The organism is Pseudoalteromonas sp. DY56-GL22 (assembly GCF_041414715.1).
In the GTDB taxonomy this organism is placed as follows: Bacteria; Pseudomonadota; Gammaproteobacteria; order Enterobacterales; family Alteromonadaceae; genus Pseudoalteromonas; species Pseudoalteromonas simplex.
Map to the genome: position 1 here is coordinate 115,343 of NZ_JANHZR010000008.1, position 57,671 is coordinate 173,013.

The following is a 57,671-nucleotide window of genomic DNA, read 5'->3' on the forward strand; positions in this document are numbered from 1 at the left end:
GTCACTTTTACATTTGAACCACTTGGCACCGTTAATCGTAAGGGGAGCAATTCATTCAATAAACTTTGCTGCTGCCAATCAAAACAGCTTTTAATTGCTTCGCTGTAATTGAACTTTTTTAATTGCTCAAGGTTTTTAATATCATCCAAATAAGGTACAAGCCATTGGTTATCGGCAATTAATTCATCGTGATTTAAAAGCGGGAACGACTCTGGTAACAGCTTACTTGCCAAGCTCATTCGAATAAGTAACTGCTCACTATCGGGCTGTTCATTAAATAACGAAAAGCCCTGCTTACTAAATAAATTTAACCACGCTTTAGTGCGCTCGCTCTTATCTAAGGGCTGTTTACTTGGTTGACTCGCTATGGTGATGGCACCCAGCTTGAGCTCATCTTGATGGATAAAACGCCCTGCTTTTTCATCGTATTCGCAGCGAGTTTGCTCAGTAAATAAATGCGAGAGCTCATCTTCAAGGTCACTTGGCATAAAGGCAACAGCAGCAAAAACACGCTTTCCCTTATGACCGCCCATGTGAGCAATGGCAATATAATCATCGTTATGCCAAAACTCCTCACTTAAGTCGGCGCCAGCACCATTGGCAAGTAAATAACCATTACCGCGCTTTTTGGCTAGGCGGTCAGGAAAGGCAAGCGCCACCAGCAGCGACAAGTACTCTGTTTTAAGCTCATTAACCGGCTTGAGTTGCAAGCGCGATAGCCAATAATTTAATTGCTGCTTAAATACTGGGTGCGGTTTGCTGTGCTGGCTATGCAAAGCCAAATTAAGATCAGCTGGCATACTAATGCGGCTTTCAAGCAGCGCCGTTAAATACCCCGCTAATACATAAATACCAGGCATGCGCTGCTCTAGTTGCTTTGCTTTAATGAGCATGTGCGAGAGGCGAATATCGGCTCCATAGATCAGCATTTGGCTACCGAGGGCTGTTAGCTTTTCATTTTCATCAATGGCTTCAAGCATTTTCAAAAGTGCCGTTGCCTGTTTAATCTGCTGGCTGCTTGGTGGGTCGAGTAAGCTAAGCTCTGAAATGGATGCCCCCCACTGCTTTGCCTCTAATAACAACTGACTAATGTCACTGGTCAGAATTTCTGGCGCATCATGACTGTTACGGCGCTCAAAGGTTTGCTTAGAGCCTAAACGATACACAACCCCCGGCTCAATTCGCCCAGCACGACCTGCGCGCTGTATAGCTGAAGAACGAGAAATACTTTGCGTAACAAGCTCTGTCACACCGGTTTTTAAATTGAAATTGGCAGCACGGCGTTTGCCGCTATCAACCACAATACGTATTCCTTCAATGGTCAAACTGGTTTCAGCGACATTGGTGGTTAGTACCACTTTGCGTTTGCCATTTTTAGCGGGCGCAATAGCAGCTTGTTGCTCTTTTTTATTTTGCTCACCATACAAGCTAAATACTTCAACGCTATCATTTAAATCATTTAAAGACTGCTGAACGCGCATGATTTCACGCTGTCCAGGTAAAAACACTAAAGCACTGCCCGATTGCTCACTAAGCGCCTGTTTTATTAGTGCAGGTATGTCATCGAGCCAACGGCTTTCGTCTTTAAGTGGAATATACACTTCATCAATAGGGTAACTTCGACCTTGTGATGAAATAATAGGACAGCTGAAAAACTCACTGTAACGTTCGCCGTCTAAGGTTGCCGACATCAGCAATATTTTTAAATCATCGCGAAGTGCTGCCTGTGTTTCGAGGGCAAATGCCAAAGCCGTATCTGCGGCAATTGAGCGCTCGTGAAATTCATCAAAAATAAGTAAGTCTACATCACTAAGCTCTGGGTCATTTTGCAACATACGCGTCAGCATGCCTTCAGTGACAATTTCGAGTTTAGTTGTAGAACTTACTTTTGATTCGCCACGAATGCGTAAGCCGACACTGTCACCGACTATTTCATTCTGCTGACTTGCCAAATACTGGGCAATATTACGTGCGGCCAGTCGTCTTGGCTCTAACATAACAATGCGTTTAAAGTGCCCTTCGCGCATTAAGGTAAGAGGCAGCCATGTTGATTTACCCGCTCCCGGTGGCGCTTGCAATAAGGCCATTGGGTTATTCTGTAATGTGGTTAACAGGGATTGATAAATATCTTGAACTGGCAGCACGTTAGGTATCTCTTACTTTCTTTTCGCGCATTGTATCAAAAAACTAAAAATTGCGATGGCTATAGGCTTATTTTCTATCTCGGGCTTTAGAAGTGAAAACATTGCATTCTGCCAGTTTAGACTTATTCTTGATTAAACGACCAAACAAAAGTCAGAATAAGGAATAAACTTGTTCAGGATTTACACCCGTATTTTAATCACCTTGCTATTTTTAGCTTTACCGCTTCAAAAAGCATATAGCCAGCAAAAGATTACGGTTGCACTTGGCAATACACTTCCACCTTGGGTGATGGCTGAAGACAACACAGGCATTATTCCTGACTTACTTCGCGCGACACTGGGTGCTCAAGGTTATCAACTACACTTTGTCTACGTGCCTTATGCAAGGCGGATCCTTTTATATAATGAAAACTTAGTTGATGTAGTATCTGATATAAACAATAAAGTTATTGAAGCTAATCAAATGAGCGGTTACTTTTCAGATATTGCTTACAACTATGAGAACTTTGCGTTTAGCCTAGCCAAGCGAAATTTCGACCTCAAGTCCATCGCCCAACTAAAACATCATACCGTGCTATCTTGGCAAGGCGCTAAAGCGCGACTTTCACCTGAATATCGCGACATGGCAAAAGAAAACCCTAATTATTCAGAAACATACGACCAATCAACCCAAGTACGGCTTTTATATCGTGAACGGTATGAAGTGATCCAAATGGACGGAAAAATTTTTGACTACTACCGAGCGTTAATTACAAAACATGGGGAGGTTGATGTGTCTGAACCGGTGCAGCGGTTTGCTTTGTTCGGCAAAAGCCCCAATGGTTTTTTGTTTCATGATGAAGCCTTAAGAGACCGGTTTAACGAGAGTTTACGTAAACTAAAATCAACTGAAGAATACACGCGGATAATCAATCGCTATACCTCTAAGAGCCACTAAGTATCTAAAAACTAGCTCAACAGAAAATATTACAGGCTGATTCTAAAAACTACGTAGTAATTGCAAACTTTTAAATTCCACTCATTAGATTTAAAAACATAAAACAACTACAAATCAATAATTTAATAAGTTTCACCAAATTGGTACAGCGATTGCTCTTACTAAGGTGAATGTTTAACAGAGTAAGGAGATTATGATGAACAGCGATCGTTTAGAAGGCAACTGGAAAGAGCTTAAAGGTAAAGCACAACGTAAATGGGGTGACCTTACCAATGATGATTTAGATAAAATTGAAGGTAGCCGTAAAGAGCTGGTTGGTAAACTTCAGCAAAAATACGGTAAATCAAAGGAAGAAGCTGAACGTGAAGTCAGCGACTTTGAAAAAAGCCATTAATTTGAGCAATCAATAAAGCCGCTAATTGCGGCTTTATTTATCAAGCTGGCTCATGCTTTGCTAAATCTACCTCAGCAACCGTTTGATTTTTACCTTGCGATTTAGCGCGGTAAAGCCGTTTATCAGCAATGTTTAAGCAATGATCCATGCTCTCATCAACGACGCGCACGTACAAGCCAATACTTAAGGTAACATGAAAACGATGCTGGCCGCTCGTAAATGGCTTTTCAGCAAGCTTCTTATGAATTTTTTCAGCGACTTTTCTAGCTCTAAGCTCATGCCCTGTTGGGATCACAATTAAAAACTCTTCGCCGCCCCAACGGGAAATAACATCTTCTTCTGTGCACACGTTTTTAAATACATCAGCGAAAAATATCAGCACCTCATCGCCCACTTGATGACCGTAGGTATCGTTGATTTGCTTAAAGTTATCAACATCCATCAGCAAGAACACAGCCCCTTCGCCAAAGCGCTTATCTTGCAAACATTCAGTTGCGTAGCGACGGTTAGCGAGTTCTGTCATTGCGTCAGTGCGAGCAAGCTTTTGATTAAGCTTAAGTTGCTCCATTAACTGCAAACTGTATTTGTTACGGTAATATTCGTAGAAGCCAGCCAAAATACATAAAATCGAGAAACACAGCATGACCCGTGTAGGAAAGTAGTGACTCGGATAACTGTAATAACCAAATTGATCGGTAAAATAGAAAAGCACCGAAATAATAATGGCAAGCAAGATAAGATCGAACGCTCCGCGCTTTAAGCCACGAATAAAAAATGTCACAGGAGATACAATAAACAGCCACAATGGCCCCGTGCCATTACTACCTCCTGAGACGATTAAAAAACACATCATCGAATAGAGAGCGTACAGCATAAGTATTGCTATGGTTTCGTCACGATTTTTAATAACGAAAGGTGAGGCAAACACAAAGCCGCCAATAATCAATAAATAGCTCAGGGTGTGGTAATCATCTTGATAGCTGGTGATCGCCATTAAAAACGAGGTGATCGAACCAATAAATGCAAAAACACGCAAAAATCGTGCTTTATCTTTGTCACTTGCATTCACTGTATCAATCACAATTTCACCTTAGATTTCTTGATCAATCTCAACAATACCAATCCGCAATAATACTTAATCATTTTGAGGGATTAAACCTGTCGCTACCTGCGTTAATAATTTCTAATTTACGACTGCATGGATGCAGAAGGTAGAGCAATGCAGGAGCAATTGCCGAGCACAACTAAATAACGAAATTTTTGCCTTGTTATCAACGAGGTTTTATTGCCTCAAAATAGACCACTTTATTAAGCGAATTGGTATAACTTTAACACAAATATTTAAAATAGAAGGAATTTGCCAGTATTAAAGCAATTAAAAAGAAAAAAGTATGAAAAAATGAGCATAAAAAAACGAGCCATTTGGGGGCTCGTTTTTAATTTAAACAAAAGCTAATAACTAAAGGTTATTATTCTGGTTCATAGCCCAAATTAGGCGACAACCAACGCTCGGCTTCTGCAAGAGTCATGTTGGTACGCTTAGCGTAATCTTCAACCTGATCTTTTTGAATTTGCGCCACTGCGTAGTACTTAGCTTCAGGGTGAGAGAAATACCAACCAGAAACCGCCGCACCCGGCCACATTGCGTATGAACTTGTTAGCTTCATGCCGATACGCTGTTCTGTATCAAGTAACTGCCAGATTTTCTTCTTCTCTGTATGTTCAGGACAAGCCGGATAACCTGGCGCTGGGCGAATACCTTGGTAGTTTTCACGAATAAGTTCATCGTTCGATAGATTTTCATCTACCGCATAGCCCCAATACTCTTTACGCACTTGCTCATGTAAGTACTCTGCAAATGCCTCAGCCAAACGGTCTGCAACGGCTTTAACCATAATCTTATTGTAATCATCTTGCTTAGCATCGAAGGCATCGGCAAGGTCGTCTTCTTCAAGACCACCGGTAACCGCAAACGCACCAAAGTAGTCAGGAGTTCCTTTAGGCGCAATATAGTCAGCTAAACAGTAGTTAGCAAAGTCGGTTTTTTCAGTTTGTTGGCGTAAATGACACGATGTAGTTAAAAGCGTTGTACGCGACTCATCGGTGTAAATCTCAATGTCATCCCCTACTCGGTTTGCAGGGAATAAACCAATGACACCTAAAGGTTGCAGCGCACCTGATTGCTCAAGCTCATCAAGCATTGCATTAGCATCAGCGAATAAGCTTTTAGCCTGTTCACCTACAATTTCATCTTCAAGAATACGTGGGTACTTACCAGCAATTGACCACGTCATGAAATAAGGTGTCCAGTCGATATACTGTCTTAACGTCGCAATCGAAACATCTTTAAACTCAGTCACACCCAGTTTTTTCGGTACAGGTGGCGTGTAGTTGTCCCAATCGAGTTTTATAGCGTTGTCGCGAGCACGCTGTAAAGTAACGGGTTTTGAGCGCGGCTTTTTACGTGCTTGTTGTTCACGTACTTTTTCATACTCAGCCTTGGTTTTCTCTAAAAATGCTGGCTTTAACTCTTTCGACAATAAATTAGAAACCACACCTACAGCGCGGCTGGCATTATTTACATAAACCACACCTTTATCATACTGAGGCTCAATTTTAACCGCAGTATGCGCTTTAGAGGTTGTTGCACCACCAATCAGTAGCGGTAATTCAAAACCACGACGGGTCATTTCTTTCGCAACATGCACCATTTCATCAAGTGATGGGGTAATAAGCCCTGATAAACCAATAATGTCGGCTTTTTCGTCAATGGCGGTTTGCAAGATTTTCTCTGCCGGCACCATCACACCAAGGTCGATAACCTCGTAGTTATTACATTGCAGTACCACGCCTACAATATTCTTACCAATGTCGTGTACGTCGCCCTTAACGGTTGCCATAACCACTTTACCATTGGTAGCGCCCTCTTCTTTTTCAGCTTCAATGAAAGGGTCAAGATAGGCAACTGCGCGCTTCATCACACGAGCTGACTTAACAACCTGAGGTAAGAACATTTTACCCGCACCGAATAAGTCACCTACTACGTTCATGCCGTCCATAAGCGGGCCTTCAATCACTTCGATAGGCTTAGCTTTGCTCTTACGGCACTCTTCGGTATCTTCGTCGATGTACTCGGTAATGCCTTTTACTAGCGCATGTTCAAGGCGCTTTTCAACAGGCCAAGTACGCCACTCTAAATCTTCTACTTTCTCTGCTTGCGCCATACCAGAGTATTTTGGTGCAAGTTCAACAAGTCGTTCACCGGCACCTGGGTCGGTATTGAGGATCACATCTTCTACAGCTTTACGCAGCTCTTCGGGGATATCGTCGTAAACCGCTAATTGGCCCGCATTTACAATGCCCATGTCCATACCCGCTTTAATCGCGTGGTATAAAAACACAGAGTGAATAGCCTCACGTACTGGGTTGTTACCACGGAACGAGAACGACACATTCGATACACCACCCGACACTTTACAGTGCGGTAAGCCTTGCTTAATTCGGCGCGTACCTTCAATAAACTCAACAGCGTAGTTATCGTGCTCTTCAATGCCCGTTGCGACGGCAAAAATGTTCGGGTCAAAAATAATGTCTTCTGGCGGAAAGCCAATATCATCAACGAGTATTTTATAACTACGCTGACAAATCTCGAACTTACGATCAGCAGTTTCTGCTTGCCCGGTTTCATCAAACGCCATTACAACCGCAGCAGCACCAAAGCGTTTAATTAACTTAGCTTGGCGGATGAACGGCTCTTCACCTTCTTTAAGTGAAATTGAGTTTACAATGGCCTTACCTTGAATACACTTTAAGCCTGCTTCAATCACTTCCCATTTAGATGAGTCGACCATGATAGGTACTTTTGAGATATCAGGCTCTGAGGCAATTAAGTTTAAAAACTTTACCATCGCCGCTTTCGAGTCCAACATGGCTTCATCCATGTTGATATCAATTACTTGCGCGCCATTTTCTACTTGTTCACGGGCAACATCGAGAGCGGTCTCGTAATCTTCTTCCATGATCAAGCGCTTAAACTTAGCCGAGCCTGTTACATTGGTACGCTCACCGACGTTAGTAAATACAGCAATTTGGTCAGTCATGTCGGTTTCCTAGTTTAAGTTACACGCTTCAAGGCCCGATAAGCGCATACGCACTTCAAGCTCAGGTAATTGGCGAGGTTTAACACCTTCAAGGCCTTTCGCAAACGCCTTAATATGAGCCGGTGTGGTGCCGCAACAACCACCTACAATATTGATAAAGCCAGACTTGCCCCAATCAATAATTTCTTGGGCCATTTCAGGAGCTTCTAAATCATATTCGCCAAACTCGTTCGGTAAACCTGCATTTGGATGCACCGAGGTAAAGGTTTCACAAACGCGCGATAACTCTTCAACATACTGGCGCAGTAAGTCAGGGCCAAGGGCGCAGTTAAGGCCGATTGATAGCGGTTTAATATGGCGAATTGAGTTATAAAATGCTTCTGTGGTTTGCCCTGATAAAGTTCGGCCTGAGGCATCGGTAATGGTGCCTGAGATCATCACAGGTAAACTACGACCAGCTTGCTCGAATGCTTCTTCTACGGCAAACGAAGCCGCTTTTGCATTAAGGGTATCAAAGATGGTTTCTATTAAAATAAGATCAGCACCACCTTCCATCAGTGCCAGTGTTGACTCAACGTACGCCGCCACCAGCTTATCAAAGTTGATATTACGATAACCTGGATCATTTACATCTGGTGAAATAGAACAGGTTTTTGACGTTGGCCCAAGTACACCGGCTACATAACGCGGTTTGCTAGGATCTTTTGCTTCAAGTTCATCACACACGCTGCGTGCAAGCTTCGCTGACTCGAAGTTGATTTCGCGGCTAAGGCTCGCCATGTCGTAATCTTCCATCGAAATAGTCGTGGCATTAAAGGTATTCGTTTCGATGATATCGGCACCGGCTTCTAAGTAAGCACGGTGAATATCAGCAATGATTTTTGGCTGAGTTAGGCTTAATAAATCGTTATTGCCTTTAATAAGTACATGCCAATCTTTAAAGCGCTCACCGCGATAATCCTGTTCTTCTAATTTATATTCTTGGATCATGGTGCCCATCGCGCCATCGAGGATTAAAATTCGCTGTTTTAGCGCCTCGTTTAATTGTTCGCGTTTATTCACTGCATTACTCGGCATAGTTGTTAGTCCTTACATCTTGGCTAACTAAGTTAATATCATACGGTGTAGTTTGGTACACATAATAGTTTAACCAATTCGAAAACAATAAAAAGGCATGGCTTTGCCACGTTTTCGACGGTTCGTTGTCTGGGTTATCGTCAGGGAAGTAGTTTTCTGGCTTAGGCGCATCCGCTGATTTTTCTTGGTCGCGTAAATACTCCCCTTTTAAGGTATGAGCATCGTACTCTGGATGGCCAGTAATATACACTTGGCTACCTGATTTATTTTTAATTAAGTAGGCACCAACTCGCTCTGATCCGGCTAATACTACCAGCTCTTCGCAGGCAGTGATCTTATCGATATCAATATGACCATAACGAGAATGTGGCACTAAAAAGGTATCATCAAAGCCACGCGTTAGCGCTGCGTGCTCAAAATAGCTTTTATGGGTGAAAACACCGCTTAATTTGTTTGGTTTCAGATCACGTTTAAGGCCATAGTGATGATAAAGCCCAGCATGGGCCGCCCAACACGAAAATAGCGTAGACGTCACATGCTGCTCTGCCCAATCTAAAATAACTTTTAGTTCGTCCCAGTAAGCAACTTCGTCATACTCTAAATGAGCAAGCGGCGCGCCCGTTATGATCATGGCATCATAGTTATTATCTTTCACTTCTGAAAAATAGCGATAAAACGTATCCATGTGCTGCTCAGAGTGACTACTGGTGCGATGAGTATCTAAGCGCAACAGCTCAACATTAACTTGCAGCGGTGAGTTTGCTAACAAGCGAATAAACTGCACTTCGGTTTCAACTTTGTTTGGCATTAAGTTTAAGATGGCCAAACGCATTGGGCGGATTTCTTGCGTTTTAGCACGACTTTTTGGCATAACAAACACGTTTTCTTGACGTAACTTTGCAATGGCAGGCAATTCATCTTTTACTGTAATGGGCATAGCTGGCTCCGAGCATACTTATCTGACTGCTAATTATGAACGGATAGTTAGAAATTTCAACCTCTAGATGTTTAGATGTCCAAATGAAGTGATATTTCTGAGTGGTCATTAATTAAAATGTATGACTCTTTGAGTAAATAACACCTTGATGTTAAGCCTATCATAAACGCTGAATTCTGTATTTTGAGGTAGTTTGGGTATACAATACTTGCTGTTAATTTTTCTTATAAATTGAAGGCTCCTTTCATGGTGTTACCAGATAAGTTTATATTCTCGATGAGTCGAGTTTCTAAGGTTGTGCCACCTAAGCGCACTATCTTAAAAGATATTTCTTTACACTTTTTCCCAGGCGCAAAAATTGGTGTGCTAGGTCTAAACGGTGCAGGTAAATCAACGTTACTTCGCATTATGGCTGGTGTTGACCAAGACTTTGAAGGTGAAGCTCGCCCTCAACCAGGCACTAAAATCGGTTACTTACCGCAAGAACCTGTACTAGACGAAAGCAAAACAGTTCGCGAAACAGTAGAAGAAGCAGTAAGCGAAGTTAAAAATGCACTAAACCGCCTTGATGAAGTATACAACGAGTATGCAATGGACGGTGCTGACTTTGATGCACTTGCGAAAGAGCAAGGCGAATTAGAAGCTATCATCCAAGCGCACGATGGTCACAATATCGACAACGTGTTAGAGCGTGCAGCTGATGCATTACGCCTACCACCTTGGGATGCAAAAATTGAACACCTTTCGGGTGGTGAGCGTCGCCGTGTTGCGATCTGTCGTTTACTACTTGAAAAACCAGATATGCTTATCCTTGACGAACCGACCAACCACTTAGACGCTGAGTCAGTTGCTTGGTTAGAGCGCTTCTTACACGACTACGAAGGTACCGTGGTTGCTGTAACCCACGACCGTTACTTCTTAGATAACGTAGCAGGTTGGATTTTAGAGCTTGACCGTGGTGAAGGTATTCCTTGGGAAGGTAACTACTCATCGTGGCTTGAGCAGAAAGATTTACGTTTACAACAAGAACAGAAATCTGAAAAAGCACGTCAAAAATCAATCGCGCAAGAACTTGAATGGGTTCGTTCAAACCCGAAAGGCCGTCAAGCTAAGTCTAAAGCACGTATGGCACAGTTCTCTGAGCTTCAGCAAAACGATTACCAAAAGCGTAACGAAACGAATGAACTATTCATTCCACCGGGTCCACGCTTAGGTGATCAAGTTATCGAAGTGAAAGGCCTGAAGAAGAGCTTTGGCGAACGTGTATTAATCGATGACTTAAACTTTGCAATGCCGAAAGGCGCTATCGTAGGTATTATCGGTGCCAATGGTGCGGGTAAATCAACGCTATTCAAAATGCTAAGTGGTGAAGAAACGCCAGATAGCGGTGAGATCATTGTTGGTGACACTGTTGAGCTTGCAACGGTTGATCAGTTCCGTGGCGACATGGACGAAAGCAACACTGTTTTCCAAGAAATCTCTAACGGCCAAGACGTATTAAAAATTGGTAACTTTGAATTCCCAAGCCGTGCCTATGTTGGCCGCTTTAACTTCAAAGGTAACGACCAACAAAAATTCGTTAAAGACCTATCAGGTGGTGAGCGCAACCGTTTACACCTAGCTAAGTTACTAAAAGCTGGTGGTAACGTATTACTACTGGATGAGCCAACCAATGACCTAGACGTTGAAACACTACGTGCACTTGAGAACGCTATTTTAGAGTTCCCTGGCTGTGTAATGTGTATCTCGCATGACCGTTGGTTCCTTGACCGTATTGCTACACATATTCTTGATTACCGTGATGAAGGCCAAATTAACTTCTTCGATGGTAACTACACAGAATACGAAGAGTGGTTGAAGAAAACCTTAGGCGCAGAAGCGGCACAACCTAAGCGTATTAAATACAAAAAAATTGGCTAATTAGCTGATACTCAAAAAGCCCCTACTCAGGGGCTTTTTTGTTGTATTAAGCTTTGCTATCACTCACTCCATTATGATCTATACTATTAAGTAACTAAAGTTGGAGATACAGCTATGAATGAACGCAGAGAGTTTTCGCGGGTATTATTTTCTTGCCCTGCGGTCCTTCGTATCGAAGATAACGACTATCACTGTCAGTTACTTGATCTATCTTTGCAAGGTGCGCTCATTACTAAAAGTGATTCATTTTTAGTGCCTATTCATAGTAAAGCTGACTTAATCTTTACCCTACCAGAGTCAACTATCGAGATTAAAATGCAAGTGGAGCTGTGCCATGTTGAGCATCAGCATGCAGGCCTTCGCTGCGATCATATCGATATTGATAGTATTACTCACTTAAAACGATTGATTGAGCTAAATCTGGGTGATGAGGCATTATTACATCGCGAGTTAGCTCATTTAATTCACGCGCCAGAGTAAACATTTGCCGTTAGATTCGTTATGCTGTAGCAAATTCAGCTATTTAATAAGCTATGCAGTTAAATCCCCACTTACCCTTGGTGTATCATCCAAATTACTCGTTTAGTTTCGATCCTAACCATCGCTTTGTGATGAGTAAGTTTGCTTATTTATATGAGCATGTACAAAGTCTTGGATTAATAAATGACAACCTAACTCAACCGATGCTTGGCAGCCCTGAGCCCCTTGAGTTAGTGCACTGCGAAAACTATATCCACGACCTTTGGCACAACCGCTTAGATGAAAAAGCGATGCGCCGTATTGGCTTACCTTGGTCAAAAGAGCTGATGGCACGTACCTTTACTGCGCCTCTGGGCACCTTACAAACAGCACGCTTAGCTCTTAAACATGGCATTGCTTGCCACTTAGCGGGAGGCACTCACCATGCTCATACTGATTTTGGCTCAGGCTATTGCATGGTAAACGACCTCGCTTTCACCAGCGAAACCCTGATAAAAAGTGGTGAAGTAACCAATATACTTATTTTTGATTTAGATGTTCATCAAGGTGATGGTACCGCAGCAATGCTGGCGCATCAGCCCTATGCTTATACCTGCTCTATTCACTGTGAAAAGAATTTTCCGTTTCGAAAATCAGCCAGCGATTTAGATATAGGTTTAGCACCGAATGTCGCTGATAGTGAATACCTAGGCGTTGTTGACGATACGCTGAGTTATTTATTAAACACCCTAAACCCAGACTTAGTACTTTATGATGCAGGTGTAGATGTATGGCAGCAAGATGGCTTAGGAAAACTTGATATAAGCTGGCAAGGGATAGCACAACGCGACCATTTAGTTCTCAAACGCTGCCTTGAGCACAATGTACCTGTCGCAACCGTGATTGGTGGTGGTTATGATAAAGACCATCGCCGTTTAGCGGCTCGTCATGGCATTGTAGTAGAGCAAGCTGCTCGATTTTAAAAACAACAAAGAAAAAAGGCCCGGTGGAGAAAAAACCGGGCCTTTGCTACTGTAACATTGGGATATGTTAGCAACTTTTTTTCTAAGTTAAAACAAGTAGCTGTGGAGCTACCGAATGGTAATCTAAAGCCATCGCTATGCTCAAAACCGTGATGTTTACAATTGAAAAAGCAAACACTTGGCGCGCCCAGCCGCTTACATCAATATTGCGACGATAGCCACGAAGCGCCATTAGCAACCACCAAAAACTCGTTGTACAAGCTACAGCCATAAAGGCTAAACCTGTATAACCACTAATGGTTAATAACATCACAACCAACGCATACACGGCGATATATAAAACAATGTGATGCTTTGCCTTCTCGATCCCCTGCGCTACTGGTAACACAGGAATTCTGGCCGCTTGGTAGTCGTTATAACGAAAGATTGCAATTGCATATGAATGAGGCATTTGCCATAGACTAAACATGACCAATAAAATCACAGCACCAGCATCAAACTGCCCAGTTACGGCACAATAACCAACTACAGGCGGTACTGCGCCAGATAAACTTCCTACAAAGGTGCCGTACACAGAACGACGTTTCATATATAAGCTGTACACACCTACGTAGATGACGTAACCAAAAGTAGCAAATAAGAGTGCCACTACGTTGGTATACACAGCTAATAACCCGAAACCAATAACACCAAGCACGATGCCATGTGCCATAGCCGCCTTTGCTGACATTTCGCCAGTTACTGTGACGCGTTTGCGAGTGCGCGCCATAGCAACATCAATATCACGATCAATTACGTTATTGATCGCGCATCCTGATGCCACTACTAAAGATAACCCTAGTAAGGTTGCGATCATTAACCATGGGTCAATATCACCGCGAGAGGCTAGCAAGAATCCCCCCGCGACAGAGATCAAATTGCCCATGATAATGCCAGGTTTAGTGACATTTAAATAACGTCGAAACACTTCCTCGACTCCTCTAATTTTCAGCACAAACGCAATATTACGAAAGAAACTAGCTAGTAACAGACTGTAAGAACTGGAGACACAACCTCAGACTAACCAGCTCCTTTCGTAAATCTTTTACCAATTACAAAATAATTGTTATTAGTACATCATCATGGCGTTCGATTCGTAGATGATCCACACCGACAAACCAACCACCATTACAATGATTAAAGCACTAAAGATAAACGACAATGAACTTGCCTTGCCGTCTTCAGTTTTGAAGTTTAGGTGTAAGAAATATTTCAAATGCACCCAAATTTGCACAATCGCCATGCTCACGATGCACCATGCAGTGGTCGTTTTAGAAAACGAACCACTCATCACAGCCCAAAATGGAATAGCCGTTAAAACCACTGACAATACAAAACCAATTAAATAGTCTTTAACGCTGCCATGTGATTGTTCATTATGTGCATGAACTTCTAAGTTATTAATTACATGTGATTCACTGTGACTCATTACATTGCTCCCATTAAATAAACAACGGTAAATACACAAATCCACACCACATCTAAGAAGTGCCAGAATAAGCTTAAACAACTTAGGCGTGTCACTGTTTGTGGGTTTAAACCACGGCGCACAACTTCAATCATCAGGACAGTCATCCAAATAAGACCCGCTGTAACGTGAAGACCATGCAAGCCCACTAAAGAGAAGAACGATGTTAAAAAGGCACTTTGCTGAGGGCCATTACCGTGCGCAATTAGGTGATGAAATTCGTACACTTCCATACCAATAAACACTGCACCAAAGGCAAAGGTAACCAGCAACCAAGTTAACGTAGCCGCCTTTTTCTGCCCATGAGCAGAGTTCATCGCAAAACCAAAAGTGATACTACTAAGTAGTAGAGCTGCGGTTTCAACCGCAACAAAATCAAGTTCAAAAATATCTTTACCCGACACACCGCCAGCAGTGTTCATAAACAATACTGCGTAGGTTGCAAAAAATGATGCAAACAACAGACAGTCAGTCATAAGATAAAGCCAGAAACCAAATACGGTGTTACCACCTGTATCGTGGTGCTCATGGTCATGTGCATCGACATGACCGTGTGCGCCGTTTAAGGTGTCGAGTCCTGCAGAAATGCTACTCATGCATTCACCTCCTTCGTAGCGGCTATATTGTGAGCCGTTTCTAGTTCAACAATTTCATCTGGTTGCACGTAGTAATCAACATCGCTGGTGTAACAACGTTTGATGAACACCACGATAGCACCCAGTAAACCAAAGGCTGCAAGCCACCAAATGTGCCAGATCATGGCAAAACAGAAGGTTGTTAAAGCTGCGCTCATTAATACACCTGCCGATGTATTTTTTGGCATATGAATTGGGCTATAAGAGGCTTCTTGCTTGTAGGCTAAGCCTTTTTCTTTCATGTCTGTCCACGCATCGATGTCATCAACATGAGGGATTTTCGCAAAGTTGTAGTACTGTGGAGGTGAAGCAGATGCCCACTCAAGGGTATGACCATTCCACGGATCGCCCGTTGTATCATCAAGTTGCTCGCGGTTTTTGAAGCTCACTACAAGTTGTACAACTTGGAACAAGATACCGAACATAATGATCACCGCACCGCCAGCTGCAATGTATAACCAAATGTTCCAATCAGGGTTGTTCGTGTGGTTTAAGCGACGTGTCATACCTAAGAAACCAAGTACGTATAACGGCATGAATGCCACGAAGAAACCAATTAACCAGCACCAAAAAGATCGTCTGCCCCAGCTCTCGTCAAGTTTGAAGCCCATTGCTTTAGGGAACCAAAACGCAAAACCAGCTAAATAACCAAATACCGCACCACCAATGATGGTGTTATGGAAGTGAGCGATTAAGAATAAGCTGTTGTGTAATACGTAGTCAGCACCAGGAATAGCAAGTAACACGCCGGTCATACCACCGATAGTGAACGTCACCATAAAACCTAAAGTCCAAAGGACAGGCACAGTTATACGTAAACGACCACGATACATGGTGAATAACCAGTTAAACAACTTAACCCCGGTCGGTACCGCAATAACCATGGTCATAACACCAAAGAAGGCATTAACGTTAGCGCTTGAGCCCATAGTAAAGAAGTGATGAAGCCAAACGATGAAACCTAAAATCGAAATTGCACCACTTGCGTAAACCATCGACTTATAACCAAACAAGCGTTTACCAGCAAACGTTGAGATAACTTCTGAGAAAATACCAAACGCAGGTAAGATCAGAATGTAAACTTCAGGGTGACCCCATGCCCAGAATAAGTTGATGTACATCATCGCGTTACCACCTAATTCATTCGTGAAGAAGTGGAAATCGAGATAACGATCAAGCGTTAACATAGCCAGAACAGCAGTTAAAATTGGGAACGATGCTGCAATTAAGATATTCGCCCACGTACAAGCCCAAGTAAAAATAGGCATTTTCATTAATGTCATGCCTGGTGCACGCATTTTAAATACAGTCGCTAAGAAGTTTACCGATGTTAATAAGGTACCCAAGCCGGATATCTGCAAGGCCCATATATAATAATCGACCCCGACACCTGGACTGAATGACAACTCTGACAACGGTGGATATGCCACCCAACCCGTTTTCGCAAACTCACCAAAGAATAATGAGATATTGATTAGGATTGCACCGCCAGCAGTTAACCAAAAGCTAAGGTTATTTAAGAATGGGAATGCAACATCACGGGCACCAATTTGCAGCGGTAAAATGATGTTCATTAAACCAATCATAAACGGCATCGCCATAAAGATGATCATGATCACCCCGTGTGCCGTAAATATTTGGTCATAGTGCTCTGGTGGTAAGTAACCACTTGCACCGCCAGTAGCCATTGCTAATTGCAGTCGCATCATAATGGCATCCGCGAAACCACGGAAAAGCATGATAAGCGCAAGAATGATGTACATAACACCTAAACGCTTATGGTCAATTGAGGTGATCCAGTCGTGCCAAATCACGCCCCACTTTTTATATTTTGTTACTAAGCCTGCCACTAACAGACCTAAGACAGCAACAACCGTCATGGTAACCATGATAATTGGTTCATGAAACGGGATTGCGTCTAATGTTAATTTACCTAACAACGACATGATTATTCCTCGTCCTCGCTGTGCTTCTTATGAGCTGAGTGCTCTGGCATAGCGTGTTGCATTGCACCGTGAGAGCCATGCGCTTGCATATATTTCATTACGATTGAATGGAACATATCTTTATCTACGCTGGCATAGTATTTAACTGGGTCGTATTCACTTGGTTTTGCAAGTTCAACATAGCTTTGCTTAGTCAATGCAGAACCAGTATTTTTTACTTTGTTTACCCAAGCATCGAAATCAGCTTCTGTGGCTGTTGCAATGGCATCGAACTTCATACCTGTGAAACCTGCACCACTGTAGTTAGCAGAGAAGCCTTTAAAAGTACCCGGCTCATCAGCAATTAAATGAAGCTTTGTTTCCATGCCTGCCATTGAATAAATTTGGCTACCAAGCTGTGGAATGAAAAACGAGTTCATGGTGCTTTCTGAGGTGATCTTGTACTGCACTGGCACATTGGCAGGAAAAACAAGCTCATTCACTGTGGCGATGCCTTGCTCTGGATAAATGAATAGCCATTTCCAGTTCAAAGAAACAACCTCAACAGTAAGGTGCTTACCTTTACCCTCAAGTGGTTTATATGGGTCAAGTTGTTGCGTTGACTGCCACGTGATCACACCTAAAATCGCAACGATGATGATAGGAATGGTCCAAACTACAGCTTCAATCTTATTAGAGTGCGCCCACTTTGGAGCGTAAATTTCTTGATCTCGTCCATCACGGTATTTCCATGCAAAATAAATTGTCATGGCAATAACTGGAATCACAACAATCAGCATTAACACCGTAGCTACGATAATTAAATACTTCTCGTCGACACCAATTTGACCTTTTGGATCGAGTACCCCGCCTTTACAGCCAGACAAGGCCAGCACTAAAGACGCTAGAGCAATATTACAAAGGTTTCGAATTGACAAAGGAATATCCTACAACCTAAAAGTTAACACTTGTCGAAATAAGAACACGACGCTTTTCTGCAACAGATGCTACAGATATCCCTCGGCTGACTAACAAGCACGACAAATCGGCACGCTAAGAAGTGAGGGATTTTAGGTTGGCTGCTGAAATTTGGGCGTAAAAAACCCACTAGGTGCTTAGTAAAGACAACTTAGAAAAACGACTAAATGGCTGAACTTAAGCAACAAAGCTTATTTACAGACAACCACTTACACGAGGAGGAGCACGACAGCCATGAGCGCTGTGTACTACTAAAGACTTTATCGTTTCACGCGCAGCGAAGGCCGCTTTACGTAAAATGACACCTGCACGACGCGCAGGGAAGAAATGGAAGACCAACCAGCATAAACCAATAAGTAATTGGCAAGACACCACAGGGTAAGCTAAAAAACTCAAAACATTAAGCAACGGTGTTTCGTATAAAGCACCTTCACTTAATAAACTTCTTAGCCCGTGAGCATCTTCTAATGTACCGTTGATTAGCATGGCTGAATTAATCAGCAACAAGGCTAAAACTGACATTAGTTCTTTGCCAGCAAAAAACGCACGCGCAGCCAATTGCAACCTAGCTAAGCTAGACTGTTTGACACCTTGTGACTGATTAATTGCTCGCAAAACTCACGCCTTTTATCGCTTTTACTGCATTTTAGGTAAATGGCTTACCCTATTTTTTAATGCGGTAACATGATCTTCATCAATAAAGTTTCAGTAATTACTGAAATTTCGATGTGGAGTATAACAAAGTCAACAGACGGTACAAGTAGAATTTTACAGCACACGGTTAAGTATTGTTTAGCCATTTGATAATAAACTGTAAAAAAACAAACCTATTGAAGCTAAGTACTTAAAAGTAATACTGTATTTTATATAGCGTAAAGCTATGAAGAAAAAGAAAATAGCATAAAAATAGCGATTTAAAGCATACTTAGTCAGTAGCAATCGAAGCTTTAATACTGAACAAGGATTAGCCAAACCATTAAAAATATAATATTCTACATAATATTAAAATAAAGAATAAAAGAGATAATTATGCGCCTATATGTACTCGCCACAGCCCTTTTAGCACTAAGTACCAGTACACTTGCAAATACGATTGAAGACACCGCTGTAGCTGGCTTAGATAAACCTGCGATTTACTACGCCGATATAGAGCCACACTTAAAAAGCGCAGCAAAACATCCAAGCGTCACACTAAAAAAAATCGGCACCTCTTTCCAAGGACAGGCACTTAATTCTCTAAAAATCGGCACCGGCCCAATCAAAGTGATGATGTGGAGCCAAATGCACGGCGACGAAAACACAGCTACTGCCGCACTAATGGATTTTTTAAGCTTTATAACCGCAGATGAAAACGCACAATGGCTAGAAAGCTGGCAACAAAAAGTAACTCTTCTCATTATCCCTATGGTGAACCCAGACGGCGCGGCAGCTCAAACTCGCCATAATGCACAAGGTATTGATTTAAATCGTGATGCAAAAGCCCTTCGCACAAAAGAAGGACAAATACTCATGACTGCGGCTGATGAATTCAAACCTGATTTCGGCTTTAATTTACATGATCAGAATGCCTATTACGGTGCCGGAAAAATGGGAGAACAAGCCACTATTTCAGTGCTAGCACCCGCCTATAATGAAGCAAGAGAAGTGAATAAAATTCGTGGTGAGGCTATGCAATTTATTGCTCATTTAGCCAAAACGGTTGAAACCATGATCCCAGGGCACTTGGGGAAGTACAACGACAGTTACTCTTATCGCAGTTTTGGAGATACTTTTTCGGAAAAAGGTATCCGAACTATATTAATTGAATCAGGTGCTTACCCAAACGACCCAAACCGACAAATAGCCCGTAAAGTTAACCGTGTTTTATATAAAAAGACTATTGATTCAATAACTTCACAGGAATGGAAAAGCGCTAAAATAGCCCAGTACCACGCTATCCCATTTAATGCTAAAGACAATTGGGTAGACTTACTAATAGATGATGTAACTGTAAAGAGTGAGCTAGGTGATTATCAGATAGATATTGCAATAAACAACAAAGGACAGTCACCCATTATTAAAGAGTTGGGGGATATAAGCAGTATCCGCCAAGGTTACACGAGTTTAGATGCAAGCAACCTGAACTTTAGAACCGGTAACAGTTTTGTTTTAAATGAGTCGTTAACGCTTACCGAAAATAAATATAAAGAGCTTTTAATACAAGGCTATAGTTGCTTTTCTGGCGATATTAATATGCTAGAAAACTCCACAAATTGGCCAGTTTACGCATGCAAAAGTGTATTTACATCAATACCTTCACTTCATGCACCTGCCGCCTTTTTCTTACAAGCAAATGGCAAAAATAAGTACGCAGTTTTAGGGGCTAAGCTAATTAATTTAGATTAAACACGATTTAAAAAGACAGGCACTGTTAAAAGTGCCTGTTAAACCTCCAAATACCTTAAATTTGTAACCTAAAATAATAGCTGAGTAGACAAACTACCCTATTAGCTTAATCTAACAATAGAAACCAAGATAAAAGATTTAATTTTATGAGAATTGAAAGTACAAGTTAGCTGCAAGAGTTTGCAAAAAATAAAAGTCGAGAGAAATTTAAGATTAACTGGCAAGTAATAACTTACAGCTTGCTAGATTACTTCGTCGCTTACGAGCAGTTTTACTGCAATAACTTTCAATAGCACCCACTCGACCTGCTGCTCCATGAAATAAGTTTTCAAATTGAGTTGTTAATGTTAACCAGTTTTTAGCTTCCAAATTCAGCCTTTCAAGAATAGGAGGTAAATGATGCTCTATATATCCAGGCTTATCCGCGCTGATACAACGCCCAGTTTGCTCCACAAGTAGCAGGTATGACTTTAACTCAAAAGGTATTCCCTTTGATTTATACTTACTCATGCCACCAATAAAACGAGCTAGTAATTTAGGTTGCTTTGACTCCTTCGCGCTTTCGCATCGCTTTATAAAACTGGTATAGTCCGATTGCTCCGGCGTACTTGCAGCTTTAGCACGAACAGGGTTTAAATCAACATAGGCCATGCAGGCTAAAAGCGCTGATTCATCAAGGAGAGCTTGGCTTTTAAAGCGCCCTTCCCAAAAATGCCCTGTACACTCGTCTTCTTTATTTGCCCGTCTGGCAATATATTCATTTAGCATTCGCATGAACCAACTAATGCTCGAAAGGCGCGTTCTGTATTCTGCAACCTCTTTATTTAAGAAGACTTGTTGACCATCACTTAACGGCTCACCATGAAGGGCTTTTTGACCTAAAGGCGTCATTTTACTGAGCTTATACCAGCGTAAAAGGATGGCCTTATCCGATAACCTATTTGCTTTTTTATCATCAACATAAAGCACAACATGTGTATGGTTACTCATCACCGCATAAGCACATACATCAATGCAAAATACCTTTGCAAGAGCAAGCAGACGCTGTTCAACCCACCCTCTGCGGTGTTCATATGATTTACCTGTGAGTGTGTCTTCTCCACAAAGGTAGGCACGTCTAACACAGCGAGATACACAATGATAATATTTGGTATTCGACAAACAGATTTGCCGCTTCCTTGCTAAAGCCATCGTCCACTCCTTGAACTGATAAATTGAAATGCATTAGCTGTAACTAAAGTGTAGACAAAATCTTTTTTACTGCAAGAATGAGTTCATGGATAAAAGTGACTGTCTTTGTAAATATTCAAAATAGTTTTAAAGTGACTGTCTTTGTAAAATTTAGGTATTAAAAAAGCGCCTTTGGGCGCTTTTTTTGTGGTTAAAGAATTTGATTCTCTTTCCAGACTTGTTCTTTTGCCATGCGCTTTTTACGCTTGTCACATGGGTCGTCGCAGTCGCAGGCTTTGTCGATACCAACAGCGCCTAGGCCACCACAACTACTGGCCATAGATTTCTTTTGCACAATCATGCCGACAGCCATCGCCGCCACAATTAAAATAAGTAGACCAAATGTAAGAAGAAAAAGTGACATTGCTTTGCCCCTATCGTCAGCAATTAAATCGAGCCCAACTAATTAGGCTGCATGTATTATATACCTAAACGACCTCAAGGTGCGAGTTTCAGTTAGAATTAAAAGCGATTTAGGCAAGGCATTGATTACAAGCAATAGTGGTTCTATTGTTAAAATCAATAACGCGGTATAAATCGCTTTTAAACCAATCCTTTGGTCGCTTCACAGGCGCTTACTCTCATCGTTGTTAGTTCTGGGACTGCCATTGTTGCAAAATAACGCCTTGATATTAAGCTCCTGTGGAACGCTGAGTTCTACATCTTGAGGCTGCTTGGGTATACACGGCTTCTTGCCCTGCTACAAATAAGGTTTAAAAGCGGGGCTAGAATATGTCACTAAGCCATTGTCTGACTTACCAATTAAGTACACCGGCAAATCGTGCTCTTCGGCGTATTTCTGCGCCTTTTCCATGCCCATTACTGTAATTGCCGTCGCTAAGCCATCTGCAGTCATCGCTGATGGGTGTAAAACAGTAACTGATACCAAATCATGACGGCTCGGCATACCTGTTACAGGGTCAATTAAGTGGCTATAGGTAACACCATCCATTTCGTAAAAAATTCGGTAATCACCGGATGTCGCAATACCATTAGTACCCGGCTCAATTACTTTATGTACTTTACGCACGCCAGGCTCAGCATCAGGCTGCTCAATAGCTATTTTCCAAGTGATGTTGTTTGGCTTAATACCCGACACACGAAGCTCACCACCAATCTCAACCATATAATTAGTGAAACCATGGCTTTCTATCACTTGTGCTACTTTATCAATACCATAGCCTTTTGCTGTAGCAGAAAACGACAGCTCTAAACCATCAATCGTCTTCATAAGACCAGCATCTGTAAGTTCAAGCTTATCAACACCAATTTTGGCAACCATTGCGGCCAAGGCTTCATCGCTTGGGCGTTTAGTCGGCTTTTTATCTGGACCAAAGCCCCACAAGTCAATAAGTGGCCCCATAGTCACATCTAACGTTTTTGTTGATTCGCCAAGGCGAATTGATTCAGCTACCACGTTTCTAAAATCAGCGCTTATTGGCATTACCTGCCCTGCTGGTAACTGGTTGAACTGGTTAATTTCTGAATCAGGAATGTAAGTCGACATAGATTGATTTACATCTTTAAGCACTTGCTTAATTTCCGGGTGTAAATCAACACCTGCAACCTTTGAAGACTCTGCAAACACCTTAATGTGATAAGTGGTGCCCATTGTCTTACCTTCAAAATAAAGCTCTTCAGCCTTATCTGATTGACCGCAGCCAGCCATGAGTAAAGTCATAGTTAATAGGAAAAAGGCCATCAAGCCTTGGCGATAAAACACTCTATTCATAGCATTCACCTTGTAGATACCACGGAGTTCGGTATAGAAATAAAAAAAGCCTCGTAACACTAAGTGCTACGAGGCCTGTATTCTAACCAAAACTAATTGTTTTGTGTATGGTGTTAGCCACCGAAGTCATCTAATAAGATGTTTTCGTCTTCTACACCAAGATCTTTAAGCATGTTGATAACAGCCGCGTTCATCATTGGAGGACCACACATGTAGAACTCACAATCTTCAGGCGCTTCATGATCTTTCAAGTAGTTTTCATAAAGTACGTTATGGATGAAGCCTGTGTAACCTTCCCAGTTATCTTCTGGTTGTGGATCAGACAGTGCTGTGTGCCATACGAAGTTATCGTTTTCTGCTGCTAAGCCGTCGAAATCTTCTACGTAGAACATTTCACGCTTAGAACGCGCACCATACCAGAAGCTCATCTTACGCTTAGATTGTAAACGCTTAAGTTGGTCAAAGATATGTGAACGCATTGGTGCCATACCTGCACCACCACCTACGAATACCATTTCTGCATCAGTGTCTTTCGCGAAGAACTCACCGAATGGACCAGAGATAGTCACTTTATCACCTTCTTTTAATGACCAAATGTACGAAGACATTTTACCACATGGAAGGCTTAGGTCTCTTGGCGGCGGCGTAGCGATACGCACGTTAAGCATGATGATGCCTTCTTCTTCTGGGTAGTTAGCCATAGAGTATGCACGAATTGTTTCGTCGTCTACTTTAGACTCCAGATCGAAGAAACCGAAGTGGTTCCAGTCGCCACGATACTCTTCTGGAATATCGAAATCAGCGTATTTAACGTGGTGAGCTGGTGCTTCAATTTGAATATAACCACCGGCACGGAAAGGTACTGACTCGCCATCAGGAATTTGTAATTTAAGTTCCTTGATGAACGTTGCCTTGTTATCGTTAGAGATAACAGTACATTCCCACTTCTTAACACCGAAAATTGACTCTTCAAGTTCAATTTCCATGTCGTTCTTAACATTTACCTGACACGCTAAACGGCAGCCTTCACGCGCTTCACCTTTAGAGATGTGATCAAGTTCTGTTGGTAAGATATCGCCGCCACCTTCTTTGATGTGTACACGACACTGACCACAAGAGCCACCGCCACCACATGCAGATGAAACGAAGATACCTGAATCAGCTAGCGCGCCTAATAGCTTGCTACCTGCAGATGTTTTAATAGCTTTTTCTGGGTCGCCATTAATTCCGATGATGATATCGCCGCTTGCTACTAATTTAGATTTAGCACCAATGATAACTAAAACTAAAATAACAACGATAGCGATGAAAACACCAACGCCTAAGAAAATCTCATTCATGATTTATCCTCGCTACCTATTAAAGTGAAATACCAGAGAATGACATAAAGCCAAGACCCATAAGACCAACAGTGATGAAAGTAATACCTAAACCACGTAAGCCATCAGGAACGTCTGAGTACTTCATTTTTTCACGGATACCAGCAAGTAAAGTAATTGCTAGTGCCCAGCCCACACCTGAACCGATACCATAAACAACAGACTCGCCGAAGTTATAGTTACGCTCAACCATGAAAGATACCGCACCGAAGATCGCACAGTTAACTGTGATCAGTGGTAAGAAGATACCTAACGCGTTGTAAAGTGCAGGGAAGAACTTATCTAATGCCATTTCAAGAATTTGTACAAGTGCTGCAATAACACCGATGAAAGTCAAGAAACGTAAGAAGCTAAGGTCTGCTTCTGGGTAGCCAAGCCACTCTAATGCACCTGGTGCAAGAACAGCGTGATAAACCAAGTTATTTACAGGTACTGAGATACCTAGCACCACGATAACTGCCACACCTAGGCCGATTGACGTTGTTACTTTCTTTGATACCGCAAGGAAAGTACACATACCTAGGAAGAAGGCTAAAGCTAAGTTTTCAATGAAAACCGCTTTTACAAATAAACTAATATAATGTTCCACTGCTCGCCCCTTACGCTTTTGCTTCTACTTGGTCTTTCTTGAAGGTACGAAGTACCCAGATGAATAAACCAATAATGAAGAATGCACTCGGTGGTAAAATCAATAGACCCATTGGTTGATACCAGCCACCATTTTGTACTAATGGGATAATATCAACACCGAATAGTGAACCTTTACCGAATAACTCACGGATGAAACCAACAGTTAGTAGTACTACTGAGTAGCCTAAACCGTTACCGATACCATCTAAGAAAGACATTAACGGTGGTGACTTCATTGCGTATGCTTCAGCACGACCCATTACGATACAGTTTGTAATGATTAGACCAACGAATACTGAAAGCTCTTTAGCAGTTGCATAAGAGAATGCTTGCAGTACTTGGTCAACAACGATTACAAGTGATGCGATGATCGTCATTTGCACGATAATACGTACAGATGATGGGATGTGGTTACGAATTGACGAAATAAACAAGCTAGAAAACGCAGTTACTAGTGTCAATGCGATTGACATGATTAGTGCATTTTTTAAGCTTGATGTTACCGCTAGCGCAGAACAAATACCAAGTACTTGTAATGCGATCGGGTTATTTGCGAATACCGGGCCAAATAGGACCGACTTCATTTCTTTAGTATCAGCCATTATTTCAACGCTCCTTCACGTACTTTCGCAAGGAATGGACCAAAGCCATGCTCGCCAGTCCAGAAGTCAACTGTGTGATCAACACCGTTTGAAGTTAATGTTGCACCAGAAAGACCATCGATTTGATGTTCGTTCTTCGCACCGCTCTTCATGATATTGATTGGTAACTCTTTACCTTGCCATTTAGCAGTCCATTGTGGATTTTGGATTTCACCACCTAGACCTGGCGTTTCGTTGTGCTTGAAGAAGTTGATGTTTTTAACTGTTTCACCATCGCTTTCAAGCGCTAAGAAGCCGTACATTACACCCCAAAGGCCATAACCTTGGATTGGTAGAATGATTGCGTCTGTAGAACCATCAGATTTCTTCGAAATATATACAGGTGAATTTTTTGTCATACGCTGAATACCAGCGATGTCTTTAATTCCTTCTGCTTTCAACGCAAAGCTACGAGCTTGGTCGAATTTTGTTTTCTCGAAGTCAAATGAGTTAGGATCAGCACCTTCAACAAACTCACCTGTGTTCATGTCTACAACACGTGCTTCAATTTTTGAGTTAAAGGTATCTGACACAGTACCTGATACTTCAATGCCTGCAGCCGCTAAGATATTGCGTTGAATATCTTGTGTTTTGTTAGCTTGCTGTAAAGGACGAAGCTGAACTGAAGCAAACGATACGATAATTGCACACACTAAACATAGTGCAACAACAACGGTTAGCGTTTTGCCGATTGATTCGTTATTACTAGACATTACGTGCCAACCTCCGCTTGATATTAGCTTGCACTACAAAGTGATCGAATAGTGGTGCAAATAAGTTAGCAAATAAGATTGCTAGCATCATACCTTCTGGGAATGCCGGGTTAACAACACGGATCATTACAACCATAAAGCCGATTAACGCACCGTAAGCGAACTTACCTTTGTCTGTGAATGATGCAGATACTGGGTCTGTTGCCATGAAGAACATACCAAATGCAAAACCACCAAGCACTAAGTGCCAGTGCCAAGGCATAGCAAATACAGCGTTAGTTTCTGAACCAATTGTATTTAGTAAGAATGCCGTTGCAACCATACCTAGGAATACACCTAGTACGATACGCCATGAAGCGATACGCACATAAATTAGGAATAAACCACCGATTAATAGTGCTAGTGTTGACGTCTCACCCATAGAACCTTGAATGAAACCGTAGAACGCATTCCACCATAACTCCATGTTGCTGTAATCAAGTGAACCAACAACAGCTTGGCCAAGCATAGTTGCACCAGAGAATGAATCTACTGCTGTCCATACTGTGTCACCTGAAATTTGCGCTGGGTATGCGAAGAATAAGAACGCACGACCGGCAAGAGCAGGGTTAAGGAAGTTACGACCTGTACCACCAAAGATTTCTTTAGCGATTACAACACCAAACGTAATACCTAGTGCAACTTGCCATAAAGGAATCGTCGCAGGTAGGATTAGTGCGAATAATACAGATGTTACGAAGAAACCTTCATTTACTTCGTGCTTACGCACTGAAGCAAATAGTACTTCCCAGAAACCACCCACAGCAAATGTTACTGCGTATATTGGTAGGAAGAAGCAGGCACCGTAAAACATTTTCGCGCCCCAACCAGAGTCAGCAGTTAATTCACCACCGAATAATTGGAACAGACCAACTTGCCATGTGTTTGCTAGTTCAAAACCTTGTGCTAAAGCACCTGCGGCCTGATGACCGATGTTGAACATACCAAAGAACATTGCAGGGAACGTCGCCATCCACACTAAAATCATCATACGTTTTAGGTCGATGTTATCGCGAACGTGTGTTTTGCCTTTATTTACATAACCAGGCGTGTAGAAAATAGTCGCTGCAGCTTCGTAAAGCGCATACCATTTTTCGTGTTTACCACCCGGTTCAAAATGCGGCTCAATATCTTCTAGAAATTTCTTTAAACCCATCTCTCTAGCCTTCCTTCTCGATCGTAGTCAAGCAATCGCGTAGGATTGAACCGTACTCGTATTTACCTGGACAAACGAAGGTACATAATGCTAAATCTTCTTCATCAAGCTCTAGCGCACCTAACGAAATAGCACCATCAAGATCACGTGCGATTAAATCACGTAATAATAGTGTAGGTAGGATGTCTAAAGGCATAACACGCTCATAGCTACCAATTGGAACCATGGCACGCTTCGAACCACCTGTTGAAGTCGTCATGTTAAATAGACGGCTAGGAGCAAGGTGAGATAAGAAGGTACGTGTTACTGAGAACTTGTTAGCACCTGGTGCGATCCAACCGAATAGCTCTTTTTCGCGACCTTCAAGTAATACAGATACTTGAACATGGTAACGACCTAAGAACGCGTGTGGACCTTGAGAGATAGCGCCTGATAATACAGAACCAGAAATTACACGGTTATCACCGTCTTCTAATTCACCAGCAACTAAATCATCTAAAGATGCACCTAGCTGAGTTTTTACTAAGCGTGGGTTTTTAACACGAGGACCAGCAAGCGAAACAACACGGTCTGTGAAGATTTCACCTGTTAGGAATAAATTACCAAACGCGATTACGTCTTGGTAACCTAAGTGCCAAACCTGCTTGCTTGCAGAAACTGGGTCTAAGTTATGAATGTGTGTACCAACAAGACCTGCCGGATGCTTGCCACCAAACTCATGTACTTCTACTTGAGGGATTGATGAACTAGGCACTTGGCTACCAGCTTGTTTACAAACAAATACTTTGCCGTCAGTTAAACGAGATACCACAGCTAAACCTGCTTCAAATGCTTGAGTGTTCTCAGCAATGATTACTGCAGGATCTGCAGCTAGCGGGTTAGTGTCGATTGCCGTTACAAAGATAGAGCTAGGATTTGCATCCAAAGCAGCTACTCTGCTGAATGGGCGAGCACGTAGTGCTGTCCATTGACCTGACTGAACTAGTACTTCTTTAACTTTTTCACGGTCTAAGCCCGAAAGCTCGTCGGCCTTAAAAGAGTCAAAGGTGATTTGCTCACTGCCATTAACTTCAATAACAACAGATTGCAGCACACGTTTAGCACCACGATTGATTTCTTTAACTACCCCAGAAGCTGGTGCAGTAAATAAGACGCCTGGGTTCTTTTTGTCTTCAAAAAGTACCTGGCCTTTTTTGACTTGGTCATCCACGCGAACATGCATGGTTGGACGCATACCAATATATTCTTCACCTAGCACAGCTACACGTTTGACGGCAGAACCGTCGTGAATAACTTGCTGAGGTGCGCCCTCTATCGGTAAATCCAGACCTTTTTTTATGTTGATCATACGCACTTGCATTACATTAACGGAAAGAAACTGAAAAATCGTACCAACCACGTCGCCATTTGATATGCTCAAGTTAAACTCTAAGTATCAAAGAATAGCCTGTTTAACACCCCAAACAAGCAACGCAGTAAACTCCTCACATATATTGCCCGAATTTTAACATCAATCAGGGTGACTATGCGAGAGCAAATATGAAATTTATACGACAGATACGGTTATTTAGACTACAAAAACCTTTTGAATAAAATTCAATATAGACCAAAGTGCTATTGATGATGTTTTATTTTCATCCAGAAACAAAAAAGTCGCTTAAAAAAGCGACTTTACAAAATCAAGTTTGTTCAGCGATTAATCGATCAGCTGTGAAATCGCAACATCAGGATTCACATCTTGCTCGTAATCTACACTCTCGATACCAAAACCGAATAAACGTAAAAACTCATTATGGTAACCCACGTAATCCGTTAATTCGTCAATTGTATCTGTATCCACTGTATCCCAAACATGTTGTACACGAGCTTGAACATCATCTTCTAACTCTTTGTAGTTTTGGAATAAATGACCACCTTCGTCAAAACGTGGTGTTTCACCGTAAAGGTTTTCAGTAAATAGTGAGTGAATTTGCTCAATGGTACCTTCGTAAGTACCGTCTGCTTTCATTACTTTGAATAAAGCAGAGATATATAAAGGCATAATTGGAATTGCCGAGCTTGCTTGTGTCACAACCGCATTTAATGAAGAAACATACGCTTCACCATTTAAGTCTTTTGTAGACTCTTTGATTGCTTGAGTTGCACGGTCAAGATCTTCTTTCGCTTTACCAATTGTCGCATGACCGTAAATTGGCCACGTTAACTCTTTACCTATATAAGTGTAAGCAGTCGTTTTGAAGTTATCAGCAAGTACATCTGCTTCTTTTAATGCGTCAATCCACATTTCCCAATCTTCACCGCCCATTACTTTAATTGTATTGTCGATGTCTTCTTGGCTTGCTGCTTCAACCGTTACTTCATCAATCACACGCTTTGAAGTGTTTAGGTTCTTCGTAGTGATATCTGAGCCAATAGGCTTAAGCGTAGATGAGTAAGTCTCACCTGTATTTGGATCAGTACGACGAGGTGAAGCAAGGCTGTAAACAACTAAATCAATTTTACCTAGATCAGCTTTGATAGTATCAATTGCTTTTTGCTTAATTTCGTTAGAAAACGCGTCGCCATTGATATTTTTAGACCATAAACCAGCTTCTTCAGCGGCTGCTTGGAATGCTGCTGTGTTGTACCAACCTGCAGAACCCGTTTTGCGTTCGCTACCTTCTTTTTCAAAGAAAATACCTAACGTTTTAGCACCGCCACCAAATGCAGCCGTGATACGTGATGCTAGGCCGTAACCTGTAGACGCACCTATCACTAATACATTCTTAGGTGCATTGCTCAGTGGTCCTTGCGCTTTCACATAATTAATTTGTTCTTGTACGTGCTCAGCACACCCTACTGGATGCGCGTTAGTGCAGATAAATCCACGAATTTTCGGCTTAATGACCATTGATCATCCTATATCTATCACAATAAAAATTAGCGCTAGTTTAAAGGCTAATAGTTAAAATACAGGTCTGATCAGTAAAACTTTTCAGACCCACGTAAATTTTTCGAGCTTAAAACACCCAAGTAACCAGCAGTCTAGAGTGACTGTCCTTCTAACTTTAGGTGACTGTCCTTCTAACTTTGAGTGACTGTCCTTCTAACTTTGAGGGACTGTCTTTCTAACTTTGAGTGACTGTCCTGCTAATTTAGTCGAACTTTGAGCCGCCTAAGCACTTTGGTGATTCAGGTGCCTGTCCATGTTGTTCACTGAACTCTTCGGGAGTAAATGTGTGAATCGCTAATGCATGAATGTGATTTGCTAATTCATCTTTTAATAGCTCATTAATTTGACGGTGACGGGCAAGTAAACGTTTACCTGCAAATTCTTCACTCACAACCACCACTTTAAAATGCGACTCAGTTCCACGACTATGCATATGGCTTTCATTGACAACATTCAGGTGTTTACATTCGATACCCGCAGCAAGCTTTTGCTCAATTTGTTGTTGCATTGACATGTGTCATAGACCTTTCATAAGAAAATAATTGCCAGCTACTATATCAAGGGCATGGCTCATTTTGCCAATGATTTTATATAATTGAACGAAAGGTAAGATTAATTCGAGGGTGTTTGAGTCTTTGCTGCTTCGGCAAACTATGCTGGTAATCGCGCTGGCTAAAACCATTCATGATTAAACAGCTACCACTTTGCAGCACAATGCTATATTGTTCATTTTTATATTTGTGCCTTATTTTAAATACACGTTCGGCCCCTAGTGATACAGACGCGATTGTTGGTTGCTCACCAAGTTCTTTCTCATCGTCACTATGCCAGCCCATACAATCATGACCATCTCGATACAAATTAACTAAAAGCGCATTAAATGGTATCTGCAAAGTTCTTGATAAGCGTACACGCATAGCATCAAGTACCTCAGGCCAAGGCTCAACGATTAATTTTGAACCCGAGTAACCATAATTTACGTTCTGATCAGCAATAAAGCATTGCAAACGCGGGATCACATGGCTTTTTCCGTACACTTTTATAGCCGGTTGCTGCCAATTGAGCTGCTGCTGAAGAAAGTAAAATAATTCGAGGCTTTTTTGCGCACTCAATGTATTGGCTTGGTAAGAAAACCCATCAGGTAGATGATTAGGGTTGGCGTTTGGCTGTTGCATGTTAGAATTTACCTATACATTAATACTTTCGTAAAATCATGATGACCACCCAAGCACAGCTCGGTGATAACACCTATACCCTAGAACGCTTTCCGTTAGATCAAAAAAATCGCAGTCTTCAAGCATGGGACTCTGGCGATGAATATCTTGTCAATTATGTACAAGAGCACTACCCAGATGCAAATTCAATCCTGATACTCAATGACAGCTTTGGCGCTTTAGCCTGTGCCTTTAATACGTTAACAGTTTATTCAGTTAACGACTCGTATATTGGTCATCAAGCTACCCGTTATAATTTACAAGTCAATGAGCTATCGAGCGAATCACTAACACAGTTGAACTCTTTAGCTGCGTTACCTAATCAGGTTGATTTAGTGATATTAAAAGTGCCACGCAATTTAGGCTATCTTCAGCATCAACTTGCCGCAATCAGTACGGCTTTACCTGCCGATATCGACGTCATTGCAGCGGGTAAAACGAAAGACATTCATAACTCAACTATAAAGGCTTTTAGTCAGTATATCGGTGAAACATCAACCAGCTTAGCGGTTAAAAAGTCCCGTTTAATTATCAGTAAAACCAGTGGTCTTAATAAAGTAGCCCCCTTTCCTGTTAACTGGCCACTTGAAGGCAGTGAATTTGAAATTCAAAATCATGCCAATGTATTTTCTCGGGACTCATTAGATATCGGCGCGCGCTTTTTCTTTAACTATTTGCCACAAACAAGTAAAGCCCGCAGCATCATTGATTTAGGCTGTGGTAATGGCGTTGTTGGGTTGATGACTCTCAAACGTTGCCCTAAAGCCCATGTAACCTTCGTTGATGAGTCCTACATGGCCGTTGAATCTGCCAAATTGAACATAACTCACAATTTACCTGAGCAATTAGACCAGTGTGAGTTTGTTCAAAACGACTGTTTAACCGATTTTCAACCTGACAGTGTTGACCTTGTTTTATGTAACCCACCATTCCACCAAGCGCAAGCGGTCACCGATCATATCGCTTGGCAAATGTTCAAACAGGCAAAACAAACATTAAAGCACGGTGGTGAATTAAGAATTATTGGTAATCGTCATCTAGACTATCATGAAAAGTTAAAACGCATGTTCGGCAATTGTAAGCTATTAGGATCTAATAAAAAGTTTGTCGTACTAAGTGCTACAAAGAATAATTAATGGAGCTAACTAAATGAAAAAAATACTTCCTTTATGCTTGCTAGCCGCCCTATCTGCGTGTAGCAATCAGCCAAATCAGTTAATTTTGAACCCCGTTTATCAAGGCGGGAAAATTTCAACTATTAACAGTAATGTTAGCACCAGCGTAATTGACTTACGTGGTGACAATGTGACTCTTAAAATCATTGGTTCAGACAAAGTAAAAACGCTTGCAAGCCCTGGAATAGCTGATTCTGTGAAAAGTGCCTTAGACAGTGCTCTGAGCCGAAATGGTGCAAACATTTCAAACTTAGCAACTACACGTTTTGAATTAGATATTCATAAGTTGCAAGCAACTGTCACCGAAAAGATGATGACGCACAGTAGTGCTGCAAATGTGGAGTTTGGTTTAAGAGTGATTAAAAGTACAAGTAACTTTAGTAAGATATACCGCGGCAACGCAAATCTTGAAGGACCACTCAGTCATGACCGTGCAAAAATAGAAGGTCAACTTAATAAGTTGACTGAACAGGTTATAACACGCATTGTATCTGACCCAGAATTAATCGCCTATTTAGAAGGTTAACCATGAAACGCATTTTATTACTTAGTTTTTTATTGTTTTTTGCTCACAGTTCATTCGCAGCGACTGAAGGTAAGTTTATTCAAAAAGACAATATGTTTCCACGCGTAGAAATTGTCACTACGCTTGGCAGTATTGTGGTCGAAATGGATCGTTCACGCGCACCAATCACAGTAAATAACTTTCTAACTTACGTTGCCGATGGTAGCTATCAAGGTAGTGTATTTCACCGTGTTGAACGTGATGAAGACAACGAACGTGATTTTGTAATTCAAGGCGGTGGTTACGATAAAGACTACGATGGTCTGTACGAAGGTGAACCTATTTTCAATGAAAGTGGCAACGGGTTAAAAAACGATATGTATAGTATCGCAATGGCATATCAAGACCGTAAACCACACTCAGGTACGCGTCAATTCTTCTTTAATATGGACGACAACGACCATCTTAATCCAGGTCGTGATTGGGGCTTTGCTGTATTTGGTATGGTCATGGATGGCTACGAAACTCTAGACAAAATCATGCGTGTCGAAACTGCTTTCAATGAAAAAATTGGTTACAGCTTTGTACCCAAAGATCCTGTTGTTATCTTAAACGTAAAAGTGCTTGACGCTAATCAATAATAAATAGGGGCGCACGCCCCTTAAACTGGCAACACTATGACAAAAACCCTTTCTTTTTCAGAGTATTTCTCATACTTCAAAGATAAACGTTTAATTAATATTTTTATTTTTGGTATTAGCAGCGGCTTTCCGTGGGTATTGATTGGCTCTGTCATGTCGGCCTGGCTAAAAGATGAAGGCCTAAGCCGCAGCATGATTGGGTTGTTTGGCATCGTGTTTGGTGCATATAGCATTAACTTTTTATGGTCACCGCTCGTTGACCGTGTAAAGTTACCCTTTTTATTTAACTGGCTAGGCCAGCGCCGTAGCTGGATTTTACTCTGCCAGTCAGTCATTTTTATTGGAACCTTTTCGCTTGCAGGGCTCGATATCAAAGCCAACCTTTGGTTTGCTGCCGCACTGTGTTTAGTGATTGCAATAGCATCTGCAACTCAAGACATTGCTATTGATGCATTTCGTATCGACACTTTGGCAGAAAATGAGAGCCATAAAGCCACCGCAGCGGCAGCAATGGCAACCTCAGGTTGGTGGAGCGGCTATGCTCTATTAGGCGCCCTACCGTTTTATATGGCCGACATTCCTTCAATTGATTGGCCACAAGTTTACTTTTTCCTATCTGTCGTGATGCTGCTATTAATGAGCAGCGTATTTTGGGCTAAAGAACCAGAATCAAATCGCGATGCAGTTCAAGCAGAGCTTGAGCAAACCTATCAACAAAAGCTGGCTGGTAGTACGCAAACTCGCTTTGCTAAAGTTATTGCATGGCTTGCTGTAACCGTTTTTGATCCTTTTAGAACCTTCTTCGCCCGTAACGGGGTAAAAACAGCATTGGCTTTATTAGCTTTTATTTTCTTATTTAAAATCGGCGAGGCCTTCTTAGGGCGAATGTCTATCGTGTTTTATAAAGAAGTGGGCTTCTCGAATAGCGATATTGCTACCTTCTCAAAAGTAGGTACGGCAGTACTTACTATCGCTTTCACCTTTCTAGGTAGTTTGTTTAACCAACGATATGGCATTGTTAAAGGCTTATTTATTAGTGGTATTGCGATGGCAGCCTCAAATCTCGCCTTCGCTTGGATTGCTATAGCAGGCCCTAAATTGAGCCTTTACGCGTTTGCAATCATTATTGATGGTTTTACACAGGCTTGGTCTCTCGTTGCCATGGTGGCGTTTATATCTATGCTTTGCGACCGAGCATTTAGTGCCACTCACTATGCGCTACTTGCATCATTAGGTAATTTAGGTAGAACTTTACTTTCAAGTTATAGCGGCGTGGTCATTGATGACTGGTTAGGAGGAAATTGGGCGATGTTCTTTGTACTGACAGCACTTATGGTTTTACCTTCATTAATTTTCTTATTTTTAATTAGGCATAAGCTTTATGCACTAGAAAACAACTATCATCAAAGGGATTTAACAAGTTAGATACGAAAGTAATTTTAGAGGAGAGATAAATGGTGAAATTTTAATAGCGCCTCCCTGCACTATTTGTATTACTTTAGCAGTGTTATTTCACCACAAAGCACTAAAAAATTATGCGTCTTTTAGTAAATTAAGACCTTCGTACGGGTCAACTTCTAAAGCATCACAATAACGTATGAACTCAATAACATCTAGTCGACGTTCTTGGTTTTCAATTTTACCGATAAAAGAATGCGGCGTACCTAAAACCTGCGCAAGGCTACGCATTGTGTGACCTTTCTCGTGGCGTTTAGTTTTAAGCCATTTCGTTAATTTCGAGTTTTCTTCAGAAGAAACTGTTTTACCCATCATAAAATACATCTCCTACTAGATGATTTAAATTAATAAACTTAAGAGTGAAATTTGCCCGTCTCACTCTTGGATACATTATATACTAATAATTTTCACTTTGAATTATTAATTATACAAATGTCCACTTTTTAGGTATGGACCTTATTAGTATACATGTCTTAGTGTAGCTAAAATTAAAGCATGTGCTCTATAGTTAACTGGTTAACTGTACCAAAAAATTGATCAATTGGAAGTCAAACAAGATGAAAGTATCGCTTTAAATTCTGCATATTTATGCTTAAAGTGTACGTAAATACTGAAAAAGGCTAAGAAATGTTTCGTATATTATTTTTGTTGCCAATTGTACTGTGTGTAGCATGGTACCTATTTTTAAAACACAATCGAGTACCAATTAAGCAAGGTAAAAATGGCTTTGTATACATTTTGGTCGCATCAGCGTTAGTTTTAGGCTTCTTTTTACTGATGATTAAAGTGACCCAACACTAGGGTCACTCATTTTTAATTAATCGGTAACGAATTTACCTATTACTATCTACGACGATCTCGCAGCATTAACAAACACGGTGTAAGCACAAGTGTCAACACCGTGGCAAATGTTAAACCACCCGCAACGGCTGTTGCCAATTGCACCCACCACTGAGTAGATGGCGCACCAAAATCAATGTGACGGTTAAATAAATCAATATTCACTTGGAGTACCATTGGCATCAATCCCAAAATGGTGGTAACAGTCGTTAGCAATACCGGACGCAAACGCTGTGCACCGGTTCGCAAAATCGCATCTTTGGCAGCCAGACCTTGGCTTCGTAAAACATTATAGGTATCAATCAATACTATATTGTTATTAACCACAATACCTGCAAGCGAAATAACCCCAATACCTGACATCACAATACCAAACGGTTGCTGTAATACGATTAAACCTAAGAACACACCCACAGTTGAAAATAGCACAGCACTTAAAATCAAAAATGCTTGATAAAAGCTATTAAATTGCGTCACCAAAATGATACCCATCACAAATAGAGCAACCACAAAAGCCTGCTCAAGAAAGGCTTCTGATTCATCTTGATCTTCAGTTTCACCACGCACTTTAATTTTCACGCGAGGGTCTAATCCTTGCTCTTCTAATTGCGCTTGTAAGCGCGGCAATGCCTTGGCAAGTTGTTCACCCGGCTTCATGTCTGCATTAACGGTAACAACGCGCTGAGAATCTACACGACGGATAGTATCGACTTTAGGCGCTGCTTGACGCTCAACAAAGTGACTAATTGGCACTTGCCCGTGCATGGTTTTTACACGTAACGTTTCAAGACGTCCTAAATCACGTTTGTCATGGGGGAAACGTACGCGAATATCAATCTCGTCATCCACATCATCTGGACGGTATTCCCCTAATTTCAAGCCATTGGTAATAAGCTGAACATTTGCCCCTAACATACTGGCATCGGCACCAAAACGAGCGGCATCAGAACGATTCAATTTAAGTTGCCACTCAATGCCCGGTTTTGAAGCACTGTCATCAACATTTCGAAACGCGCCATCATTCTCGATAGCTTGCCTTACTCGCTTAGCTTCACTGTTAAGCACATCAACAAACCGAGAGCTCAGCTCAATGCTTAGCGCTTTACCACCACCTGGGCCGTTTTCATCTTTACGAAGTTCAATTTCTACACCGGCATAACTTGCCGTGATTTCGTTAACTTGGCTGATAATATCTTCTGCGGGCGGACGCTCATCCCAATCTTTTAGATTCATTCTAAACGTGCCTACTTGATCTTTACCACCAGTACGGGCATACAGAGTTTTTATACCTTCCACTTTTAGGATGCGCGACTCAATATCTTTCATGATCACGTCTTTTTCAAAGATGGATAAGTCACTGTAAGAACGTACTTTGATATTGACGCCATTTGGCTCAACATCAGGAAAGAACTCAACGCCAAGGTTAGAAATAGCAAAGGCAAAAAACACCATAATAGAAAACACGATTGCAGCAGCAAGGCTCCACCAAGGACGCTCTGTTGCATAATCAAGTACTCGAATATAACGCCCTAGCATCCCTTTAATTTGTGTTAAATCGCCAGACTCTGCTAACTCTAAATCATGTTTTTGCTGCTCAGAAAGCGGCCTTGATTTACCTATTAGTCCACCAATAGTTGGTACAAACACCAGTGCCATAAGTAATGACGCAGACAAAGTAGCAATAAGTGTAATCGGCAAGTATTTCATAAACTCGCCCATCATTCCCGGCCAAAATATCAGCGGGGCAAAGGCCGCTAATGTTGTTGCCGTAGAGGCGATAATTGGCCATGCCATTCGTTCTGCAGCCAGTTTATATGCAACCTTGCGCGGTTTGCCTTCACTCATTGCTCTATCAGCAAACTCACTAACAACAATTGCGCCATCCACCAGCATACCGACAGCCATGATGAGCGCAAAGAGCACCACGATATTCACCGTTAAACCAAACACAGAGATCACTAAAATCCCCGTTAAGAATGAACCGGGAATGGCAATACCCACTAAAAATGCCGTGCGCGCACCAAGTACCGCCACAATAACGATAACCACCAATAATACAGCAGACAGCACATTATTTTGCAGATCAGAAAGCATCATCTTTACGTCTTTTGACATGTCGCCGGTGTAATCAACGCGTATATGATCAGGCCATATTTTCTTGGCCTCATTGACCACTTGCTTCACTTGTTCGACCGTATCAATAATATTTTCACCAGCACGTTTTTTTACTTCCAGCGAAACCGCATGGCGGCCATTAATACGTGCGATTGAGGTTGGGTCTTTATACGCTCGACGAATTTTTGCTACGTCCATAAAACGTACCACCCTATCGCCAACGACTTTCACGGGTTGCTCCATGACATCCTGAATCGTCTCAAACACGGATGGGATTTTTACAGCAAAGCGTCCTTTACCAGTATCAAGTGTACCTGCAGCAACTAAGCGGTTGTTATTTGATAGCAGTTGAATGATGTCACTCGGTTCTAAGCCATAAGAAATCATCGCCAGTGGATCGACCTCAATTTCGACCATGTCCTCGCGATCACCACCTACATCAACTTCTAATACGCTAGAAATGCTTTCTAGTTCATCTTTAAGATTACGAGCAAGGGTTAACAAACCTCGCTCTGGCGCATCACCGGATAAGGTTAATGTAATAGTCGGTTGCTCGTCTTCCATCAAGATTTCATGAACTTCTGGTTCTTCTGATTCAGAAGGCAGTTTCGCCTTAGCTAAGCTGACTTTATCTCGCACATCAGCTAAGGCTTCTTTGGGATCCATACCCGCGATAAATTCAAGGGTCACAGAGGCATGCCCTTCACTTGCCACCGCTGACATTTCTTTTACGCCTTCAATCGAGCGGAGCTCAATCTCCATTGGCCTAACTAATAGCCGCTCAGCATCTTCAGGGGAAATACCGTCATGAATAATCGACACATAAATAAAAGGAATGGTGACATCAGGATTCGCTTCTTTAGGGATGGTTTGATATGTCACCCACCCCGAGATCAGCAACAAGATGAAAATAGATAAAACTGTACGCGTGTGAGTCAACGACGCTTCGATTAAGTTTTTCATACTTAGTTGCTCGTAGCTTCAGTAAACACGGGCTCAACTTTATCACCGGCACGCACAAAACCTTGACCAAGGGTAATGACATTTGCTTGTTCGCCTAAACCCCAAAGCCAAACCCCCTGCTCGGTACTTTTAGCCAGATTCACCGGTTTAAACTCAACAATATTATCGTCATTCACGACTTTTACGCCGATATTACCTTGCTCATCAAGGGCCATAAAAGCTGGGCTTAATAACATTGCAGGCTCAGTTGGCAACTCAATATTAAGCTGAGTCGAAAAACCTGCTTTATATTTCATTCCTGGGTTTTCAAACGCCGCTTCGATGCGAAATGTATTCGTGCTGTCATCAGCAACAGATGCAATATAACGAATACGACCAGGATAGGTTTTGTCATTTAAAACATGAGCAAAAGTAGCTTGCCCGACTTCTAAGCCTTGCACTTCTTTTTGGGTTGCATCGGCTCTAACAATTAACGGGTCTAAATCAGCGAGCTGTAAAATAGGGTCGCCTATGCCAACATAATCACCAATTTCGACTAAACGTTTGTTAATAACGCCATCAAAAGCAGCGCGTACTTCAGTGCGCTCTAGTTTTAATTCAAGGCTAACTAAGGTTGCTTTAGCCTGTTGCAACATAGCTTGCGCTTGCATGGTTAATACTTTGTTCTGTAAACCTTGCTGATTTAGCTTAAGGGCGCCTTCGTATTCAGTTTGATACTGTGCCACTAAGGCTTCTGCTGATGTAATTTGGGCGGCTAAATCAGACTTATCGAGGCGTAAAATAACCTGTTCTTGTTTTACAAACTGACCTTCTTCAACCAAGATTTCGAGTACTTGTCCTGCTTGCCTAGCGCTAATATTTGCGATTTTGTCAGGCTCTGATTTACCGTAAAAGGTCAGGTTTTTATTTATTTTCTTAGCAACTAATGACATCACCTGCACTTTAGGCAAGCGCTCTTGGGCTTGTTCTTTACTTTGCTGCGCGTTTTGATCTGCTTTGCTATCGCCGGATAGCATCCACAATATAATCACCAAAACAATGGCGATAGCTAAAATATAGGGTTTCTTTTCTATTGTTGTAGTTATATTTGGCAACGCAAAATTCCTTCTAATAATGCGTAAAATTTAGCAGAGGCAGGATATTATGAGAAGTTAAAGCAATAAAAAAGCCACATCAAGTGGCTTTCATAAATAATTAAACGCTGAAGCTGGCTCCGCAACCACAGGTTGTAGTTGCGTTCGGGTTATTCACAAAAAAGCGAGCCCCTTCAAGGCCTTCTGTGTAATCAACGGTACCATCAACTAGGTATTGAATACTCATAGGGTCAACAACTAGCGTTACACCATTTTTAACAATTTCTAAATCGCCAGGGTTAGCTTTTTCATCAAAAGTAAAACCATATTGGAAACCTGAGCAACCACCACCTGTAACGTATACACGTAGCTTTAGATCAGGATTTTCTTCTTCCTCGATTAACTGTTTAACGCGAACAGCTGCTGCATCGCTGAACTTGATTGGCAACTCATCTGACATACCAAAACCCTCAAAACCTATAATGGTCGCAATTATCTAATACCCGAGTATTTTAATCAAGTATCGCCTCCCATTGAAAATATTTTAGTATAGGATTGGCTAACATATTCGCATTGAACTAACATTTAATTGTAGTACTTTTTACCCATGTAAAAGTTATGCGATGAGGGACCATCACAGTGATAGATCATTTAAAGCTGCATTTCATTAGTCCAAGCTTAACTAGCTCGCAAACAATCCCTGCGCAGTACGATAGTTTACTCGTTTGCTTATCCGTACTTACTGCGGTCTTTGCTTCTTACATTTCATTTTTACTATCAGCAAAAATTAAAAGCTCTCAATTAAAAAATGAAAGCCTTGTATGGACTTTGTTAGCATCGTGCTTTTTAGGTATTGGTATCTGGGGTATGCATTTTGTAGGTATGCTCGCCTATAAACTTCCTATCGCTGTTGAATACAACATCACGGTCACTTTGATCTCTATTTTGCCAAGCGTTTTTGCAAGTTATATTGTTCTTTCCCCCACTATTGGGCGTGGCAAAGGGCTAGTTTTTCGAAGTGTACTTATGGGGGCTGGTATTGGTTGTATGCACTTTATTGGCATGATGGCAATGATGATGCCAGCCCACATGGCCTATGAACCTTGGTTATTTTCATTATCGATTTTAGTCGCAATTGTTCTTTCTGGCATTGCACTATGGATTAATGATTTTAGAAATGAGCGTGAGGTAAACCAAACACGTATAAACATTCTCGTTGCAGTCATTATGGGGAGTGCTATTTCAAGCATGCACTACATTGGTATGATTTCAATGACTGTATTTGAGACTGATTATACCATTTATACATCTGGCCATGATAACGCTGCGCTTGCAAAATTAATTATATCCGTCTTATTAGCCCTAAGTCTGTTTGTATTAGGAATTGTCGAACTTAGAGCACGAAGTTTACTATCAGCCAAACTTGAAGCAGTGCTGAATACAGTTCAAGATGTCGTTATTAGCTTCAATAATGTAGGAGTAATTGAATTCGCTAACCCAGCAGTTCTTCCTGTTTTTGGCTATGAACCAACCCACCTAATCGGTAAACATATCCACACTTTAATCCCAAAACAATCATCGCAGTTAGATGAGATATTCTGCGACCCACAGCAAAAAAAAGAAAACGTGAGTACAAATAAGAGCCGCCTATTAAAGGGGTTACGTAAAGATAAATGCTACTTTCCTATCACTCTCACAATTAGCTCCATTGGCAAAAAAGAAGCGGGCTCTTACGTTGCAACTATTAAAGACCTAAGCGACATTCAAAACCAAGAAGCGTTTACACAAACAATTTTCGATAACTTACCTATTATGCTGTTCGTAAAAGAGGCCGAGCATCTAACATTTAGCCATGTCAATAAAGCAGGTGAGCAACTTTTAGGTAAAACTAAAGAGCAACTCATTGGCTTAAATGACTTTGATATTTTTAGCGATGAGGACGCCGTGAATTTTATTCAAACAGATAGGGATGTACTAAAAAGTAACGAAACACTTTTTGTAACTGAGAAGCCTATGACCATAAATGGTCGAACGCATTATCTTCGAACCAGAAAGCTCGCAATTAGAGACGCTCAAGGAAAAGCTCGCTACTTACTGGATGTATCTGAAGATGTTACTGAATTAAAACAAGCAAAAACAGATCTTGAGAACTTACATCAACGGATGTCAATGGCTGCAGATGCAGCACACATTGGAATTTGGGAGTGGAACTTTGAAACCAATGAATTAATCTGGGATGACTGGATGCATACCTTGTTCGAAATTCCAAAAACATCTTTTAAAGGCAATTACTCAACATGGGCGAGCACCTTACACCCAGATGATTATGAGGACGTTACAAATAAGCTCAAGCTTTCGATACTAAACAATGAAGAATTTCATGCTGAGTTTCGTATCGTTTTATCTTCTGGCAGAACTCGCTATATCAATGCCGACGGAAGAATCTACGGAAAACGGATGATCGGCGTCAATTTTGATATTACCAAGCGGGTTTTGGCTGAACAACAGATACGAATGTTGGCACAAACAGATCATCTTACCGGTCTTGCAAACAGAAGCGCTTTAAGTAAGTTTATTAATCATGAGTTTGACCGTGTTGAACGCACAGGTGGTAAGGTTGGTTGTTTATACTTTGACCTTGACAAATTTAAGCCCATCAATGACACCCATGGTCATTTAGTTGGTGATTTCGTGCTTGTTGAAATTGCTAAACGGTTACTTGAAACAGCCCGAAAAACAGATTGTGTTGCACGCATTGGGGGTGATGAATTTGTCATAGTCATTACTGATATAGAAAATCAAAATCAGATTGAGCGAGCTCTAACACGTTTTATTAACTCAATATCAACGCCAATTGCATCTGAGGTGGGTTATTTAAATGTAGGCGCAAGTGTTGGTTATGCTTTATATCCTGATGATGCAAAATCACTTGACGACTTATTAAATAAAGCTGATGAGCGCATGTACAAGCAAAAACATAACTCTCCTATGACAGTGATAAGTATGCAACCATAACCTTGGCTCAGTCATTAAATATTATAATCAGCTCGATTTTCCCAAAAAGAAGATAAAAATATAAAATGCCAACGACTTAGTGAGTTTGATTTGGTAAACTGCGGCTCAAAAGTGCTGTGAGGAAATATGCGTGTGGCTTGAGAGACTAAGACGTCGACTAGCAAAGCCTAAAACATCTGTGCAATTGTGCTTACTTGGTGTGAGTGCAGGGTTAATTGCGGCAGTGCTGATCATATTCTTTCGCCTTACGATCATGTTTTTCCAGAGCTTATTCTTAGAAAAGCCTGATGACTTTTCTACGCTTCCTACTCTTGAACGTGTTTTATTACCAGTCGGCGCAGCCTTATTAATTGCTCTTTTTGCAGCTTCAACTGGATTTAAACATTATCGACTTGGTATTCCATTTGTCATTCATCGAATAAAAAAATACTACGGTCATATGCCACTCTATAACACGGTTAACCAATTTGTTGGTGGTGCTTTAGCCTTGATCAGTGGTTTTTCGGTGGGCCGAGAAGGCCCGTCGGTACATATGGGTGCAACAGGTGCCAGTTTACTGGCCGATAAACTACACCTTCCACACAATGCAATGCGTACCCTCACCGGTTGTGGCGTTGCAGCCGGAATTGCAGCCTCATTTAACACCCCACTTGCAGCCGTTATCTTTGTTATGGAGGTGGTGCTTAGGGAATATAAAGTGCATATTTTTGTGCCCATTATGCTCGCTGCGGTTACTGGTGCTTTAGCCACTCAGTTTGTATTTGGTGATGCTTCAGAGCTTGCGCTTATCACCATGAACCCATTGAGTGGCTGGCATTACCCATTTTTAATCATATTTGGTATGGCACTAGGGGCTGTTGCCTATGCGTTTAACCAAAACTTGATGCTTATAATCCGCACTTTTAAACCGCTTAGCATGTTTCCTCGCCTATTACTGGCAGGGTTAATTGCAGGGTTAATTGCTTATATGGTTCCTCATGCAATGGGTTCAGGTATGAGCGCCATCACTATTGCTATTGAATCACCAGATGATGTGCAGTTTTTAACAACCATCTTGATTGCCAAATTACTCGCCACCTTATTTGCTATTGGTTTAGGTATTCCAGGTGGGATCATCGGCCCTGTTATTGGGCTTGGGGTATTAATGGGCACCTTAATGGCCTTCTTTGCGCAGTTTATTAGCCCAGGAGTAGATATCACAGGTACCTACAGCATGCTTGGCATGGCAGGGTTATTGGCCGCTACATTACACGCACCACTTGCTGCACTCACTACGGTTATGGAGTTGACCTCAAGCCCCGAGATCATTGTGCCAGCCATGTTGGTGATCTCAACGGCTTATGTCACAGCATTACAGTTTTTTGGTAACCGCTCTATTTTTATGCAGCAACTTGACTTCCAAGGGCTTGAGTATCAAATATCGCCTGCCACAGAAGCATTACAAAAAGTGGGCGTGATGGATGAAATGGATGAGCAGTTCAAACTGCTTTACAGTGACGACAAACAACAAATTAAAGAATCGCTCGATGCCCTTGATAGCCAAACCCCGCTGATTGTTCATGATGAAGAGAATGGCTATCGTCTTGCTGAATATGATTTAAGTTTGATGTCTGACCAAGAAAGTAACATCAAATATGTCAGCCTTGCCGGCCTTAGTAGCCAAGCAACATTAGCCGATGCTTTTGACTTACTAAAAGATAAACGCAGCGGTGCGGTGTATATTTACAACCTACTTGATAACCAACAGATTATGGGCCTTTTGCGTTGGGACCAAATCAGACATATTCTTACCATACGCAATAGTTTGTTATAACAATTAAAATGGATGCTTAAATGACTGCGCTATTAGTTTATAAAACCTTCCACGTATTTTTTATGATTGCTTGGTTTGCCGGTATTTTTTACCTGCCACGTCTTTTTGTTTACCACGCAATGAGTGAAGAAAAAGCCTGTAACTCAATGCTGAAAGTAATGGAACGCCGCTTACTGTTTTTTGTGACGCCATTTGCCGTTTTAACATTGGTGTTTGGCGTACTGACCATTTTTGAATATGGTCGAGACTGGTTTAGATACAGCATGTGGCTGCACTACAAACTGGTGTTAGTAATTATCCTTTATATTTATCATGGCTATTGCTTTAAATTACTGGCTGACTTTAAGCATGATCGCAATACTCGTAGCGATCGTTTTTATCGAATTTTTAATGAAGTTCCGGTACTCATCCTTTTAGCTATAGTGGCACTGGCAATTATTAAACCTAACTTATAATTTGCTGCTGTGATCGCTAAAAATTTGCTATAGTACTGCGCAAATTTATGCGGCCTCCCATACCGAGTGCCAGCGCCCTATAAATATGATTAGGAACAAACCCCATGCTAAGTTTCCAAGGTGAAAATATCCTGTCGGTCAATCAGCTTGACCGAGATTGTATTGAACGTATTTTTGCAGTTGCTAAGAAAATGGAGCCTTATGCTAAAAAGCAAAAGCGCACCAATGTTTTAGAGGGCGCAATTTTAGCGAACTTGTTCTTTGAACCAAGCACGCGTACTCGCGTAAGTTTTGGTACAGCATTTAACTTACTAGGTGGTTTGGTTCGTGAAACAACGGGTATGCAAAGCTCGGCGCTTGCAAAAGGTGAATCGTTATATGATACCGCTCGCGTTATCTCAGCGTATGCAGATGCAGTCGCAATGCGCCACCCTGACACAGGCTCTGTTGCTGAGTTTGCCACTGGGTGTGACGTGCCAGTGATTAATGGCGGTGACGGCCCAAATGAGCACCCAACACAAGCCCTACTGGACTTACTAACAATTGAGCGTGAGCTAGGTCGTTTCAACCAAAGTATCGACGGTATGCACATTGCCCTAGTAGGTGATTTAAAATACGGCCGTACTGTGCACTCTTTATCTAAATTACTTTGCCATTATAAAGACGTTAAGTTCTCAATGGTGGCACCTGATGGCTTACAAATGCCAGATTACATTTTAGATGCTGTAGATAACGCAGGTCATAAAATTCAAGTAGTAGATAAAATGGAAGGCAACTTGGCCGCCGATATTGTTTATCAAACCCGTATCCAAGAAGAGCGCTTCCCTTCTCAAGAAGAAGCTAACAAATACCGTGGTGGTTTCCGTATCAGCCAAGCAATTTACAACGCACACTGTAAGCCAAACTCAGTATTGATGCACCCACTCCCTCGTGACAGCCGTTTAGAGGCAAACGAGCTAGATAACGATTTAAATAGCAACGACAACCTAGCAATTTTCCGCCAAGTGCAAAATGGCGTGTTAATTCGCATGGCGTTGTTTGCTCTAACCTTAGATGTTGCCGACAAAGTTGAGCAATATGAAGTCGACGTGCCTTGGTTTAGCCGTAAACGTAATAGCTAACTTGCTTCGTTTTGGGCTCTTTGAGCCCTCGCAAACCAACTCATTTAACGTGACAACCCAATAGGACTATTCATGACAATTAGCCAAGATCTTTTTAATCGCGCGCAAGAATCAATCCCAGGCGGTGTTAACTCACCAGTTCGTGCCTTCAATGGCGTTGGCGGTACTCCTTTATTCATCACTAAAGCTGAAGGCCCTTTTACCTTTGATGCTGATGGTAACCGTTATATCGATTACGTTGGTTCATGGGGACCCATGATCATGGGCCATAACCACCCAGCTATTAAGCAAGCGGTATTAGAAGCCGTAGAAAATGGCTTAAGCTATGGTGCGCCAACCGAAACTGAAATCTTAATGGCCGAAAAAGTAAAAGAGCTAGTACCATCAATCGAAAAAGTACGTATGGTAAGCTCAGGTACTGAGGCAACAATGAGTGCAATTCGCTTAGCACGTGGTTTCACTGGCCGTGACAAAATCTTAAAGTTTGAAGGCTGTTACCACGGTCATGCAGACTCACTACTAGTAAAAGCAGGCTCAGGCGCACTGACTATGGGTGTACCAAACTCACCAGGTATTCCTGAAGACTTTGCTAAGCACACATTAACTGTGTCGTTTAATAACCTTGATGAAGTAAAAGCAATTTTCGCAAAATATGCTGACGACATCGCTTGTATCATCGTTGAGCCAGTTGCTGGCAACATGAACTGTATTCCACCTGTACCAGGCTTCTTAGAAGGTCTGCGTGAGGTGTGTGATGAATACAAATCTGTGCTTATTTTTGATGAAGTAATGACAGGTTTCCGTGTTGCTTTAGGTGGCGCACAAGCTTACTACAACATCAAACCAGACCTAACCTGTTTAGGTAAAGTGATCGGTGGCGGTATGCCAGTAGGTGCTTTTGGTGGTAAGAAAGAAATCATGGATTACATCGCACCTGTTGGCCCAGTTTATCAAGCAGGTACATTATCAGGTAACCCAATTGCCATGGCAGCCGGCTTAAAATCTTTAGAGCTATTAAGTGCTGAAGGCCTGCACGATGAGCTTGAAGCAAAGAGCAAAGCAATTTGTGAAGGCTTTGAAGCCGCTGCGAAAAAAGCAGGTATTGCACTTACAACAAACTACGCAGGTGGTATGTACGGCTTCTTCTTTACTGATAAAGAAAAAGTAACTAGCTACCAACAAGCGACTGAGTGTGATTTAGAACGCTTCAAAAAGTTCTTCCACTTAATGCTAGAAGAAGGTGTTTACCTAGCTCCTTCAGCATTTGAAGCAGGCTTTGTGTGCGCTGAACACTCTGAAAAAGAGATCAACGACACCATTGCAGCCGCAGAGCGCGCATTCGCGAAGCTGTAAAAAGCTATTATTTTGAAAAAGCCCTCACATGAAAGTGTGAGGGCTTTTTTTATTTGAATGAAAATATCTTATTTTTCGGTCTATTCTTTTTATACTAGTATTGTTTAGCGAGAAAACTGTGAATAGACTCATAACTCCTGCTGTTAATTTAATGGCACAACTTAAGTACAAACATAAAATTACTTTATTGTTTAGTTTATTAGTTTTTCCTCTGTGTCTGAGCTTATTTTTTCTAATAAGTCTGTTAAATGAAAATATCCAAGTTTCAAAACAACAATACAAAGGCATCAATAGTTACCGCTTGCTGTTATCGTATCTTGTCGATAACAAGCAACAAGCCATGCTGAATTCCGCCCAAACTTTAGGTTATGCTCACAATGCATCGAGTGAAGAAAACATACTTGAAACAGTATCAATTGAGTCGCAATTAGCTGTTAGTCAAAACCTCACTATTAACTATTTAAATCGTACTTTAGTCACCCATTTGCCTAACTTGATTTACCATCTTAATAGCACCTACCAAAGTGCTGAAAAAGTATTAAATCAAGGTAAGTTTACGCCAGAAAGCTTTATTGCTTTATCAAACCAAATTAAAGCGATACCCGAGTTATCTGGGCAATTTAAAGATGCGTTATCCATCGCCTTCCAACAAGACAATAAAATAAAAGAGCAACTATCTCCTAGTGCTGAAACATTACTAGAAAACATATCTCAGTTCTCGCAACAAGTTAACCAAAGGCTGTTGGAGCCTGATACGATAGAATTAAGCAAAGCACAATTTTTGAGCCTTAAAGCGAATCTAAACCAAAGTATAGATGAGTACATTGCTGACACTGAGCCAGCCCTTACGAGTATCATTAGTTATAAGCTAAACAATGAACAATTCATTTTGTACCTTGTTATCGCTGCGGCTCTATTATCTTTAATAATAGCCAGTTACTTGATGCTTGGATTTTATCGTTTAGTAGTTGATACCCTGAAGCTTTTTTCAGAAACCGCTAACAGTGCCGCGCAAGGTAATATCTCTGCTCGTTTAAAGTTAACAGGTAAAGATGAGTTAACCTCAATAGGAAAAGAGTTTAATCATGTATTGGCATCATTTTCTTTGATGGTAAATGAAGTCAAGCACACTACGAGCAGTGTAATAACAACCACAGATACAGTGACGAGTCACTCTGAAAAAACCAGTCAAGATGTACAAGTTCAGCAACAAAGTGTGTCAACTATTAGCCAAGCTTTATCAGAAATGAGCCAAGCTGCCGAACATGTCGAGGTGTCTGCCTCTCAAGCCGTTGATTTAGCTTCATCTGCAGCCAAAAAGGTACAAAAAGGTGCTGATGAAAGCGCAAATTTAGCCACGCACATGAGTCATTTACAACAAGAGTTCAACGAGGGTCTTGCTGCCTTAGAGTTACTTGCTAAAGACAGCCAAGCGATTAGTAGCGTGAGTAATGGTATAAATGAAATTGCCGAGCAAACCAACCTACTAGCTTTGAATGCTGCGATAGAAGCAGCTAGAGCTGGTGAACAAGGCCGAGGCTTTGCGGTTGTTGCAGATGAAGTAAGAACCCTTGCAAAACGCACTCAACAACAAACTCATGAGATCCACCAAATTATTAATTCACTTCAATCCGCAACAAAGCTAACACAAGATAGAATGCAAGCAAGCGTAGAGAAGATGGAACAAGGTTCACAAAGTGCAGAGCACACTAAAAATAATTTATTAGCTGTCGCAGCATCAATGTCTGATATTGGCATGCAAGGAAAGCAAATAGCAGTTCAAGTCAGTCAGCAAGGCACTGCAATTCAAAACGCTTTACACCACGCTGAAGATGTCAGTGAACTTGCCAGAGACACAGAGAAAAGTGCACTTATGGCAATGAATAGCGTACAAAATTTAGCTCAACTGTGTGTTGAGCTAAATGATTCAATGGCCAAGTTTAGCGCTGACAATTAGGTCTAGGCTCAAACTCGCTTGCACGAATGGGGAGTTGCACCACTTTGCCACAACCCGGAGGCGCTTGCAGGCCGGTTTCTTCATTAATGAATGCCCAACGAATAGAAGCCGGACGAGTATCTGCTATAGCTTCAGGGTTGAGTGGTTTAAGGTAGCGAATGTAGGCCTCTAGTGCGCCAACACTGCCTGTCAGACCCGTGCTCTTGTTATCGTCGCGACCAATCCATGCAACAGTAACGGTGTTTTGATCAAAACCAGCAAACCAGCTATCGCGTAAATCATTACTAGTGCCTGTTTTACCAGCAAGCTGAATTGATGGGAAATGTGCATTTAGGCGTTTAGCCGTGCCATCTTTAGTCACGCGCTTCATTGCATATTTCGTCATGTAAATTGATGCATCATCAAAGCGTTTTTGTGAGCTGACATCATGCTTGTAAAGCACTTTACCTACTGAGTCTGTAAGGGCTGAGATAGACGTTAATTCACGGTACTGACCATCAGCAGCAAGCGTTGTATAAATCTGCGCTACTTCAAAACTTGAAAGCTCAAGTGCACCTAAAAGTAACGACGGATATTGATCAATACGCCCTTCTACACCTAAACGCTTCAAGGTATCAGCGACTTTATCAACTCCAACATCAAGACCCGTGTTAACGGCTGGGATATTAATACTGTTACTAAATGCTTTATAAAGAGGCATAGGGCCGCGGAACTGCTTGTCGAAGTTCTCAGGTTGCCACACTTTACCCTGCTCATTAGTCACTTGCAGCGGTGAGTCATCCACCAACGTGGCAACATTAAACTGACCACTTTCAAATGCCGATAAATAAACTGCTGGCTTAACTAATGAGCCAATATTACGTTTGGTATCAAGCACACGGTTAAAACCAAAATAACGTACGTCACGACCTGCAACTAATGCCGACACCCCACCCTTTTCAACGTTTACAGAGATCATCGCCGCTTCAAGCTCTTGTGTTTTAGGGCGTCTTTCTAGATAAGGAAGACTTGCCTCAACCGACTCTTCCATGGCCGTTTGCTTTTGTAAGTCAAAGTAGGTGAATACACGCACCCCAGCATCTAACACTTGCTGATCAGGTAATAAACGCTTTAGTTCTCGATTAACTAATTCTAAGTAACCCGGATACGACTTTTGCAGACTATCTTTCATTGGTGCAATATCAATTGGACGTTTTAATGCCGCACGATATTCACGGGTATCAATCAGTCTATTTTCAACCATTAAGCGCAATACTAGATCGCGACGCTCCATTGCGCGCTCACTATAACGACGTGGGTTGTAATACGATGGACCTTTCACCATAGCCACTAAAAGCGCAATTTGGTCGTATTCAAGCTCATCCACAGGCTTTGAAAAATAAAACTCAGCGGCAAGGCCCATACCATGCACGCCTTGATTATAAGACTGACCTAAATACACCTCATTCAGGTAGGCTTCTAATATTTCATCTTTGCTGTAGCGGTAATCTAATATCAAGGCAATAAGCGCTTCATTAAACTTACGCACCAGTGAACGCTCACGGGTAAGGTATATATTCTTTGCTAATTGCTGGGTTAAAGTACTGCCCCCTTGCACTGTACGTCCGGCTTTAATATTGCTGTATAAAGCGCGCATAATTGACCACACAGATACACCATGGTGTTGATAGAAATTGCGATCTTCAACCACCAGCAAGGTATCTTTTAGCATCGGCGGAAATTTATCTAGCGGCACAAACTCGCGATCTTGTTTTGAATCATTACCAATGCGAGCTATTTGAACCGGCTCTAATCGAGCATTGTTTAAACGGCGGCCAAACTTATCTTTGATAGTTGCTAATTTCTGCCCTGAAAAACGCAGCTCAATAACGTGTGCATCTTCAAGGCCATCATAAAACTCAAACTCGCGACGGTACACTTTAATACTGTTTGCTGATTTAACATACTGACCTGTACGGCTTAGTTTATTCACAGATGAGTAATTTAAACGGTTTAACTCCCAAATAACCTCTTGCTGAGACAAATACTGCCCGGGATAAAAGCTCATTGCGCGGGCATATACTTGTGCAGGTAACTGCCATTTATTGCCTTCAAATTGGCGAGTGATTTTTGCATCTAAATAAATTAGATACAGCACCATGGCAACTATTACTGCGAGTGAAAGCTTCCAAAAAATTGACCAAAGTTTTCTCAATAAACTTGTTTTAGCAGGCACTTGAGGTGTGCGTGAGCGCTTAGCAGTAGTTTTTTTTGATGCCGCTTTAGGTTTGCTAGACGACTTTTTTGCAGGAGTTTTTTTATCAGCCATTGAGTTCGCTATTGGTCAGTTAATTTTACAGGATTAAGCCCTAAACAGCGCAATATTAACACCTGTAAAATTAACAGTCACTTAAACTCGACTAGCGTGTACACAACCAAAGAGAGTGGATCACTGCAGGTATAAAAAAGATAAAACATAAGATAATGTTAATTACTAAGTCTTTACCTGCGCCCGCTTTTAAAAATACCGCTACAGGCGGTAAAAACAGCGAAATAATTATAAGCAAGAGTTTGTTATCCATCGTTTTTCCTTATTAATTCAGAATTAAAAGCATAGTCAAAAAACGACTATTTCGCCTATCAGAAAAGACTTATTTAAACGCAAAAAAGCCCTACCTAAGTAGAGCTTCGATTTGAACACACAATGATATTTTTATGTGCGTGCTATTGCACGCACTAAGATTAGTTACTGCGAACTGAAACAAACTCAGGGTAAGCATCAATACCACAGTCATGTTGATCCATACCGTTTAGTTCTTCTTCTTCGGTAACACGGATACCCATGGTATTTTTCAGGATTGCCCATACGATTGATGACGCGATGAATACAAATCCTAAGATACATACTAAGCCAATTAATTGGTTAACAAAGGTTGCATCAGAGTTTGAAAGTGGCACTAGCATAATACCTAATGCACCACACACACCGTGTACAGAGATAGCACCTACAGGGTCATCGATTTTCGCTTTATCAAGTGCAACGATGCTAAATACAACCAGTGAGCCACCTAATAGACCAAGTAAACAAGCAAGTAATGGTGTTGGTGATGCTGGCTCAGCAGTAATCGTTACCAGACCTGCTAATGCACCATTTAGAACCATTGTTAAGTCAGCTTTACCCCATAACACTTTACATACAAATAGTGCTGCGATTGCGCCACACGCTGCTGCTGCGTTAGTGTTTAAAAAGATTTTGCCAACTGCTGTTGCGTTTTCAGCATCAGAAACAAGTAGTTGCGAACCACCGTTGAAGCCGAACCAACCCATCCAAAGAATTAATGTACCCAATGTTGCTAACGGTAAGTTAGAACCAGGAATTGGGTAGATTTCACCATTTTTACCGTATTTACCTTTACGAGCACCTAAGAAAAGCACACCTGCTAGCGCTGCCGCAGCACCTGCACCGTGAACGATTGCAGAACCAGCGAAGTCAACAAAGCCCATTTCTGATAAAAAGCCCGCGCCCCAAGTCCAGTAACCTTCGATTGGGTAGATGAAACCGGTTAAAATAACAGTAAAAATTAAGAATGCCCATAACTTCATACGCTCAGCAACCGCACCAGATACGATTGACATAGCTGTTGCTACAAACACAACTTGGAAGAAGAAATCAGACTCTAAAGAGTGATCAGCATCAGCAGCTTGCGTGCCGATTAATGCGCCAAATGAAGGGATGAAACCACCTTCTGCGTTATCAACATACATGATGTTGTAACCCACTAATAAAAACATAGTGCAAGCAATAGAAAATAGTGCAACGTTTTTAGTTAGAATTTCTGTAGTATTTTTTGCACGAACTAAACCTGCTTCAAGCATAGCGAAACCAGCCGCCATCCACATTACTAAAACACCCGACATCAAAAAGTAAAAAGTGTCGAGTGAGAACTTCAACTCTACGATAGTGTTTTCCATAATTCCCCCTTAAATTGCTTCTTCATCAAGTTCGCCCGTACGGATACGAACGATTTGGTCTAAGTCGTAAACAAAAATTTTGCCGTCACCAATTTTGCCTGTTGAAGCAATTTTTGTGATGGTTTCAACAACGCGTTGACAATTTTCGCTACGAGTTGCAATTTCAAGTTTGATCTTTGGAATAAAATCGACTTGGTATTCAGCTCCACGATATAGCTCAGTATGACCACGTTGACGGCCAAAGCCTTTAACGTCGACAACTGTCATCCCCTCAATGCCTAAATCAGCCAATGCTTCACGCACATCATCAAGTTTGAATGGCTTTATTATTGCACTAATCATTTTCATAGTGGCCCCCTTCGGACGCTTATTGTTATCCTGTTGACTTATACAATCCAACCTTTATGCCACTATTTTTTATCTAACACTTTCAATAAGTTAAAAACAAAACTGCGTTTTTGAACAAAAAAAATGCACCCTAATGGTGCATTTTTTTAACAATTAACCTGCGCTGGTGCAATTAACACAACTATAGTTGAACTAAGCAATTTCGCGATTGCTGCTTGGCTTGATAAAGGGCTTTATCTGCGGTGCGCATTGCAGCTGTGAGGGATACTTTATGGAATTTTGTTATACCAATACTCATCGTTAGTGAGTAAGGTTCACCATTAATTGAAAAGGCGTGCTCAGCTAACTGTTCACGAAACGTATTTAGCTTAGGCTGAGCCTTTTCGAGATCCATATTGTTTAATACTACAGCGAACTCTTCACCACCAATACGAGCAACTGTAAAATCATCAAACTTTCTTTTCAAAAATGAAGCTACTTGCTTTAATGCCTGATCACCCGCCTCGTGACCAAACTGATCATTGATATTCTTAAAAAAGTCGATATCAAGCAGGGCAAGCACGTTATCTTGCTCTACATTTTTTAATACTCTTTCAGCATATTGATAAAAATAACGTCGATTATGCAAACCAGTTAGATGATCGCGGTATGCACTTTCTTTTATATCGGCTATTAATGACAACTGCTCCATAGTTTGCATCACACGGCAATGAAACTCTTCGTTCATAAATGGCTTAGTTAAAAAGTCATTAGCTCCATATTTTATGAACCGCGCAGATAAACCATGCTTACCCGCACCTGATAGGCCAATTATTGCTAGGTCATCGCGGCCACGAAAGTTACGTACCGCTTTAACAAGCTCAAAGCCGTCCATTGTTGGCATCGCATAATCCGTTAGCAATAACTTAATTTCTGGGTCGTCTTTAAGCATTTGTAGTGCTTGCTCACCATCTTGCGCATCACTTACTTTGAAAAGCTGCTTTTCAAGCATTTGCTTCATCAAAGTACGACTTAACACCGAATCATCAGCCACTAACGCTTTACAACCATGATTTCTAAGCAATTGCGCAACAAGTTTAATCGCGTAGTGATATGAATCACGGTTGTCTTTAACTACGTAATCAACCACGCCTAGTTCTAACATTTGCTGACGAATGTATTCATCAATTTTAGATGTTAGCACCACGGTAGGAATATCTTTTGAGAGGGTATATCTGGCCACTTCGCCGTTCATCGCATCAGGTAATGTTAAATCAACCAAAGCTAATGTGTAGTCATGCTTAGCGATATAGTTTACGCCCTCTTTTAAGGACCACGCAAAGTCAACAGCTACATCAAGGTAGTGAGCTGCTAAATGCCGTAACACTTGCTGTACTACTTTACTGTCTTCTACAACTAACACTCTTTGCATTGCAACTTCTCTTTCTTAAGCTCGTGTATATACCCAAACCACCTCAAGGTGCGAGTTTCAGTTGGAATTAAAAGCGATTTAGGCAAGGCATTGATTGCAAGTAATAGTGGTTCTATTGTTAAAATCAATAACGCAGTATAAATCGCTTTTAAACCAACCCGTTGGGCGTTTCACAAGCACTTACTCTCATCGTTGTTACTTTTTAAAAGGGGATGCTATTGTTGCAAAGTAACGCCTTGATATTAAGCACCTGTGAAACGCTGAATTCTGCATCTTGAGGTGGTTTGGGTATACCATTTATAAACTTGCTCAATATACGCCATTTTTTAATCTAGCTAAATATTTAACCAAGCTATCTTTACTAAAAAGTGCACTTTTTTGTAACTCACCCTGCATTTCTTCTTTTATTTAACAGCTAATATTGGTGACTAGTCTCATTAGTTTGTCATCGAGTTGGCTTTACTTTTTAATAGCTGCAATTCGAATAATAAGGAATCAACATGAAACTTGTTAGTTTTATTGGCTTGTCAGTGACAGCATTAACACTGGCCTTCAGTACTCCAAGCTTTGCTGATAATGGACGTCGTATTGACGTTGACAGTAAAGTGGTGACAGAACACAAAGCCCGCATTAATGGTGAGCGCTTTTCATATACCGCAACCACAGGGACACAACCAGTTTGGAATGAGCAAGGCGATGCGGTTGCAACGCTACAATATACTTATTATACCCGCGACAAAGTAGACGATAGAACAAAACGCCCTTTAGTCTTTTCGTTCAATGGTGGCCCAGGTTCTGCGTCAGTATGGATGCACCTTGCCTATACTGGACCGCGTGTATTAAAAATTGATGACGAAGGCTACCCTGTTCAACCTTATGGCGTAAAAGATAATCCTTACTCAATTTTAGACGTGGCTGATATTGTTTATATCAACCCTGTTAACACCGGTTATTCACGTGTTCTTGAAAACGAAAAAGGTGAGCTACCAAGTAAATCAGATCAACAAAAAATGTTCTTTGGTGTTAACGCTGACATCAAATACTTAGCAGAGTGGCTAAATACCTTTGTTTCTCGCAACGAGCGCTGGCGCTCACCTAAATTTTTAATTGGTGAGAGCTATGGTACGACTCGTGTATCTGGCCTTGCGCACGAATTACAAAATCGCCAATGGATGTACATCAACGGTGTTATCTTAGTATCACCAACTGAGATTGGTATTAAGCGCGAAGGTCCTGTAGAAGCTGCTAACCGCCTACCTTACTTTGCTGCAACCTCTTGGTACCACAAAGCACTTAGCGCAGACTTACAAGCAAAAGACTTAGACGAGTTACTCCCTGAAGTTGAACAGTTCACCGTGAATAAGTTCTTACCTGCAATTGCTAAAGGTGGTTTCTTACCTGCTGATGAAAAGCGTGCCATTATCAAGCAA

At 41.5% G+C, this 57,671-nt stretch carries 50 protein-coding genes (2 of these 50 running past the window's edge); 18 read left to right on the forward strand and 32 right to left on the reverse strand.

Annotation, left to right across the window (positions count from 1 at the left end; genetic code table 11):
* Nucleotides 1-2,144, reverse strand: partial view of an ATP-dependent helicase HrpB gene (gene hrpB / locus NO991_RS16785; protein WP_371352217.1) — the 5' portion only. The gene continues 277 nt to the left of window position 1, outside the view; the window shows 2,144 of its 2,421 coding nt (coding positions 1-2,144); it begins with the start codon at nt 2,142-2,144; its stop codon lies beyond the left edge, outside the window.
* A gap of 169 nt (nt 2,145-2,313) precedes the next feature.
* On the opposite strand from hrpB, the gene NO991_RS16790 reads away from it, so the two are divergent.
* Complete coding sequence (locus tag NO991_RS16790; protein ID WP_300417370.1) at nt 2,314-3,081, forward strand: ABC transporter substrate-binding protein; 768 nt, start codon at nt 2,314-2,316, stop codon at nt 3,079-3,081.
* Between the two features lie 196 nt (nt 3,082-3,277).
* A complete protein-coding gene (locus tag NO991_RS16795) occupies nt 3,278-3,475 on the forward strand; it encodes a CsbD family protein (RefSeq protein ID WP_138619436.1) in 198 nt (65 codons plus the stop codon).
* Nucleotides 3,476-3,515: 40 nt separating this feature from the next.
* Here the strand turns inward: NO991_RS16795 and NO991_RS16800 are convergent, their stop codons facing one another.
* From NO991_RS16800 to metA, 4 genes are all read right to left on the reverse strand, one after another.
* Nucleotides 3,516-4,556 (reverse strand): GGDEF domain-containing protein, encoded by a 1,041-nt coding sequence (locus NO991_RS16800; RefSeq protein ID WP_300542730.1) that lies wholly within the window; start codon nt 4,554-4,556, stop codon nt 3,516-3,518.
* A 388-nt stretch (nt 4,557-4,944) separates the two neighbouring features.
* Nucleotides 4,945-7,575, reverse strand: a complete 2,631-nt coding sequence (metH, locus tag NO991_RS16805) for a methionine synthase (protein WP_300362171.1) — start codon at nt 7,573-7,575, stop codon at nt 4,945-4,947.
* A gap of 9 nt (nt 7,576-7,584) precedes the next feature.
* Complete coding sequence (locus NO991_RS16810) at nt 7,585-8,652, reverse strand: homocysteine S-methyltransferase family protein (protein WP_228482651.1); 1,068 nt, start codon at nt 8,650-8,652, stop codon at nt 7,585-7,587.
* Nucleotides 8,642-9,589, reverse strand: coding sequence for a homoserine O-succinyltransferase (gene metA, locus NO991_RS16815; protein WP_300362176.1), 948 nt, complete (start codon nt 9,587-9,589; stop codon nt 8,642-8,644). The genes NO991_RS16810 and metA overlap by 11 nt, the downstream gene beginning before the upstream one ends.
* A gap of 246 nt (nt 9,590-9,835) precedes the next feature.
* Between metA and ettA the strand changes: the two genes are divergently transcribed.
* The 3 genes from ettA to NO991_RS16830 all read left to right on the forward strand — a co-directional run bounded on the left by ettA (nt 9,836) and on the right by NO991_RS16830 (nt 12,951).
* The gene (gene ettA / locus NO991_RS16820) at nt 9,836-11,509 is read left to right on the forward strand and encodes an energy-dependent translational throttle protein EttA (RefSeq protein ID WP_138600221.1); all 1,674 of its coding nucleotides are present in this window, start codon (nt 9,836-9,838) and stop codon (nt 11,507-11,509) included.
* A 114-nt stretch (nt 11,510-11,623) separates the two neighbouring features.
* Nucleotides 11,624-11,989 carry a PilZ domain-containing protein gene (locus NO991_RS16825; RefSeq protein WP_138600217.1) on the forward strand — a complete coding sequence of 122 codons (366 nt, stop codon included), beginning with the start codon at nt 11,624-11,626 and terminating at the stop codon, nt 11,987-11,989.
* A gap of 53 nt (nt 11,990-12,042) precedes the next feature.
* Entirely contained in the window at nt 12,043-12,951 is a 909-nt protein-coding gene (locus NO991_RS16830; protein ID WP_054554293.1) for a histone deacetylase, read from the forward strand.
* Nucleotides 12,952-13,033: 82 nt separating this feature from the next.
* Here the strand turns inward: NO991_RS16830 and cyoE are convergent, their stop codons facing one another.
* The 6 genes from cyoE to NO991_RS16860 all read right to left on the reverse strand — a co-directional run bounded on the left by cyoE (nt 13,034) and on the right by NO991_RS16860 (nt 18,611).
* On the reverse strand, nt 13,034-13,918 hold the full coding sequence (gene cyoE / locus NO991_RS16835; protein WP_054554292.1) for a heme o synthase: 885 nt from the start codon (nt 13,916-13,918) through the stop codon (nt 13,034-13,036).
* A 141-nt stretch (nt 13,919-14,059) separates the two neighbouring features.
* On the reverse strand, nt 14,060-14,419 hold the full coding sequence (cyoD, locus tag NO991_RS16840; protein WP_135923748.1) for a cytochrome o ubiquinol oxidase subunit IV: 360 nt from the start codon (nt 14,417-14,419) through the stop codon (nt 14,060-14,062).
* On the reverse strand, nt 14,419-15,054 hold the full coding sequence (cyoC, locus tag NO991_RS16845) for a cytochrome o ubiquinol oxidase subunit III (protein ID WP_300542735.1): 636 nt from the start codon (nt 15,052-15,054) through the stop codon (nt 14,419-14,421). The genes cyoD and cyoC overlap by 1 nt, the downstream gene beginning before the upstream one ends.
* A complete protein-coding gene (cyoB, locus tag NO991_RS16850) occupies nt 15,051-17,039 on the reverse strand; it encodes a cytochrome o ubiquinol oxidase subunit I (RefSeq protein WP_300359511.1) in 1,989 nt (662 codons plus the stop codon). Before cyoB ends, cyoC begins: the two co-directional genes overlap by 4 nt.
* Before the next feature lie 2 nt (nt 17,040-17,041).
* Nucleotides 17,042-17,956: a ubiquinol oxidase subunit II gene (gene cyoA / locus NO991_RS16855; protein ID WP_054562298.1), complete on the reverse strand. Its 915-nt coding sequence runs from the start codon at nt 17,954-17,956 to the stop codon at nt 17,042-17,044.
* Nucleotides 17,957-18,191: 235 nt separating this feature from the next.
* Nucleotides 18,192-18,611, reverse strand: a complete 420-nt coding sequence (locus NO991_RS16860; protein WP_063706310.1) for a hypothetical protein — start codon at nt 18,609-18,611, stop codon at nt 18,192-18,194.
* A 414-nt stretch (nt 18,612-19,025) separates the two neighbouring features.
* On the opposite strand from NO991_RS16860, the gene NO991_RS16865 reads away from it, so the two are divergent.
* Nucleotides 19,026-20,381, forward strand: a complete 1,356-nt coding sequence (locus NO991_RS16865; protein WP_300359507.1) for a M14 family zinc carboxypeptidase — start codon at nt 19,026-19,028, stop codon at nt 20,379-20,381.
* Between the two features lie 213 nt (nt 20,382-20,594).
* Here NO991_RS16865 and NO991_RS16870 read toward each other — a convergent pair whose 3' ends face one another.
* The 12 genes from NO991_RS16870 to NO991_RS16925 all read right to left on the reverse strand — a co-directional run bounded on the left by NO991_RS16870 (nt 20,595) and on the right by NO991_RS16925 (nt 32,008).
* A complete protein-coding gene (locus tag NO991_RS16870) occupies nt 20,595-21,572 on the reverse strand; it encodes a transposase (RefSeq protein ID WP_371352220.1) in 978 nt (325 codons plus the stop codon).
* 190 nt (nt 21,573-21,762) lie between these two features.
* Complete coding sequence (nqrM, locus tag NO991_RS16875; RefSeq protein ID WP_055020649.1) at nt 21,763-21,975, reverse strand: (Na+)-NQR maturation NqrM; 213 nt, start codon at nt 21,973-21,975, stop codon at nt 21,763-21,765.
* A gap of 336 nt (nt 21,976-22,311) precedes the next feature.
* Nucleotides 22,312-23,343, reverse strand: coding sequence for an FAD:protein FMN transferase (locus NO991_RS16880; RefSeq protein ID WP_138618069.1), 1,032 nt, complete (start codon nt 23,341-23,343; stop codon nt 22,312-22,314).
* A 113-nt stretch (nt 23,344-23,456) separates the two neighbouring features.
* Nucleotides 23,457-24,683, reverse strand: coding sequence for an NADH:ubiquinone reductase (Na(+)-transporting) subunit F (gene nqrF, locus NO991_RS16885; RefSeq protein WP_054554282.1), 1,227 nt, complete (start codon nt 24,681-24,683; stop codon nt 23,457-23,459).
* 19 nt (nt 24,684-24,702) lie between these two features.
* Nucleotides 24,703-25,311, reverse strand: coding sequence for an NADH:ubiquinone reductase (Na(+)-transporting) subunit E (gene nqrE / locus NO991_RS16890; protein ID WP_016708692.1), 609 nt, complete (start codon nt 25,309-25,311; stop codon nt 24,703-24,705).
* A 10-nt stretch (nt 25,312-25,321) separates the two neighbouring features.
* A complete protein-coding gene (locus tag NO991_RS16895) occupies nt 25,322-25,954 on the reverse strand; it encodes an NADH:ubiquinone reductase (Na(+)-transporting) subunit D (protein ID WP_054554281.1) in 633 nt (210 codons plus the stop codon).
* Nucleotides 25,954-26,706: a Na(+)-translocating NADH-quinone reductase subunit C gene (locus NO991_RS16900; RefSeq protein ID WP_054554280.1), complete on the reverse strand. Its 753-nt coding sequence runs from the start codon at nt 26,704-26,706 to the stop codon at nt 25,954-25,956. Before NO991_RS16900 ends, NO991_RS16895 begins: the two co-directional genes overlap by 1 nt.
* A complete protein-coding gene (locus tag NO991_RS16905; RefSeq protein ID WP_054554279.1) occupies nt 26,699-27,901 on the reverse strand; it encodes an NADH:ubiquinone reductase (Na(+)-transporting) subunit B in 1,203 nt (400 codons plus the stop codon). The genes NO991_RS16900 and NO991_RS16905 overlap by 8 nt, the downstream gene beginning before the upstream one ends.
* 4 nt (nt 27,902-27,905) lie before the next feature.
* Nucleotides 27,906-29,249 carry a Na(+)-translocating NADH-quinone reductase subunit A gene (locus tag NO991_RS16910; protein WP_054562348.1) on the reverse strand — a complete coding sequence of 448 codons (1,344 nt, stop codon included), beginning with the start codon at nt 29,247-29,249 and terminating at the stop codon, nt 27,906-27,908.
* A 348-nt stretch (nt 29,250-29,597) separates the two neighbouring features.
* Complete coding sequence (fabV, locus tag NO991_RS16915) at nt 29,598-30,791, reverse strand: enoyl-ACP reductase FabV (RefSeq protein WP_166341839.1); 1,194 nt, start codon at nt 30,789-30,791, stop codon at nt 29,598-29,600.
* Between the two features lie 244 nt (nt 30,792-31,035).
* A complete protein-coding gene (locus tag NO991_RS16920; RefSeq protein ID WP_054554277.1) occupies nt 31,036-31,347 on the reverse strand; it encodes a BolA family transcriptional regulator in 312 nt (103 codons plus the stop codon).
* A 73-nt stretch (nt 31,348-31,420) separates the two neighbouring features.
* A complete protein-coding gene (locus NO991_RS16925) occupies nt 31,421-32,008 on the reverse strand; it encodes an alpha-ketoglutarate-dependent dioxygenase AlkB (RefSeq protein ID WP_300361420.1) in 588 nt (195 codons plus the stop codon).
* A 41-nt stretch (nt 32,009-32,049) separates the two neighbouring features.
* Here NO991_RS16925 and NO991_RS16930 point away from each other — a divergent pair, with 41 nt between their 5' ends.
* From NO991_RS16930 to NO991_RS16945, 4 genes are read left to right on the forward strand one after another with little or no spacing between them, the layout of a single operon-like run.
* Entirely contained in the window at nt 32,050-33,183 is a 1,134-nt protein-coding gene (locus NO991_RS16930; RefSeq protein WP_194442632.1) for a methyltransferase, read from the forward strand.
* A gap of 13 nt (nt 33,184-33,196) precedes the next feature.
* The gene (locus tag NO991_RS16935; protein WP_054554274.1) at nt 33,197-33,748 is read left to right on the forward strand and encodes a YajG family lipoprotein; all 552 of its coding nucleotides are present in this window, start codon (nt 33,197-33,199) and stop codon (nt 33,746-33,748) included.
* A gap of 2 nt (nt 33,749-33,750) precedes the next feature.
* Entirely contained in the window at nt 33,751-34,368 is a 618-nt protein-coding gene (locus NO991_RS16940) for a peptidylprolyl isomerase (RefSeq protein ID WP_300363185.1), read from the forward strand.
* Nucleotides 34,369-34,404: 36 nt separating this feature from the next.
* Entirely contained in the window at nt 34,405-35,793 is a 1,389-nt protein-coding gene (locus NO991_RS16945) for an MFS transporter (RefSeq protein WP_235372642.1), read from the forward strand.
* 108 nt (nt 35,794-35,901) lie between these two features.
* Here NO991_RS16945 and NO991_RS16950 read toward each other — a convergent pair whose 3' ends face one another.
* Nucleotides 35,902-36,141, reverse strand: a complete 240-nt coding sequence (locus NO991_RS16950) for a helix-turn-helix domain-containing protein (protein WP_054554271.1) — start codon at nt 36,139-36,141, stop codon at nt 35,902-35,904.
* Between the two features lie 312 nt (nt 36,142-36,453).
* Between NO991_RS16950 and NO991_RS16955 the strand changes: the two genes are divergently transcribed.
* A complete protein-coding gene (locus tag NO991_RS16955; protein ID WP_171043836.1) occupies nt 36,454-36,627 on the forward strand; it encodes a hypothetical protein in 174 nt (57 codons plus the stop codon).
* A gap of 42 nt (nt 36,628-36,669) precedes the next feature.
* Here NO991_RS16955 and NO991_RS16960 read toward each other — a convergent pair whose 3' ends face one another.
* The 3 genes from NO991_RS16960 to erpA all read right to left on the reverse strand — a co-directional run bounded on the left by NO991_RS16960 (nt 36,670) and on the right by erpA (nt 41,277).
* The gene (locus tag NO991_RS16960; protein ID WP_371352221.1) at nt 36,670-39,744 is read right to left on the reverse strand and encodes an efflux RND transporter permease subunit; all 3,075 of its coding nucleotides are present in this window, start codon (nt 39,742-39,744) and stop codon (nt 36,670-36,672) included.
* A gap of 2 nt (nt 39,745-39,746) precedes the next feature.
* Complete coding sequence (locus NO991_RS16965; protein WP_300362851.1) at nt 39,747-40,838, reverse strand: efflux RND transporter periplasmic adaptor subunit; 1,092 nt, start codon at nt 40,836-40,838, stop codon at nt 39,747-39,749.
* 100 nt (nt 40,839-40,938) lie between these two features.
* Nucleotides 40,939-41,277, reverse strand: a complete 339-nt coding sequence (erpA, locus tag NO991_RS16970; protein WP_036966451.1) for an iron-sulfur cluster insertion protein ErpA — start codon at nt 41,275-41,277, stop codon at nt 40,939-40,941.
* Nucleotides 41,278-41,456: 179 nt separating this feature from the next.
* Between erpA and NO991_RS16975 the strand changes: the two genes are divergently transcribed.
* From NO991_RS16975 to NO991_RS17000, 6 genes are all read left to right on the forward strand, one after another.
* Nucleotides 41,457-43,832 (forward strand): diguanylate cyclase domain-containing protein, encoded by a 2,376-nt coding sequence (locus NO991_RS16975; protein ID WP_199529508.1) that lies wholly within the window; start codon nt 41,457-41,459, stop codon nt 43,830-43,832.
* A gap of 130 nt (nt 43,833-43,962) precedes the next feature.
* Entirely contained in the window at nt 43,963-45,645 is a 1,683-nt protein-coding gene (locus NO991_RS16980) for a chloride channel protein (protein WP_138601775.1), read from the forward strand.
* A gap of 20 nt (nt 45,646-45,665) precedes the next feature.
* A complete protein-coding gene (locus NO991_RS16985) occupies nt 45,666-46,100 on the forward strand; it encodes a CopD family protein (RefSeq protein WP_054562318.1) in 435 nt (144 codons plus the stop codon).
* A 104-nt stretch (nt 46,101-46,204) separates the two neighbouring features.
* Entirely contained in the window at nt 46,205-47,221 is a 1,017-nt protein-coding gene (locus NO991_RS16990; RefSeq protein WP_300418695.1) for an aspartate carbamoyltransferase, read from the forward strand.
* A gap of 72 nt (nt 47,222-47,293) precedes the next feature.
* Nucleotides 47,294-48,574, forward strand: coding sequence for a glutamate-1-semialdehyde 2,1-aminomutase (gene hemL / locus NO991_RS16995; RefSeq protein ID WP_217874812.1), 1,281 nt, complete (start codon nt 47,294-47,296; stop codon nt 48,572-48,574).
* A 118-nt stretch (nt 48,575-48,692) separates the two neighbouring features.
* Entirely contained in the window at nt 48,693-50,531 is a 1,839-nt protein-coding gene (locus NO991_RS17000; protein WP_371352222.1) for a methyl-accepting chemotaxis protein, read from the forward strand.
* Here the strand turns inward: NO991_RS17000 and mrcB are convergent.
* The 5 genes from mrcB to NO991_RS17025 form a co-directional block, all read right to left on the reverse strand.
* Nucleotides 50,515-52,839, reverse strand: a complete 2,325-nt coding sequence (gene mrcB, locus NO991_RS17005) for a penicillin-binding protein 1B (protein ID WP_300361569.1) — start codon at nt 52,837-52,839, stop codon at nt 50,515-50,517. The two genes, NO991_RS17000 and mrcB, sit on opposite strands and share 17 nt — an antisense overlap.
* 91 nt (nt 52,840-52,930) lie before the next feature.
* Nucleotides 52,931-53,092, reverse strand: a complete 162-nt coding sequence (locus NO991_RS17010) for a YqaE/Pmp3 family membrane protein (protein ID WP_082401591.1) — start codon at nt 53,090-53,092, stop codon at nt 52,931-52,933.
* A gap of 160 nt (nt 53,093-53,252) precedes the next feature.
* The gene (locus tag NO991_RS17015) at nt 53,253-54,482 is read right to left on the reverse strand and encodes an ammonium transporter (protein ID WP_054554261.1); all 1,230 of its coding nucleotides are present in this window, start codon (nt 54,480-54,482) and stop codon (nt 53,253-53,255) included.
* A gap of 9 nt (nt 54,483-54,491) precedes the next feature.
* Nucleotides 54,492-54,830 carry a P-II family nitrogen regulator gene (locus NO991_RS17020; protein ID WP_054554260.1) on the reverse strand — a complete coding sequence of 113 codons (339 nt, stop codon included), beginning with the start codon at nt 54,828-54,830 and terminating at the stop codon, nt 54,492-54,494.
* A gap of 181 nt (nt 54,831-55,011) precedes the next feature.
* Nucleotides 55,012-56,241, reverse strand: a complete 1,230-nt coding sequence (locus NO991_RS17025) for a diguanylate cyclase domain-containing protein (protein ID WP_054554259.1) — start codon at nt 56,239-56,241, stop codon at nt 55,012-55,014.
* Between the two features lie 500 nt (nt 56,242-56,741).
* Here NO991_RS17025 and NO991_RS17030 point away from each other — a divergent pair, with 500 nt between their 5' ends.
* Nucleotides 56,742-57,671, forward strand: partial view of a S10 family peptidase gene (locus NO991_RS17030; protein ID WP_371352223.1) — the 5' portion only. 588 nt of this gene lie beyond the right edge of the window; the window shows 930 of its 1,518 coding nt (coding positions 1-930); its start codon is at nt 56,742-56,744; its stop codon lies beyond the right edge, outside the window.

Bases quoted from the DNA above. Each gene is read 5' to 3' on its own strand.
- hemL (WP_217874812.1), top strand. From the start codon at position 47,294: ATGACAATTAGCCAAGATCTTTTTAATCGCGCGCAAGAATCAATCCCA.
- NO991_RS16950 (WP_054554271.1), bottom strand. From the start codon at position 36,141: ATGATGGGTAAAACAGTTTCTTCTGAAGAAAACTCGAAATTAACGAAA.
- NO991_RS16880 (WP_138618069.1), bottom strand. From the start codon at position 23,343: ATGAATAGAGTGTTTTATCGCCAAGGCTTGATGGCCTTTTTCCTATTA.
- NO991_RS16925 (WP_300361420.1), bottom strand. From the start codon at position 32,008: ATGCAACAGCCAAACGCCAACCCTAATCATCTACCTGATGGGTTTTCT.
- erpA (WP_036966451.1), bottom strand. From the start codon at position 41,277: ATGTCAGATGAGTTGCCAATCAAGTTCAGCGATGCAGCAGCTGTTCGC.
- NO991_RS16960 (WP_371352221.1), bottom strand. From the start codon at position 39,744: ATGAAAAACTTAATCGAAGCGTCGTTGACTCACACGCGTACAGTTTTA.
- NO991_RS16990 (WP_300418695.1), top strand. From the start codon at position 46,205: ATGCTAAGTTTCCAAGGTGAAAATATCCTGTCGGTCAATCAGCTTGAC.
- NO991_RS16810 (WP_228482651.1), bottom strand. From the start codon at position 8,652: ATGCCGAGTAATGCAGTGAATAAACGCGAACAATTAAACGAGGCGCTA.
- NO991_RS17020 (WP_054554260.1), bottom strand. From the start codon at position 54,830: ATGAAAATGATTAGTGCAATAATAAAGCCATTCAAACTTGATGATGTG.
- ettA (WP_138600221.1), top strand. From the start codon at position 9,836: ATGGTGTTACCAGATAAGTTTATATTCTCGATGAGTCGAGTTTCTAAG.
- NO991_RS16910 (WP_054562348.1), bottom strand. From the start codon at position 29,249: ATGATCAACATAAAAAAAGGTCTGGATTTACCGATAGAGGGCGCACCT.
- fabV (WP_166341839.1), bottom strand. From the start codon at position 30,791: ATGGTCATTAAGCCGAAAATTCGTGGATTTATCTGCACTAACGCGCAT.
- NO991_RS16900 (WP_054554280.1), bottom strand. From the start codon at position 26,706: ATGTCTAGTAATAACGAATCAATCGGCAAAACGCTAACCGTTGTTGTT.
- NO991_RS16940 (WP_300363185.1), top strand. From the start codon at position 33,751: ATGAAACGCATTTTATTACTTAGTTTTTTATTGTTTTTTGCTCACAGT.
- NO991_RS17015 (WP_054554261.1), bottom strand. From the start codon at position 54,482: ATGGAAAACACTATCGTAGAGTTGAAGTTCTCACTCGACACTTTTTAC.
- cyoD (WP_135923748.1), bottom strand. From the start codon at position 14,419: ATGAGTCACAGTGAATCACATGTAATTAATAACTTAGAAGTTCATGCA.
- NO991_RS16870 (WP_371352220.1), bottom strand. From the start codon at position 21,572: ATGGCTTTAGCAAGGAAGCGGCAAATCTGTTTGTCGAATACCAAATAT.
- NO991_RS16985 (WP_054562318.1), top strand. From the start codon at position 45,666: ATGACTGCGCTATTAGTTTATAAAACCTTCCACGTATTTTTTATGATT.
- NO991_RS16930 (WP_194442632.1), top strand. From the start codon at position 32,050: ATGACCACCCAAGCACAGCTCGGTGATAACACCTATACCCTAGAACGC.
- metA (WP_300362176.1), bottom strand. From the start codon at position 9,589: ATGCCCATTACAGTAAAAGATGAATTGCCTGCCATTGCAAAGTTACGT.
- NO991_RS16955 (WP_171043836.1), top strand. From the start codon at position 36,454: ATGTTTCGTATATTATTTTTGTTGCCAATTGTACTGTGTGTAGCATGG.
- metH (WP_300362171.1), bottom strand. From the start codon at position 7,575: ATGACTGACCAAATTGCTGTATTTACTAACGTCGGTGAGCGTACCAAT.
- nqrF (WP_054554282.1), bottom strand. From the start codon at position 24,683: ATGAATGAGATTTTCTTAGGCGTTGGTGTTTTCATCGCTATCGTTGTT.
- NO991_RS16945 (WP_235372642.1), top strand. From the start codon at position 34,405: ATGACAAAAACCCTTTCTTTTTCAGAGTATTTCTCATACTTCAAAGAT.
- nqrM (WP_055020649.1), bottom strand. From the start codon at position 21,975: ATGTCACTTTTTCTTCTTACATTTGGTCTACTTATTTTAATTGTGGCG.
- NO991_RS17025 (WP_054554259.1), bottom strand. From the start codon at position 56,241: ATGCAAAGAGTGTTAGTTGTAGAAGACAGTAAAGTAGTACAGCAAGTG.
- NO991_RS16920 (WP_054554277.1), bottom strand. From the start codon at position 31,347: ATGTCAATGCAACAACAAATTGAGCAAAAGCTTGCTGCGGGTATCGAA.
- NO991_RS16935 (WP_054554274.1), top strand. From the start codon at position 33,197: ATGAAAAAAATACTTCCTTTATGCTTGCTAGCCGCCCTATCTGCGTGT.
- NO991_RS17010 (WP_082401591.1), bottom strand. From the start codon at position 53,092: ATGGATAACAAACTCTTGCTTATAATTATTTCGCTGTTTTTACCGCCT.
- NO991_RS16825 (WP_138600217.1), top strand. From the start codon at position 11,624: ATGAATGAACGCAGAGAGTTTTCGCGGGTATTATTTTCTTGCCCTGCG.
- cyoC (WP_300542735.1), bottom strand. From the start codon at position 15,054: ATGAGTAGCATTTCTGCAGGACTCGACACCTTAAACGGCGCACACGGT.
- NO991_RS16830 (WP_054554293.1), top strand. From the start codon at position 12,043: ATGCAGTTAAATCCCCACTTACCCTTGGTGTATCATCCAAATTACTCG.
- mrcB (WP_300361569.1), bottom strand. From the start codon at position 52,839: ATGGCTGATAAAAAAACTCCTGCAAAAAAGTCGTCTAGCAAACCTAAA.
- NO991_RS16795 (WP_138619436.1), top strand. From the start codon at position 3,278: ATGAACAGCGATCGTTTAGAAGGCAACTGGAAAGAGCTTAAAGGTAAA.
- NO991_RS16865 (WP_300359507.1), top strand. From the start codon at position 19,026: ATGCGCCTATATGTACTCGCCACAGCCCTTTTAGCACTAAGTACCAGT.
- NO991_RS16895 (WP_054554281.1), bottom strand. From the start codon at position 25,954: ATGGCTGATACTAAAGAAATGAAGTCGGTCCTATTTGGCCCGGTATTC.
- cyoB (WP_300359511.1), bottom strand. From the start codon at position 17,039: ATGTCGTTGTTAGGTAAATTAACATTAGACGCAATCCCGTTTCATGAA.
- NO991_RS16905 (WP_054554279.1), bottom strand. From the start codon at position 27,901: ATGGGTTTAAAGAAATTTCTAGAAGATATTGAGCCGCATTTTGAACCG.